The organism is Nitrosospira sp. Nsp2 (assembly GCF_003050965.1).
Classification (GTDB): domain Bacteria; phylum Pseudomonadota; class Gammaproteobacteria; order Burkholderiales; family Nitrosomonadaceae; genus Nitrosospira.
This window is the reverse complement of record NZ_QAOU01000006.1, coordinates 115,343-171,770: the sequence shown is the minus strand read 5'-3', so window position 1 is coordinate 171,770 and position 56,428 is coordinate 115,343. Positions and strand designations below refer to the sequence as shown.

The 56,428-nt window shown below is 53.9% G+C and carries 59 protein-coding genes, 1 tRNA gene and 1 pseudogene (2 of these 61 cut by a window edge); 25 read left to right on the top strand and 36 right to left on the bottom strand.

Translation table 11 applies throughout. From position 1 onward, the window contains the following. On the top strand, window positions 1-1,199 hold the 3' portion of the coding sequence (locus C8R31_RS13150; RefSeq protein WP_107694524.1) for a YifB family Mg chelatase-like AAA ATPase. 322 nt of this gene lie to the left of the window's left edge; the window shows 1,199 of its 1,521 coding nt (coding positions 323-1,521); its start codon lies off the left edge, out of view; the stop codon is at window positions 1,197-1,199. Between the two features lie 76 nt (window positions 1,200-1,275). Here the strand turns inward: C8R31_RS13150 and C8R31_RS13145 are convergent, their stop codons facing one another. Beyond that, window positions 1,276-2,481, bottom strand: a complete 1,206-nt coding sequence (locus C8R31_RS13145) for a DUF445 domain-containing protein (RefSeq protein ID WP_181320599.1) — start codon at window positions 2,479-2,481, stop codon at window positions 1,276-1,278. 539 nt (window positions 2,482-3,020) lie between these two features. Between C8R31_RS13145 and C8R31_RS13135 the strand changes: the two genes are divergently transcribed. The 5 genes from C8R31_RS13135 to C8R31_RS13115 all read left to right on the top strand — a co-directional run bounded on the left by C8R31_RS13135 (window position 3,021) and on the right by C8R31_RS13115 (window position 6,706). Further along, complete coding sequence (locus C8R31_RS13135) at window positions 3,021-3,458, top strand: DUF5132 domain-containing protein (RefSeq protein WP_107694521.1); 438 nt, start codon at window positions 3,021-3,023, stop codon at window positions 3,456-3,458. After that, the gene (locus tag C8R31_RS13130; protein ID WP_146164599.1) at window positions 3,455-3,958 is read left to right on the top strand and encodes a heavy-metal-associated domain-containing protein; all 504 of its coding nucleotides are present in this window, start codon (window positions 3,455-3,457) and stop codon (window positions 3,956-3,958) included. Before C8R31_RS13135 ends, C8R31_RS13130 begins: the two co-directional genes overlap by 4 nt. Window positions 3,959-4,241: 283 nt before the next feature. Further along, window positions 4,242-5,126: a hypothetical protein gene (locus C8R31_RS13125; RefSeq protein WP_107694519.1), complete on the top strand. Its 885-nt coding sequence runs from the start codon at window positions 4,242-4,244 to the stop codon at window positions 5,124-5,126. A gap of 145 nt (window positions 5,127-5,271) precedes the next feature. After that, on the top strand, window positions 5,272-6,261 hold the full coding sequence (locus tag C8R31_RS13120) for a magnesium transporter (protein ID WP_107694518.1): 990 nt from the start codon (window positions 5,272-5,274) through the stop codon (window positions 6,259-6,261). An 82-nt stretch (window positions 6,262-6,343) separates the two neighbouring features. After that, a complete protein-coding gene (locus C8R31_RS13115; protein WP_107694517.1) occupies window positions 6,344-6,706 on the top strand; it encodes an HMA2 domain-containing protein in 363 nt (120 codons plus the stop codon). 85 nt (window positions 6,707-6,791) lie between these two features. Here C8R31_RS13115 and metK read toward each other — a convergent pair whose 3' ends face one another. Both metK and C8R31_RS13105 read right to left on the bottom strand, forming a co-directional pair. Next, window positions 6,792-7,964, bottom strand: a complete 1,173-nt coding sequence (gene metK, locus C8R31_RS13110) for a methionine adenosyltransferase (RefSeq protein WP_258192703.1) — start codon at window positions 7,962-7,964, stop codon at window positions 6,792-6,794. 18 nt (window positions 7,965-7,982) lie between these two features. Then, a complete protein-coding gene (locus tag C8R31_RS13105; RefSeq protein WP_107694557.1) occupies window positions 7,983-11,099 on the bottom strand; it encodes a cation-transporting P-type ATPase in 3,117 nt (1,038 codons plus the stop codon). Window positions 11,100-11,494: 395 nt separating this feature from the next. Here C8R31_RS13105 and metH point away from each other — a divergent pair, with 395 nt between their 5' ends. After that, complete coding sequence (metH, locus tag C8R31_RS13100; RefSeq protein WP_107694515.1) at window positions 11,495-15,229, top strand: methionine synthase; 3,735 nt, start codon at window positions 11,495-11,497, stop codon at window positions 15,227-15,229. Window positions 15,230-15,313: 84 nt separating this feature from the next. Here metH and C8R31_RS13095 read toward each other — a convergent pair whose 3' ends face one another. The 4 genes from C8R31_RS13095 to trxC form a co-directional block, all read right to left on the bottom strand. Beyond that, a complete protein-coding gene (locus C8R31_RS13095; RefSeq protein ID WP_107694514.1) occupies window positions 15,314-17,461 on the bottom strand; it encodes a bifunctional (p)ppGpp synthetase/guanosine-3',5'-bis(diphosphate) 3'-pyrophosphohydrolase in 2,148 nt (715 codons plus the stop codon). 128 nt (window positions 17,462-17,589) lie between these two features. Next, window positions 17,590-17,796 (bottom strand): DNA-directed RNA polymerase subunit omega, encoded by a 207-nt coding sequence (gene rpoZ, locus C8R31_RS13090; RefSeq protein ID WP_107694513.1) that lies wholly within the window; start codon window positions 17,794-17,796, stop codon window positions 17,590-17,592. Between the two features lie 134 nt (window positions 17,797-17,930). Beyond that, complete coding sequence (gene gmk / locus C8R31_RS13085; RefSeq protein WP_107694512.1) at window positions 17,931-18,548, bottom strand: guanylate kinase; 618 nt, start codon at window positions 18,546-18,548, stop codon at window positions 17,931-17,933. Window positions 18,549-18,679: 131 nt separating this feature from the next. Continuing rightward, window positions 18,680-19,111 (bottom strand): thioredoxin TrxC, encoded by a 432-nt coding sequence (gene trxC / locus C8R31_RS13080; protein WP_107694511.1) that lies wholly within the window; start codon window positions 19,109-19,111, stop codon window positions 18,680-18,682. A gap of 1,228 nt (window positions 19,112-20,339) precedes the next feature. Here trxC and C8R31_RS16815 point away from each other — a divergent pair. The 6 genes and pseudogenes from C8R31_RS16815 to C8R31_RS13050 all read left to right on the top strand — a co-directional run. Next, window positions 20,340-20,558: pseudogene (locus tag C8R31_RS16815) on the top strand (carboxymuconolactone decarboxylase family protein); the annotation flags it as partial. 352 nt (window positions 20,559-20,910) lie between these two features. Beyond that, on the top strand, window positions 20,911-21,312 hold the full coding sequence (locus C8R31_RS13070) for a cupin domain-containing protein (RefSeq protein ID WP_107694556.1): 402 nt from the start codon (window positions 20,911-20,913) through the stop codon (window positions 21,310-21,312). A gap of 617 nt (window positions 21,313-21,929) precedes the next feature. Beyond that, window positions 21,930-22,331 carry a cupin domain-containing protein gene (locus C8R31_RS13065; protein WP_219907529.1) on the top strand — a complete coding sequence of 134 codons (402 nt, stop codon included), beginning with the start codon at window positions 21,930-21,932 and terminating at the stop codon, window positions 22,329-22,331. Window positions 22,332-22,582: 251 nt separating this feature from the next. Next, window positions 22,583-23,578 (top strand): nitrilase-related carbon-nitrogen hydrolase, encoded by a 996-nt coding sequence (locus C8R31_RS13060; protein WP_107694509.1) that lies wholly within the window; start codon window positions 22,583-22,585, stop codon window positions 23,576-23,578. Then, complete coding sequence (locus C8R31_RS13055; protein ID WP_107694508.1) at window positions 23,575-24,081, top strand: DUF302 domain-containing protein; 507 nt, start codon at window positions 23,575-23,577, stop codon at window positions 24,079-24,081. Before C8R31_RS13060 ends, C8R31_RS13055 begins: the two co-directional genes overlap by 4 nt. A 570-nt stretch (window positions 24,082-24,651) precedes the next feature. Then, window positions 24,652-25,479 (top strand): GAF domain-containing protein, encoded by an 828-nt coding sequence (locus tag C8R31_RS13050; protein WP_107694507.1) that lies wholly within the window; start codon window positions 24,652-24,654, stop codon window positions 25,477-25,479. A 1,324-nt stretch (window positions 25,480-26,803) separates the two neighbouring features. Here C8R31_RS13050 and C8R31_RS13045 read toward each other — a convergent pair. Next, window positions 26,804-27,667, bottom strand: coding sequence for an ice-binding family protein (locus C8R31_RS13045; RefSeq protein WP_107694555.1), 864 nt, complete (start codon window positions 27,665-27,667; stop codon window positions 26,804-26,806). Between the two features lie 518 nt (window positions 27,668-28,185). Here C8R31_RS13045 and C8R31_RS16810 point away from each other — a divergent pair. The 5 genes from C8R31_RS16810 (at window position 28,186) to C8R31_RS13020 (ending at window position 31,346) form a co-directional block, all read left to right on the top strand. Beyond that, window positions 28,186-28,611: an HNH endonuclease signature motif containing protein gene (locus tag C8R31_RS16810; protein WP_107694506.1), complete on the top strand. Its 426-nt coding sequence runs from the start codon at window positions 28,186-28,188 to the stop codon at window positions 28,609-28,611. 853 nt (window positions 28,612-29,464) lie between these two features. Then, a complete protein-coding gene (locus tag C8R31_RS13035; protein WP_107694505.1) occupies window positions 29,465-29,914 on the top strand; it encodes a thermonuclease family protein in 450 nt (149 codons plus the stop codon). Continuing rightward, a complete protein-coding gene (locus tag C8R31_RS13030) occupies window positions 29,907-30,188 on the top strand; it encodes a hypothetical protein (protein ID WP_107694504.1) in 282 nt (93 codons plus the stop codon). The genes C8R31_RS13035 and C8R31_RS13030 overlap by 8 nt, the downstream gene beginning before the upstream one ends. A gap of 2 nt (window positions 30,189-30,190) precedes the next feature. Further along, on the top strand, window positions 30,191-30,892 hold the full coding sequence (locus C8R31_RS13025; protein WP_107694503.1) for an SOS response-associated peptidase: 702 nt from the start codon (window positions 30,191-30,193) through the stop codon (window positions 30,890-30,892). Next, on the top strand, window positions 30,879-31,346 hold the full coding sequence (locus C8R31_RS13020; RefSeq protein ID WP_107694502.1) for a hypothetical protein: 468 nt from the start codon (window positions 30,879-30,881) through the stop codon (window positions 31,344-31,346). Before C8R31_RS13025 ends, C8R31_RS13020 begins: the two co-directional genes overlap by 14 nt. A gap of 505 nt (window positions 31,347-31,851) precedes the next feature. On the opposite strand, the gene C8R31_RS13010 is transcribed toward C8R31_RS13020, so the two are convergent. The 19 genes from C8R31_RS13010 to C8R31_RS12930 form a co-directional block, all read right to left on the bottom strand. Continuing rightward, entirely contained in the window at window positions 31,852-32,271 is a 420-nt protein-coding gene (locus C8R31_RS13010) for a hypothetical protein (protein WP_107694500.1), read from the bottom strand. A gap of 91 nt (window positions 32,272-32,362) precedes the next feature. Then, window positions 32,363-34,360, bottom strand: a complete 1,998-nt coding sequence (locus C8R31_RS13005; protein ID WP_107694499.1) for a phage tail tape measure protein — start codon at window positions 34,358-34,360, stop codon at window positions 32,363-32,365. 12 nt (window positions 34,361-34,372) lie between these two features. Continuing rightward, the gene (locus tag C8R31_RS13000; protein WP_181320597.1) at window positions 34,373-34,747 is read right to left on the bottom strand and encodes a hypothetical protein; all 375 of its coding nucleotides are present in this window, start codon (window positions 34,745-34,747) and stop codon (window positions 34,373-34,375) included. Window positions 34,748-34,793: 46 nt separating this feature from the next. Continuing rightward, entirely contained in the window at window positions 34,794-35,471 is a 678-nt protein-coding gene (locus C8R31_RS12995) for a hypothetical protein (protein ID WP_107694497.1), read from the bottom strand. Between the two features lie 43 nt (window positions 35,472-35,514). Beyond that, window positions 35,515-35,799 (bottom strand): hypothetical protein, encoded by a 285-nt coding sequence (locus tag C8R31_RS12990; protein WP_107694496.1) that lies wholly within the window; start codon window positions 35,797-35,799, stop codon window positions 35,515-35,517. Window positions 35,800-35,809: 10 nt separating this feature from the next. Continuing rightward, window positions 35,810-35,986 (bottom strand): hypothetical protein, encoded by a 177-nt coding sequence (locus tag C8R31_RS16095; protein WP_181320608.1) that lies wholly within the window; start codon window positions 35,984-35,986, stop codon window positions 35,810-35,812. Between the two features lie 165 nt (window positions 35,987-36,151). Then, the gene (locus tag C8R31_RS12985; protein WP_107694495.1) at window positions 36,152-36,523 is read right to left on the bottom strand and encodes a hypothetical protein; all 372 of its coding nucleotides are present in this window, start codon (window positions 36,521-36,523) and stop codon (window positions 36,152-36,154) included. Between the two features lie 153 nt (window positions 36,524-36,676). Beyond that, window positions 36,677-36,949 (bottom strand): hypothetical protein, encoded by a 273-nt coding sequence (locus tag C8R31_RS12980; protein ID WP_146164598.1) that lies wholly within the window; start codon window positions 36,947-36,949, stop codon window positions 36,677-36,679. Further along, a complete protein-coding gene (locus tag C8R31_RS15870; protein WP_146164597.1) occupies window positions 36,946-37,197 on the bottom strand; it encodes a hypothetical protein in 252 nt (83 codons plus the stop codon). The genes C8R31_RS12980 and C8R31_RS15870 overlap by 4 nt, the downstream gene beginning before the upstream one ends. Further along, entirely contained in the window at window positions 37,194-37,418 is a 225-nt protein-coding gene (locus C8R31_RS12975) for a hypothetical protein (protein ID WP_107694493.1), read from the bottom strand. The genes C8R31_RS15870 and C8R31_RS12975 overlap by 4 nt, the downstream gene beginning before the upstream one ends. Then, window positions 37,415-37,822, bottom strand: coding sequence for a hypothetical protein (locus C8R31_RS12970; protein ID WP_107694492.1), 408 nt, complete (start codon window positions 37,820-37,822; stop codon window positions 37,415-37,417). The genes C8R31_RS12975 and C8R31_RS12970 overlap by 4 nt, the downstream gene beginning before the upstream one ends. Beyond that, window positions 37,819-38,400: a hypothetical protein gene (locus C8R31_RS12965; protein ID WP_107694491.1), complete on the bottom strand. Its 582-nt coding sequence runs from the start codon at window positions 38,398-38,400 to the stop codon at window positions 37,819-37,821. The genes C8R31_RS12970 and C8R31_RS12965 overlap by 4 nt, the downstream gene beginning before the upstream one ends. A gap of 135 nt (window positions 38,401-38,535) precedes the next feature. Continuing rightward, window positions 38,536-38,754, bottom strand: a complete 219-nt coding sequence (locus C8R31_RS12960; RefSeq protein ID WP_107694490.1) for an AlpA family transcriptional regulator — start codon at window positions 38,752-38,754, stop codon at window positions 38,536-38,538. 102 nt (window positions 38,755-38,856) lie between these two features. Further along, window positions 38,857-39,576, bottom strand: a complete 720-nt coding sequence (locus C8R31_RS12955) for a hypothetical protein (protein WP_146164596.1) — start codon at window positions 39,574-39,576, stop codon at window positions 38,857-38,859. A 214-nt stretch (window positions 39,577-39,790) separates the two neighbouring features. Next, a complete protein-coding gene (locus tag C8R31_RS12950) occupies window positions 39,791-40,033 on the bottom strand; it encodes a hypothetical protein (RefSeq protein WP_107694488.1) in 243 nt (80 codons plus the stop codon). Further along, window positions 40,030-40,419, bottom strand: a complete 390-nt coding sequence (locus C8R31_RS12945; RefSeq protein WP_107694487.1) for a hypothetical protein — start codon at window positions 40,417-40,419, stop codon at window positions 40,030-40,032. The genes C8R31_RS12950 and C8R31_RS12945 overlap by 4 nt, the downstream gene beginning before the upstream one ends. Continuing rightward, window positions 40,419-40,667 (bottom strand): hypothetical protein, encoded by a 249-nt coding sequence (locus tag C8R31_RS12940; protein WP_107694486.1) that lies wholly within the window; start codon window positions 40,665-40,667, stop codon window positions 40,419-40,421. Before C8R31_RS12940 ends, C8R31_RS12945 begins: the two co-directional genes overlap by 1 nt. Before the next feature lie 86 nt (window positions 40,668-40,753). Further along, a complete protein-coding gene (locus C8R31_RS12935) occupies window positions 40,754-42,010 on the bottom strand; it encodes a site-specific integrase (protein ID WP_107694485.1) in 1,257 nt (418 codons plus the stop codon). Between the two features lie 176 nt (window positions 42,011-42,186). Next, on the bottom strand, window positions 42,187-43,041 hold the full coding sequence (locus C8R31_RS12930; protein ID WP_107694554.1) for a YicC/YloC family endoribonuclease: 855 nt from the start codon (window positions 43,039-43,041) through the stop codon (window positions 42,187-42,189). Window positions 43,042-43,268: 227 nt separating this feature from the next. Here C8R31_RS12930 and rph point away from each other — a divergent pair, with 227 nt between their 5' ends. From rph to hemW, 3 genes are all read left to right on the top strand, one after another. Then, window positions 43,269-43,985, top strand: coding sequence for a ribonuclease PH (rph, locus tag C8R31_RS12920; protein ID WP_107694483.1), 717 nt, complete (start codon window positions 43,269-43,271; stop codon window positions 43,983-43,985). Continuing rightward, on the top strand, window positions 43,982-44,590 hold the full coding sequence (gene rdgB, locus C8R31_RS12915) for an RdgB/HAM1 family non-canonical purine NTP pyrophosphatase (protein ID WP_146164595.1): 609 nt from the start codon (window positions 43,982-43,984) through the stop codon (window positions 44,588-44,590). The genes rph and rdgB overlap by 4 nt, the downstream gene beginning before the upstream one ends. 82 nt (window positions 44,591-44,672) lie before the next feature. Beyond that, the gene (gene hemW, locus C8R31_RS12910) at window positions 44,673-45,902 is read left to right on the top strand and encodes a radical SAM family heme chaperone HemW (RefSeq protein ID WP_107694482.1); all 1,230 of its coding nucleotides are present in this window, start codon (window positions 44,673-44,675) and stop codon (window positions 45,900-45,902) included. A 24-nt stretch (window positions 45,903-45,926) separates the two neighbouring features. Here hemW and trmB read toward each other — a convergent pair whose 3' ends face one another. From trmB to thiS, 3 genes are read right to left on the bottom strand one after another with little or no spacing between them, the layout of a single operon-like run. Continuing rightward, complete coding sequence (gene trmB / locus C8R31_RS12905; RefSeq protein WP_107694481.1) at window positions 45,927-46,598, bottom strand: tRNA (guanosine(46)-N7)-methyltransferase TrmB; 672 nt, start codon at window positions 46,596-46,598, stop codon at window positions 45,927-45,929. A gap of 39 nt (window positions 46,599-46,637) precedes the next feature. Then, window positions 46,638-47,453, bottom strand: coding sequence for a thiazole synthase (locus C8R31_RS12900; RefSeq protein WP_107694552.1), 816 nt, complete (start codon window positions 47,451-47,453; stop codon window positions 46,638-46,640). A 16-nt stretch (window positions 47,454-47,469) separates the two neighbouring features. Then, window positions 47,470-47,715 (bottom strand): sulfur carrier protein ThiS, encoded by a 246-nt coding sequence (gene thiS, locus C8R31_RS12895; RefSeq protein ID WP_107694480.1) that lies wholly within the window; start codon window positions 47,713-47,715, stop codon window positions 47,470-47,472. 222 nt (window positions 47,716-47,937) lie between these two features. On the opposite strand from thiS, the gene C8R31_RS12890 reads away from it, so the two are divergent. The 4 genes from C8R31_RS12890 to C8R31_RS12875 all read left to right on the top strand — a co-directional run bounded on the left by C8R31_RS12890 (window position 47,938) and on the right by C8R31_RS12875 (window position 51,321). Continuing rightward, window positions 47,938-48,011, top strand: a tRNA-Gly gene (locus C8R31_RS12890). Window positions 48,012-48,024: 13 nt separating this feature from the next. Next, window positions 48,025-49,554: an AsmA family protein gene (locus tag C8R31_RS12885; protein WP_107694479.1), complete on the top strand. Its 1,530-nt coding sequence runs from the start codon at window positions 48,025-48,027 to the stop codon at window positions 49,552-49,554. A gap of 23 nt (window positions 49,555-49,577) precedes the next feature. Further along, a complete protein-coding gene (gene mutY / locus C8R31_RS12880; protein ID WP_107694478.1) occupies window positions 49,578-50,684 on the top strand; it encodes an A/G-specific adenine glycosylase in 1,107 nt (368 codons plus the stop codon). Further along, on the top strand, window positions 50,677-51,321 hold the full coding sequence (locus C8R31_RS12875; protein ID WP_107694477.1) for a 5-formyltetrahydrofolate cyclo-ligase: 645 nt from the start codon (window positions 50,677-50,679) through the stop codon (window positions 51,319-51,321). The genes mutY and C8R31_RS12875 overlap by 8 nt, the downstream gene beginning before the upstream one ends. Window positions 51,322-51,403: 82 nt before the next feature. Here C8R31_RS12875 and C8R31_RS12870 read toward each other — a convergent pair whose 3' ends face one another. The 6 genes in view from C8R31_RS12870 to lptB are tightly spaced (at most 56 nt apart) and all read right to left on the bottom strand, a layout consistent with a single transcriptional unit that may run on beyond the window. Further along, on the bottom strand, window positions 51,404-52,024 hold the full coding sequence (locus C8R31_RS12870) for a flavin prenyltransferase UbiX (protein ID WP_107694476.1): 621 nt from the start codon (window positions 52,022-52,024) through the stop codon (window positions 51,404-51,406). A gap of 46 nt (window positions 52,025-52,070) precedes the next feature. Beyond that, entirely contained in the window at window positions 52,071-52,910 is an 840-nt protein-coding gene (rapZ, locus tag C8R31_RS12865) for an RNase adapter RapZ (protein WP_107694475.1), read from the bottom strand. A 41-nt stretch (window positions 52,911-52,951) separates the two neighbouring features. After that, the gene (gene hprK, locus C8R31_RS12860; RefSeq protein WP_107694474.1) at window positions 52,952-53,920 is read right to left on the bottom strand and encodes an HPr(Ser) kinase/phosphatase; all 969 of its coding nucleotides are present in this window, start codon (window positions 53,918-53,920) and stop codon (window positions 52,952-52,954) included. A 56-nt stretch (window positions 53,921-53,976) separates the two neighbouring features. Beyond that, complete coding sequence (gene hpf, locus C8R31_RS12855) at window positions 53,977-54,333, bottom strand: ribosome hibernation-promoting factor, HPF/YfiA family (protein WP_107694473.1); 357 nt, start codon at window positions 54,331-54,333, stop codon at window positions 53,977-53,979. Between the two features lie 20 nt (window positions 54,334-54,353). After that, the gene (locus tag C8R31_RS12850) at window positions 54,354-55,817 is read right to left on the bottom strand and encodes an RNA polymerase factor sigma-54 (protein ID WP_107694472.1); all 1,464 of its coding nucleotides are present in this window, start codon (window positions 55,815-55,817) and stop codon (window positions 54,354-54,356) included. Between the two features lie 50 nt (window positions 55,818-55,867). Beyond that, on the bottom strand, window positions 55,868-56,428 hold the 3' portion of the coding sequence (gene lptB, locus C8R31_RS12845; protein ID WP_107694471.1) for an LPS export ABC transporter ATP-binding protein. The gene runs 162 nt beyond the window's last position; 561 of the gene's 723 nt are visible here — the last part of the coding sequence; the start codon falls outside the window, past its right edge; it ends in the stop codon at window positions 55,868-55,870.

Here is a 56,428-nt window from a genome sequence, read left to right as displayed (position 1 = left end):
GCGAACTCGCCCTGACGGGAGAACTGCGCGCGATACGCGGAGCGTTGGCGATGACGTACCGCGCAGCCCGCTCCGGGCGCAGTTTCGTGCTCCCGCGGCAAAACGCCGCCGAGGCGGCGCTCGTCAAGGAAGCCGTGGTTTATGCGGCGACATCATTGCTCGAGATTTGCGCCCACCTCGCCGGGCGTGAGCCGATGCAGCGCTATCTCAGCCAGGATGGGACGGAAAGAAATAGCAATACAGAGACGGGGATATCACCCTACCCCGGCATGGAAGAGGTCAAAGGACAGAATCATGCAAAACGTGCCCTTGAGATCGCAGCGGCGGGCGGTCATAGCCTGTTAATGATGGGGCCGCCGGGCACCGGCAAATCCATGCTTGCCGCGCGTTTTCCCGGCATCCTGCCATCCATGACCGAAGATGAAGCGCTCGAATCGGCGGCCATGCAATCCCTGGGGAGCGGGGGTTTCAATGCGACTAACTGGAAACGCCGCCCTTACCGGGCGCCGCACCATACCGCTTCGGGCGTTGCCCTGGTGGGCGGCGGGAGCAATCCGCGTCCCGGCGAAATTTCCCTGGCAATGAACGGTGTATTGTTCCTGGATGAGCTACCGGAATTTGACCGAAAAGTACTGGAAGTATTATGCGAACCCCTCGAATCGGGGCGCATCACCATATCACGCGCGGCCCGTCAGGCCGACTTTCCCGCCCGGTTCCAGTTGATTGCCGCCATGAATCCGTGCCCTTGCGGTTATCTCGGGCATTACAGCGGAAAGTGCCGTTGCAACCCCGATCAGGTAGCGCGTTACCGGGGCAGGATCTCGGGCCCGCTGCTCGATCGCATCGACATCCAGATCGAAGTTCCCGCCGCGTCCGAGGATGATTTAATGCGCCAGGCTCACGGCGACTCAAGCGACACGATCAGGGAACGGGTCGAGAGAGCACACCAGCGGCAACTGGCACGACAAGGCAAAACCAACGCCGGGCTGACGGTGACGGACATCGATAAATACTGCGTGACGGATAACGCGGGGGAAAGCCTGCTCAGGCAAGCCATCAGCCGGCTGAATCTCTCCGCCCGAGCCTATCATCGCGTCCTTAAAGTGGCGAGAACCATTGCGGATCTGGCGGAAAGCGATGGCATCAGGAGTTTGCACATCGCGGAAGCGGTGCAATACCGCAAGCTGGATAAAAACTAGCTGAGACGCACAGGTTGCTCGCAGCATGCCCAGGACCATCGGCTTCATGACTTTAAGTCATCTCGTTATTGCAAGCTTAGCCGAAGGCGCGTGACACGCTATAGATAGCGAGCCCCACCAACCCGCCGATCAAGGTCCCGTTAATACGGATATATTGAAGATCTTCACCCACCTGCCGCTCGATCCGCGTGGTTACCGTTTCGGTGTCCCAACCGCGTACGGTATCCGCGATAAGCACGCCTACGTCATGTTGATGAGACTGCACTACCTCCACCACTACTTCATGCATCCATCCATTAACTCGACCGCGCAGTTCGTCTTTGCGAAGCAACGCCTGGGTACCGGCTTCGATCATCTCCCGCAGCCAGGATTTCAGCACCGAATCTGCGCTTAAGGCATCCTCTCGCAGGGTGCGGCGGATATCGCGCCACACGCCTGCAGCATAGTCGCGCAGTGCCGGATGATCCAAGAGCCTGCGCGTGTGCAGGACAATCTCCTCGCGATACTCTGGCGAAGTAGCCAGTTCAGATGCCAGCTTCTCGATGGCCTGGTCGAGTCTGACACGAAGCGGATGCGAGGAATCCCGCCCAATCTCCGCGAAAGCTTCCCGCAGCACGGCCATGACACCGTCCGCTACTTTCTCATCCATCGCAAGCCGTTGCCACAGCCAGGCGGTATTCTCGCGTACGCGCCCGCGAATGCGGGGTTCGTTCGCGGTAATGTACTCGTCAGCTTCACGTAACAACTTGTCGAGCAATACCTGGTGCCGCTTTTCGGCGGTAAGCATTGCCACCACTTCCCCGAGCAGTGGCCCAAGATCGATTCGCTGGGCCCCATGCGCCAAGCCACCCGAGACGAAGCGCTTCACGTCATGGTCATCAACCGAATCCAGCAGTTGCGGAATTAGACGGGTTACGTGACTTGCGATTGCCTCGGTGCGCTCGGGGTCGGACAGCCAGCGGGCCAGCCTGCCGCACATGTCCACGCCCGCCAATTTGGACGAGACCACTTCCGGGGAAGCGAAATTATGCTCGACAAAGCGGCCTAATGCCTCACCGATGCGTTCCTTATTGCGGGGAACAATCGCCGTGTGGGGAATCGGCAGGCCGAGCGGCTCGCGGAATAAGGCGGTCACCGCGAACCAGTCGGCCATGGCACCCACGACGGCCGCCTCGGCGAAAGCGCGCAGATATCCAACCGACGGGTGGAGTGAGAGAAACACGTTGGTGAGAACCAGAATGACGAGCATCGTGATGAGCATGCCGGTCGCGAGGCGCTGCATCCGGTTTCCCGCGGGGGATGACTCCATGGGCTTGGGTCGCTTGAAGTTAGTCGAACCGAGGAGCTATGTCCGGTTGAAGGCAAAAAAGTTTCAAAACCAACTTGCTGCGTATGGGCTTTTTCTCTATCCGATTCGAAAGTACACGGTAGCAATCCGCATCGTCAAGACCTTTGTGCCGTACTGTAATGTTGCAGTTTTGTTGCAGTATAGGCGGCAGTATTCGAAATATTGTACTTTTCAATGCCGACGTAGGAGGGCGTGGGCGTAAATTGGCGAACAAAGCTCCTGATACAGGTCGGGCTCTGATGTTCAACCATAACAACATATAGCATGCCAATGCTGTCCGTTTGATGACCGACTAGCTGACAAAAGGGACAGAAACCGCTGACCGCCAAAGACTAAAAGTTATGCCTCGTCAATATTTGCTGGAGCTCTAACTGTTCCAAGCCCTTGAATATGAATTTTTTATTACAAAACTTGTATTCCGACGCATTTCCCCTATAAATATTATTTGGCAAGCAAAGAAAGGAGGGTGAGCCATGGCTTCAGAATTCAAAAGCAATATTGTGACCGGACTCGCGGCCGGGGTTGGTGCAACGCTGCTGGCACCCATCCTGCTGCCCATGCTCGCACGCATTGTAAAGCCCCTTACCAAGTCGATCATAAAGACCAGCATCACCGCTTATGAGAGAGGACGCGAATCGTTTGCAGAATTGAGCGAGACGGTTGATGACCTGGTCGCGGAGGCAAAGGTAGAACTGGACGCTGAGACGGGGGCGGGTGGCGCTGCAGCTGTGACAACCAGCGGCACCCAGACGGGTAAGGACAGTAATACAGGACACCGCCCGGCTAGTGGAGCCGCCTCTGCCCAGTCTAGCGAACCGGACCGGGCAACCCCGGCCGTTGCCCCCGGGGCGCAGCCTGGCCAAGCCGGTAATGCCGGCCAAGAAGGTGGGTCTGGAACTCCGGCTGCGTGATGGCTCCGCTGGCACGAGTGGCGCATGCCCTGCCGGGCAGAAAACGCCTCAAGATAGAAGAAAGGCGGCGGGACGAGGGGTATTTCGACGCGGTGGAAAAAGCGTTGAGCGAAAGTCCCGGCGTTGTGGCGGTGGAGACAAACTGCCGGACAGGCAGCGTGGTGGTTCACCACCGCCCAGACGAGCCCTCTGCTTTGCAACACGCTGCGGAGCAGGGGCTGTTTCAGCTCGCCACAGAAGCGCCCGAAGCGGGCACCGCGGCTTTCGCGGTTCCATCGGTTGCTGCAAACGCAACTCCGACCCGCAAAGCCTCCAGACCTAAGCCGAAAGCAACTCGGAACAACCGCGCGAGTTTACGTCCGCTGATTATTATGGGCTGGGTGGGGCTCGGTATTGCTCAAGCCATAGAAGGCAATATCGCAGTCCCGGCAATAGCCGCGTTCTGGTATGCATATCTCGTGACTCAGGAAAATGGTGTTAGCAACCCGGAACTGGGTTGAGGTGAAACGAGAGCGGCCCGGCAGCTGGAAACACTGGGCAACGCCGGTTAAAGCCGGTTAAAGCCGAAGCATACCGATGGTTCATCGGTCTAAGTAAACCCTGCTCAGCATAAACATCAGGAGGGCAACTTGCTTCAAGCTCCTCTAGCCCCGACGCTCTTATGCCAATGGGAAAGGTGATATAAAACCGACAATCGTATAAAAGAAACGCGGCCAACGCGTCCTCTTCAAGGTAGATGCACTCGAACGTAATTTGCCGCAATGACAACAGGAGGTACTCGAAATGGCGAAATCTCAAACAGGAAAACCCAGCGGACCAACCACGGGGGACGAAACGCCGAGCAACGAAGAAATTCGCGCCGCCGAACAGGGTGAAATACGCGCCCGGAGCGAAGAGAATCGCGATAAAGAATACCTCGATAAAGAAGCCCGAGAGAGAGAAGCCCGCGACAGAGAACACCGCGACAGAGAAGCTCGGGCCCGCGAACCAGAGGAAGAGCGCATCGGTTCGACGGCCGAGTCTCCCGCCGCACGGGATATGGGGGCGGCAGGCACTACCGTGAAAACGGGGATTGCTGCCAGTCTGCGCGGCATCGATGAAATGGAAACTGAAATCGTCAGCCTGGTACGCAACACCGTGTCAAACTCGATAAGAGCGACCGGTGCAGTCGGTGCGGAAGCGGTCAACATTACCAGGGATGTGGTCAAAGGCGCGCTGGCAGCGACCGATGATGTCGGGACGGGGTTGGTGGTTACCACCAAGAGCGTCGCGAAGGGTGTCGTATTGGGCGTTTCCGATGTGGGTGGAGACGTCATCGCGGCGGCCACAGAGACTGCCAGGGCCGCAGTGAATGGCACGGCTGCGGTAGGGGGCGACACATTGATGGTGGCGAAGCGAACTGTGGACGGCGTAGCCGAGGCAACTAGCGAGACGGGTGGTAACGTAATTGAAACCGTTAGGGCGGTGGCCGGCGGAGCAGCGGACGCGGTCGGAGGGATCGGGACCACGGCAGTGGCCAACGTGCGCGACATTCTTCTTAGTGTTGTAACCGGCGTTAAAGATGTTGCAAACGCGGCGCTGCCCAGGTCTTCGGAATACGAAGATCGTGTCGCCCCGCCGGATCGCAAGCCCTTAGAAGCCGACCGTACGCCTCCTCCTCCGATGTAATATGTTGCCCGGGGCGGCGCACAGGCTCGCCCCGGTATTCCCTGCGCGCGGCATTGATGGCCGGGGATTATGCCCGATCGTATGGCTGGGTAAAAGGCTGCCTCGGATTGTTACAGTGAGCCCATGACGACGGCTACCAGCGGTAATGGAAACCCCTCACTCGGATCTGCCGATAGCCACACGCGAAACCGCCGCCATCCACTTGGTCAGGCAGGTGCCAACGGGTAGTCCGGACGAAACTGTCACTTCGGTTCTGGCCAGATTGCCGGGCAATAACTTTGACTACGCCGACACGATTTATGTAATTGACAGGACAAACACGTTGATAGGAATGGTGCCTCTACCCCGGCTGCTCGCGGCGGCACCCCACCACTGTTTACGCGATATTTTGCGCAGACCTTTCCCAACCGCGTACGCCGAGACGGATCAGGAAACGGTTGCATCCCGTGCCATCGTCAATGGGCTTGCCGCTGTACCAGTGGTAGACGAGCAGCAACGCCTGCTAGGCGTGGTGCCGCCACAAGCATTGCTGGAAATTCTGCGCCACGAACACATAGAAGATCTGAACCGCTTCACCGGCATTCGCCATTACAATCTGCAAGCCCGCACGGCAATGGAATCGTCCCCGATACGCCGCGCGAGGGACAGGCTGCCATGGCTGTTGGTGGGGCTGATGGGCAGTATGCTGGCGACCTACGTGATGACGCGATTCGAACACGCGCTGCAGTCGCAGGTGATGATCGCGTTCTTTGTGCCGGGCCTTGTTTACCTGGCGGACGCAGTCGGAACCCAAACCGAGGCGATCGCCGTGCGCGGTCTTTCCCTGAGCGATGCGCCCGTGGGTACGATGATAGCCGGAGAACTGCGAACTGGATTAATCATCGGCCTTACCCTCGGCGCGCTAACCTTCCCGGTCGTCTGGCTCATATTCGGCGATGTCCGCCTGGCATTGGCGGTTTCACTGGCGTTGCTCGCGGCCGGGTCCGTCGCCACAAGCATTGGCTTTCTGTTTCCGTGGACATTCTTCCGTTTGGGCAAAGACCCCGCCTTCGGCAGCGGTCCGCTTGCCACCATCTTTCAGAACGTTCTCACCCTCGTTGTCTACTATTTCACCGTCAGCCTGATCGTTTTATAACCCCCCATATTTAATCAAGCTGTAACAAAGAGCTGGTTAAATGCCATCGTAAGGACACGATATCCTAATGGAGGGCAAATACATGGCTTTTTATGTTCACCACGTACCCGGCCGGTTGCGCATAAAGACTGCGGCGCTAAAGAAGAACTCATCCCGGGCCCGGCAATTGAAGCTCTGCCTGGAGGGAATGCATGGCGTTCTGGAGACTGACGTCAGCATAATCACGGGCAGCATTGTGATCAAGTACGATGCGGGCGTGGTAAGCTCTACCGCAATCCTGAACAACCTGCACGACCAAGGGTATATTCGGAATGTGGAGCATATCGCTCACAATGTCTCTTATGAAGTCCACCCCATGCAAAAGGTGACAGACACCTTCGTGCAAAAACTGGTCGAGGCCGCCCTGGAACGGTCGGCCACAGCTCTTGTCGCAGCGCTGATCTAATAATCAGGATTTTAACGGGGTCGGTCCGAAGCATGAGTGCGCGAACATGACATGGTAGCGCACAGGGTCCAACCCATTAGACCCTCTAAATCAGTAACGCCGTCTTATCGGTCCGCTCCCACGGCAGCCCAACATCCATTCGTCCCACATGACCGTATACCGCTAGTCGGCGGTAGAAGCCTCCGCGAACCACCTGGGGTTGATAGCGCAAGTTGAATGCGCGGATGATTCCGGCCGGGCGGAAATCGAAATGGGCCTGAACGCGGGCCGCGATTTCCTCGTCGGGAATGCGACCGGTACCGAAGCAGTCGACTTGCACGCTGACTGGCCTGGCAATCCCTATCGAATACGCGAGATGTACCTCGCAAGCTTGCGCGAGGCCAGCCGCGACCACGTTCTTTGCGGCGTAACGGGCTGCATAGGCGCCGCCCCGGTCGATCCGGGACGGGTCCTTACCTGATAGTGCCGACTCGGACTGACGGGAGTATTCGCCATAAGTATCAATGGCATTCTTGCGCCCCGTTAACCCAGAGTGCAGCGCCGGCCCTCCGTCGATAATGGGTCCGTCCGGATTGATGAAAACATGAGTATGTGCGTCGGGGCGCACTTTCTCGCCCAGGAATGCCGGTTCGATCACATTTTCGTAGAGGTCGTCGCGCAACGACCGAACTCCCCTCGGAGTGTCGCTCCGCTGACTCGACACCAGGGTCACCGAGTGAATGCGGTAAGGCTGGCCATCACGGTATTCCACGCCCACCTGTGTCTTTCCGTCGGGAGCGAGATAGGCCAACTGCTTCTGCAAACGTGCCGCTGCAAGCCGGCGTGCAAGTTTATGCGAGAGCCAGATGGGCAGCGGCATCAGGGCTGCGGTCTGGTTGCAAGCAAAACCGAATACATTGCCCTGGTTCTTGGCGGTTACGGCTTCCACCTCTTCCTCATTCATCTTGCGCTCATCCAGTTTCGGGTAGGGCGTTACCGGTAGTTCCATCAAACTCGTCATGACAGTGCAGTCCTTCGCGTTGAAATCCTCATGCTCGTAGCCGATCTGACCGATGACCTGTCGAGCCACGTCTGGAATGTCAACCGAGGCCAGGGAAGCGAAGCGTGCAGCGATAAATAATATTCCCTTGGACACTGCGCACTCCACCACGACCTTCGAAAAGGGATCCTGCTGGAGAAAGCGATCGATAAGCGCATCACTCACTTGATCGCAGAGCTTATCCGGGTGGCCATCAGTCACGGATTCAGAGCTGAACATGAAATCCTGCTTCATGACCTAGACCCCTGCAGTGTCGCCGGAGGAAGGCGAAAGCGCCTGCAACCGTCCCCTAGGGTTGGCGGGGTTGGAAGGGCGCCCTTTGGTCGCTTCGTTCAGTAGAAAGGGCAATCCTGACCCCGCGGTTATCACTGCCACATCCATGGGGCGCGGCATGGCGGTCCCCAGCAGGCTTCTAAGTCCCGGTACAGCCACGGCCGCCAATTGCAATGCCGCGGTTGCGCCAACCGCCATATTAAGGTAGGAATTGGACTGTAGCGTTTCACGGCCGTAAATGCTGTTGCGGTCGGAACGGCAACTATAGGCATGCAACAGTTGCGCCAAGGTCAGGGTCATGAAGGCAGCTGAGCCAGCCTGCGGCCCGACCCCATAACGTGCAATCGCATAGCCGTAACTGGCCATCGACCCTGCGGTTATAGTGAGCGATTCGAACCCGTAGCGCTTGAAGTCGGCGGGTCCTATGATAGGTTCCCGCGGATCTCTTGGCGGCCGGCATAAAATGTCTGGCTCGGGCGGCTCGACGGCAAGCGCCAGGGCCGGAAAAATGTCGGTCACCAGATTAATCCACAACAACTGCATGGTGGTAAGCGGAGTGCCGAGCCCGCTTCCGATGGAACCGAGCATCACCATGATCTCGGAGAGATTGGTAGCGGTGAGAAAATGGACTGACTTGCGAATATTGTTGTAGATCGTGCGACCTTCCGAGATCGCGACGATCATCGTGTGCAGATTATCGTCCTCCAGTACTACGTCAGAAACACTCCGGGCGACATCCGTGCCGGTTTCACCCATCGCCACGCCGATGTCGGCGGCTCTGAGCGCCGGCCCGTCGTTTATTCCGTCCCCCGTCATGGCGGCGACTTTGCCGCCTCGTTGCAACGCCTGTATTATCTGGAGTTTGTTCGCGGGACTGACCCGGGAGAAGATATTAACCTTCTGCGCGAGGCCGGTGAGAACCTCCTGATCCAGTTGCTCAAGTCTGGTGGAATCGAGAATATCCAGTTCCCCGCTGCGGGACAGTCCAAGCTCCTTACCGATGGCGTAGGCGGTTGCGCTCTGATCGCCCGTGATCATTACCGTATCGATCCCCGCTTGATGAAATAAAGCGATAAGCTCCCTGACGCCCTCCCGCAAAGGGTCCGCCATACCGGTCAATCCAAGCCAGACGAGCTCTTCTGCGGCCGGTTGATCGGCTTGCGCCAGTTCCGCATAGGCAAATCCCAACACGCGCAGAGCTTCCGCAGCCATGCGATCATTTTCGATGCGTATAGCGGCGCGATCTGTTTCCGTAAGCGGGAGGCGGACTCCATCCTTGATCCACCAGTTACACATCTCCAGCACTTCGATTGGACTGCCCTTGACGGCGATCAACATTCCGTCTCCTTTCACCGCATGCACGGTGCGCATGTAGTTCTGATTCTCGGTACGGTATTCCACGCGCAATCGTGGATACTGCCGTCGGAGCTCGTCCACTGGAACGCCAGCGGCAATGGCGAGATGCACCAGCGCACTTTCAGTGGCCGAGCCCTTGAGCTCATACCCGCCTTCCGAGCCATTCACCTCCGTTTCGTTGCACAGGACTGCCACATGCGCCAGGCGCAGCAATTCATCACTCTGGGCGGGGTCCATTCTCACGCCCCCGTCGCAAAATATATCGTTTGCGAGCGTGATGTGACGTCCGCCACAGTGCACTGCCAGCACGGTCATTCGGTTGAGGGTAAGCGTACCGGTCTTGTCCAGGCAGATCACCTGCATGGCGCCTAAAGTCTCCACAGCGTCCAGATGCCGCACCAGCACATGATGCCGGCGCATGTTGCGGATGCCCAGCGCCAGAGTGGTCGTCGCCACGGTGGGCAGGCCTTCCGGCACTGCCGCAACTGCAAGGGATACCGATGTCTTCAGCATTTGTAGCCAGCCGTATCCACGCGTGAGCCCGATCAAAAACACGACTCCGCAGATGCCAGCGGATAGCAGCACCATTTGATTGCCAAGCGCGTCAAGCTGCGTCTGCATCGGGGTTTCCGGCGACCGGGTTTCGCCAACGAGCAACTGGACGGCGCCGATTTCGGTGTACCGGCCAGTCCCCACCACCACTGCCAGACCACTGCCCCCCGTGACGGCCGTGCCCTTGTACACCATGTTGAACCGATCCCCCAGCGGCACATCGGTCTGGTCCAGGGTCTCCACCCGCTTGATAACCGGCAAGCTTTCTCCGGTAAGCGCAGACTCGTCCACCATCAGGCTGCGCGACTCCAGCACTCTCCCGTCGGCAGCTACTCGGGTCCCCGGTACCAGAACCAGGACATCGCCGGGCACCAAGGCTTCAACCTCCACTTTGACCAAACGGCCGTCACGGATCACGCTGGCGTTCTGTTGGTGGATGTGTCCCAGCGCATTAATCGTTCGCTCTGCCTGCGCTTCGGTGACATAGCCAGTGCCCGCGTTGATCATCACGACCCCAAGGATCACCGCCGCATCGGCAAGCCCCCCCGTCGCCGCGGAAAGCACCGCCGACGCTCCCAGTAAAACAACCGGAAGGCTTTTGAACTGCCCCAGAAAAATACTCAACCCCGAGCGAGGTCGGCTCTCTGGCAAGCTGTTGGGTCCGAAGCGCCGCAGTTTCCGTTGCGCCGCGGCCTGGCTAAGCCCACGATCCTTTGAAGTTTCCAATGCTGTTAGCACCGCGCCGCGAGATAATGCGTGCCAGGACACCCGGTCTTGCACAGAAGCCGGACCGGCGTTAGCAGAGACCGCCAATTGCGAAGGACGCAGCGGGTGAATATTCGCAGCCGTATTTTGCTCGGCTGCAGCAGGTCCCGCGGCTAGCAGCGCTTCTACCAGGACAGTGATTTCTTCAACAGTCCGCGTGGGATCGAAAACAACCAATACGCGGCCGGTGAGAACGTTTGCGCTCACCTGTCTAACCCCGGCGTCGCGTACCAACGCAGACTCAATCCTGAGCCTGACTGGCTCGCAGCGATACAAGCCTTTGACTTTAAGCCTGGCGCGACCCTTTACCTCCGCGTGAACAATACGCACTCGAACGGGAGGCTCAGCTTCCGCCACCGGCAGCCTCAAAGCTTCGCCACGCTTCAAAGGATAGGAGAGGATGGTCATTTTCTTAGCAGGAGGATCATCAACGTTATGTGACAGTTTGAGCGCGGATGCTAGACCAACCATCCTCTCGTTGTCCTGGCAGCGAGCGACTATTCAAAGATGCGACGAAGCCGGCTGTTCAAGCCCATGGAAGCCTGCATCTACTTTGTAGGTCAAGATCAGGCCCGAATCAAGGCATTTTCCTGTTATTTTCTGCCCGTTTCCGGAGTTAAGTCTGGCGCGGACTGGAAACGCCTGGTTGCTGAAGGATTTTACGATGGCCTCTTTCCCACTTCAGCTGGGCGTAGCGCCCGGAGCCCTGCATTCCCATACACTGCTCTATGTCCTTGCACCCAGGGGAAAATACGGATAGGGCCATGGTAGAATCAGGCTCCACCTGAAACCTATCGTTTGCGATGAATGAAAATCCCCGTACCGAATTGCTGAAAAGCCTTCTTGCAAGCCGCATCGTGCTGCTCGATGGAGCCATGGGAACCATGATCCAGAGCCACAAGCTCAACGAAGCGGACTACCGTGGCGCACGCTTTGCCGAGTTTCCGCACGATCTCAGGGGAAATAACGACCTTCTTACGCTTACCCAGCCACAGGTCATCCGTTCCATCCACGAGGCTTATCTCGAGGCTGGAGCGGACATCGTCGAGACCAATACGTTTAATTCCAACGCTGCGTCGATGGCGGATTACCACATGCAGGATCTGGTGTACGAGCTTAATTTTGCCGGGGTAAAACTAGCGAAGGAAGCGGCCGTTGCCATCGAAGCACGCATGCCGGAGAAGCCACGTTTTGTGGCTGGCGTTTTGGGGCCCACCACCAAAACCGCTTCGATCTCTCCGGATGTTAACGACCCTGGGTTTCGCGGCATCACCTTCGATCAACTGGTGACCGACTATACGGAAAGTATTCGCGGCCTGATCGACGGTGGAGCGGATATCCTCCTTGTCGAAACCATATTTGATACGCTAAATGCCAAGGCTGCGCTGTTTGCCATAGACCAGTTTTTCGTGGATCACGGCGTGCGTGTTCCCGTGATGATTTCTGCAACCATCACCGACGCGTCCGGGCGTACGCTGTCCGGACAAACACCGGAAGCCTTCTGGAACTCCGTGAGCCATGCCCGCCCGTTGTCGGTGGGGCTCAATTGTGCGCTTGGGGCTGAACTGATGCGTCCCTACATCGAAGAAATCTCGCGTGTCTCGGGTATATACGTAAGCGCCCATCCTAACGCCGGGCTGCCTAACCCCCTGGCCGAGACAGGCTATGATGAATCGCCGGAATATACCGCCAGCCTGATCAAGGAATTTGCGCAATCCGGCTTTGTGAATATCGTGGGCGGTTGCTGCGGCACTACGCCCGCGCACATTAAGGCCATCGCAGATGCGGTAAACGGTATTGCACCTCGGCCCCTGCCTGATATTCCAAAAAAGTTGCGCCTTTCCGGCCTTGAGCCTCTCAACATCGGAGATGATTCGCTGTTCGTAAACGTCGGCGAGCGAACCAACGTCACGGGGTCGAAAGCGTTTTCCCGATTGATCCTGAACAATAATTACGCGGAAGCGCTGAGCGTCGCCCGCAACCAAGTGGAAAACGGCGCGCAGATCATCGATATCAATATGGACGAGGCGATGCTCGATTCGCAGAAGGCGATGGTCACCTTCCTGAACCTGCTGGCCGCCGAACCGGATATCAGCCGCGTACCCGTGATGATCGATTCAAGCAAGTGGTCCGTAATCGACGCGGGACTGAAATGCGTGCAGGGCAAGGCGATCATCAACTCGATCAGCTTGAAAGAAGGCGAAGCGGAGTTCCTGGAGCATGCCAAACTCGCCCGTCGCTACGGCGCGGCAGTCATTGTGATGGCATTCGACGAATCCGGCCAAGCCGACACGCTGCAACGCAAGGTGGACATTTGTACGCGTTGCTACCGCTTTCTGGTCGATCAGGTCGGTTTCCCTCCTGAGGACATCATTTTTGATCCGAACATTTTCGCGGTCGCCACAGGCATCGAGGAACACAACAATTATGGCGTGGATTTCATCGAAGCCACCCGCTTGATCAAGCAAACGCTTCCCTACGCCAAGGTAAGCGGCGGGGTATCCAATGTATCATTCTCGTTCCGTGGCAATGAACCGGTGCGGGAAGCGATCCATAGCGCGTTTCTCTACCACGCGGTGCGCGCGGGCATGACCATGGGCATCGTTAACGCGGGGCAACTGGGCGTCTACTCCGATATTCCCAAAGATTTGCTGGAGCGGGTGGAGGACGTGCTGCTCAACCGCTCGCCCAAGGAAGGCGGAGATGCAACACCTACCGAGCGTCTGGTCGAATTCGCCGAAAGTTTCAAGGGAAAAAGCAAGGAGAACACGGAAGATCTCTCGTGGCGGAATGAGCCGGTACAGCAGCGCCTGACGCATGCGCTGGTAAGGGGCATCACTACCTATATTGTGGAGGATACCGAGGCGGCGAGGCTGGAAATAGCCGAGCAAGGCGGACGGCCGATTCAGGTGATCGAGGGCCCGCTCATGAACGGGATGAACGTGGTCGGCGACCTGTTCGGCTCGGGCAAGATGTTTCTGCCTCAGGTAGTCAAGTCCGCCCGGGTAATGAAACAGGCCGTGGCACACCTGCTGCCCTACATCGAGGCGGAAAAGCAATTGTCGGGCGACTCAAGGGCCAAGGGCAAAATCGTGATCGCGACGGTCAAGGGCGATGTGCACGATATCGGCAAGAATATCGTTACCGTGGTGCTCCAGTGCAACAATTATGAGGTCGTCAATATGGGCGTGATGGTGCCTTCCGCCCAGATACTGGATATGGCCAGGCGCGAGAACGCGAATATGATCGGACTTTCCGGCCTGATCACGCCTTCGCTGGAAGAAATGGCGCACGTAGCGAAGGAAATGGAGCGCGAGGGCTTCACGATTCCGCTGCTGATCGGTGGCGCCACCACTTCTCGCGTACATACCGCAGTGAAAGTGGCACCGCATTATAGCGGCGTGACGGTGTGGGTGCCGGATGCAAGCCGGGCCGTGAGCGTATGCAGCAACCTGCTGTCAGACGATTTACGGACGGAGTACGTCCGGGAAATTCAGGTTGAGTACGAGAGAGTTCGCATCCAGCATAAAAACAAGAAAGGACCGGCGCCGATGCTATCCATCGCGCAGGCACGTGCAAACGCGTTCAAGACGGATTGGACCTCGTACACGCCGCCCGAGCCCGATTTTATCGGCGTGAGGTCCTTGAAAAATTATCCCCTGGAAAAGATCGTCCCGTTCATAGACTGGACGCCATTCTTTCAGGCTTGGGAATTGTCGGGGCGCTTTCCCGCGATTCTGCAAGACGAGGTCGTCGGCGAGGCGGCCACTACGCTCTACCGCGATGCGCAGGCCATGCTGAAGAAGATCGTCGAACAAAAGTGGCTTTCCGCCAATGCCGTGTTCGGCATTTTCCCGGCAAACATGGTCGATGGCGACGATATAGAAATCTATGCGGATAAGGCGCGTACGCGGTTGGCAATGACATTTCACAACTTGCGGCAGCAGACCACGAAGCCTCCCGGACGCCCTAATCTGTGCCTGGCAGATTTCGTCGCGCCCAAGGAAACGGGTATCCGGGATACGATCGGGGCGTTTGCCGTTACTGCCGGGCTCGGCATCGACGCGCGGATAAAAGCGTTTGAGGAGGCACATGACGATTACAGCGCGATTATCCTGAAAGCGCTGGCCGATCGCCTGGCTGAGGCTTTCGCCGAGCACATGCACTGGCGGATACGGCGCGAGTTTTGGGGTTTTGCCAAAGATGAAGACCTGAGCACCGAACAGCTCGTCGCGGAAGAGTATCGCGGCATCCGCCCTGCTCCCGGTTATCCCGCCTGCCCGGACCACACCGAGAAGGGGCCATTATTCGAACTGCTGAAGGCGCCGGAAAACGCCGGAATTATCATAACCGAATCCTACGCCATGGTGCCGACCGCGGCGGTATCGGGCTTTTATTTTGCTCACCCCGAAGCGGACTACTTCGCGATCGGGAAAATAGGCAAGGACCAGGTGGAAGACTACGCCCGGCGGAAGAGTTGGACGGTGGAAGAAACGGAAAAATGGCTGGCGCCGGTCCTGGCTTATGAACGGAGCTGATAGCAGAGGTTATCGGAAACATAGTCAGAGCCTGCCTCCCCTGCAGCAAGCAGTCGGGATCAAGCGAGTCAGCCTCAGTCAGCCTCAATTACCTTTGACCCGGCTAATTTTCGCGACTTCGGAAGTACGCCTCAAGTTTCGCATCACTTGAGCCAGATGATGACGATTACGAACCTGTAACATAAAAGTCATGGTTGTGTACGCGCCATCACCTTCCATGCCGACGTTGTCGATATTGGAGCCAGCCTCGGCGATTGCGGCAGCGACCCTTGCCAATACGCCGCGCTGATTGGCGACCATCAGCTTGATGCTTACCTCGAACTGCCTGTTTATATCCTTGCCCCAGGCTACGTCCAGCCAGTTATCGGAATTACCCCTGTTTTTTAAAACTGCTGGACAATCATGGGTGTGTATCACAAGCCCCTGATCCTTCTTGATGAAGCCGACAACGGGATCTTCCGGAATCGGCCGGCAACACTTGGCGAATTGCACTGCCATACCTTCGGTGCCAAGTATGGTGATGACGTCGGCAGACCCGCTCGCGCCAGCAGCTGATTCCCCGGGCATGATCAGTCGTCTCGCGACAACCGCGGGCAGGTGCTTGCCCAACCCCATGTCGGCCAGCAAGTCTTTCTTCGATTTTGCCCCGCTGTCGCGGGCCAGTTTCTCCCATTGCGCTGCAGTGATGGTTTGCAGATCTATCTTTAGCGAACCTAGTGCCTGGTTGAGCAAACGTTCTCCCAGCCTGGCGGATTCTTCATATTGCATAGTTTTAAGAAAACGGCGGATATGCGACCGGGCCTTCCCGGTAACCACGTAATTCAGCCAAGCGGGATTGGGTTTCGCATGGGACGCGGTTACGATCTCCACCCGGTCGCCGCTCCTGAGAACGGTGCGCAAAGGCGCGCTCTCGCCATTTATTTTTGCGGCCACACAGCAGTCCCCGATATCGGTATGGACCGCATAGGCGAAGTCAACGGCCGTGGAATCTTTAGGCAACGCCAATATCTTGCCTTGGGGCGTAAATACGTAAACCTCCCCAGGAAACAGATCAACTTTAAGGTGTTCCAGGAACTCCAGGGAATCAGTCGAGTCGCTGAGCGTTTCCAGCAGGCTTTGCAGCCACTGATGGGTCTTCATATGCAAATCGTTCAGATCTGCGTCGGTACTCTTATACAGCCAGTGCGAGGCAACCCCCGCCTCAGCGATCCTATGCATCTCCGGCGTGCGAATCTGCACTTCGATGGGCGTGCCATAGGGCCCCCACAGCGTGCTGTGCAATGACTGGTAGCCATTTGCCTTGGGAATGGCAATGTAGTCTTTGAATTTCCCGGGAATCGGATTGTAAAGACTGTGTAACGCGCCCAACGCGATGTAACAAGAGGGCACGTCTTTGACGATCACTCGAAAGCCATAGATATCGAGAACTTCGGAGAACGTGAGGTGCTTCTCCGCCATCTTCTTGTAGATACTGTAAAGCTGTTTTTCGCGCCCGCTTACCTCCGCGTCAAGGCCGGATGTTTTCAAGCGCTGCTTGATCGCGTCAAGAATCTTCGTGACCATTTCGCGGCGATTCCCGCGTGCCGCCTTGGTTGCGTTGGCCAGAACCCTGTAGCGTGTGGGAAAAAGATAGCGGAAGCTGAGATCCTGCAGTTCGTGATAGATATTGTTGAGCCCGAGGCGATTCGCTATTGGAGCATAGATTTCCATGGTCTCGCGCGCGATGCGGCGGCGTTTTTCGGGACGCATTGCCTCAAGTGTCCGCATGTTATGCAGCCGATCGGCGAGTTTGATGAGGATGACCCGAACATCGCGCGCCATCGCAAGAAGCATCTTGCGGAAGTTTTCCGCCTGGGCATCCGCATGGGTCTGAAACTCGATCTTGTCAAGCTTCGATACGCCGTCAACCAGTTCCGCGACTGGTTTGCCAAATCGATCACTGATCTCGGCCTTAGAGACGTGAGTATCCTCCATGACGTCATGAAGCAGCGCTGCGGCTAATGTCTGGGTATCAAGGCGTAACTTGCCGAGTATGCTGGCGACGGCCAGCGGGTGAGAGATGTAGGGTTCGCCGGATTTGCGAAATTGCCCGGAATGGGCGCTTTGACTGAAGAGATAGGCGTTCTGAAGCTCGGAAACGTCCTCGCGCTTGAGATAGCTGGACAGTTCGCTAAAAAGGAAACTTGCCTCGGGCAAAGTATCGGAGGAACTCGGCAAACCTGGTGTTCGCATCGTGATTTCCTTCAAGTCTTACCCGGGTATAGTTCCTAGAACGCAGTTGTCCTCATGAGTCGAGATAAACCAATACTGCTGATCATGTACAGCTAATCAAGCAGACATCAAAGCTTGCCCGACCTGGATCAAAGCGGTCCTGTTGAAAGGATTTCCACCCCGATTCTTCCCTGGGCAACCTCACGCAACGCTATAACCGTAGGCTTGTCGCGCGCAGGCTCCACCATTGGTGTTCCTCCAATCGAAAGCTGCCGCGCTCGAATGGTTGCCACCAGCGTCATGTCAAAACGGTTGGGAATTCTTTTTAAACAATCGTCAACGGTAATACGAGCCATGGTCTTGCCCCTACTTATAGAAAATGGAAGTATAGAATGCGTATGTGAATAACGGCAACCTTTATCGGTACATATGTACCGAGCAACAAGATGACCTGATGTATTCCCGGGCTCTCACATCATAAACCCGGTGATCAGCCTAGCTGGGTAAGAAGGGAATGATGCCGGGCCAGCTGCTTCACCACACTCAGGCGTTCGGCCTGCACGATGCATTTCAAATCATGCAACGCATGGTCGAGCATGTCATTGAGAATAACATAATCGTACTCTCCCACATGACTGATCTCGTCACGAGCCGAAGCCAGGCGCTGACTGATCACTTCAGGGCTATCCTGAGCCCGGTTTCTCAAACGCTCTTCCAATACCTCGAGCGATGGCGGCAGGACAAAGATCGCCACTGATGCTGGAAAAACCCGCCGTACTTGCCGGGCGCCCTGGCTGTCAATTTCCAACAGGATGTCACGTCCCACGCTTAAGGCGTCATTGATCCATGTTTTCGAGGTGCCGTATAAGTTTCCGTAAACCTGAGCGCTTTCCAGGAACTCCCCCTGCTTCAGCCTCTGCTCGAAAGCTTCACGACTGACAAAGTGGTAATCACGTCCGTCGACTTCTTCGGGGCGTGGCGGCCGCGTGGTGTATGAAACCGACAGGCTGAGATCCACCGCGCTTTGAAGCAGTGCTCGAACCAGACTGGTTTTTCCCGCCCCTGATGGGGCGCTGATGATATATAAACTACCCGGCGTCGCGGTCATAATGAAATTCGCCCAAAATCCCCGCACAGCGCCGGCTTACGTCTTTCTCTTTCGGGCTTAGGCCGGTTAGGGCGCACGCAGGCTGGGAGGACTGAAGTGTAACAGCTTCGGGCGCACTCGACGAACCTCAACTAATGAGAGTTTACCCAATGGACAATATCCTGAGCGGTCATTGCTCCTGCCTGTCGCGCTATTTCTTGCCCGCCTTTAAACAGGATCAGGGTCGGGATACTGCGAACGTTATATTGCGCCCCCAGCGCTTGCTCGTTTTCTGTGTTCACTTTGGCCAAGCGAACGCGCGGCTCCAGCATGGCCGCGGCTCGCACATAGGCTGGAGCCATCATTTTGCACGGTCCGCACCACGGAGCCCAGAAATCGACCAGGACGGGTATATCGTGGCGATCAAGGTATTTCGTAAAATTGCTTGCGGTCAATTCCACTGGGTGGCCGGTGAATAACGGCTGATGACAGTGGCCGCAGTTCGGGCGCTGGTCGAGTCTGCTGGCGGGCACGCGGTTAACCGCGTGGCAGTGCGGGCAGACAAGGTGAAGGGAATCGGTCATGAGTGTTCCTTATCTGGATGTAATTAACAAGCAGATGGGGACGAGGATACGCCTCTTCAAGCTTTATCATGCTGTAGCAAGTCCACTAGGCCAACACCATCTCCTAAAACCCTGTTTCGACCCTTCGCTTTGAATTCAACCGAGGGCTACTCAAGCTTGCATCTGAATCCGAACTATAGGGCTACAAAGCGCATGAACGCTGGCGTTTCCACATCAATTATTCTCTATGGGTACACACTTGGGTACACATCCAATTGCCTTGATCGCTGGCTATGCCATATAAAACATGCAGAGGGTCGCTGTAAACGCCCAGATGAGTATTCCTGCAGCTGAGAACCCCAGTAAGAATAGTAAAACCAAAGACGACAATCCAGACTCACCCTAGCAAAATGACACGCTCACGTTCCAGTCTACTGTGTTCTACCAATAATTCTTCCAGGTTCGCGGGGTGCTCTATTGCCCTGGCAAGCCCCCAGCAAGGAGGGAGAGCGATGGAACGATTGATCGACTTCCCAGACGATATCAGTCCTTAGCGACAGTGCGATTAACAACCCGGAGCTGAATACTTGCACTTTACATAGGTCGTTTTTTTAAGAATGCTCAGATCGCGAAAAACCCAGCATATCCAGCGAGCAACACGACACTTGTGTATGCCTGGGCATGGCCAAAGGAATGCGCCAGCAACTCTTTCTGCGCGTCGGCGAGTTCACGATTCCTCATCTTCTGCATTCTGGTATTGAATCTATCGCTACTAATGTTTATCGAGCGACTTCGAACTCTGCCACGACAGATTTAATAAAGGCGTTATCCCTCATCCGGATACCTTATAAAGTCACGACGCGAACGTCCCGTAACGGCAACGACTGAAATTGCAGACGTCTGCACTCGCCCGTCTAAGCGCCTCACGATGTCGAAGCCTTGACACCCAGCTTTGGAATGCCACCAGAAAGAAAATCTGGAGTTTTGTGCTATAGATAGATCAGGAAGTGGCTGGGAAGTGGCTGTAGTAGTCCTTCAAAGAGAATTGGAACTATAGAAATATTTGTTTAAACCTATAGGAGAGAAAGCATGGAGATCGACGTGGTTTGTCTGTCATCCGCCTTCATGCAGCCAGTCGCCAGCAGCGACTCACATCTTGACTGCGTCCCGCGGCGCGTCCGTCCCGGCCCGGGTGACTGACGACACCCAGTCACCTTGATAGGGCTTTGTCCACCATCGAGGATTCATCATGACCCAGCGCATCGAGTATCAGAAGCAATCACCCGAGCTGTTCAATAAATTCGTCGAGTTCAGCACGGCCCTAAGGCACTCCGCGATCGAGGAGTCGATTCATGATCTGGTGAATATCAGGGCATCGCAAATCAACGGCTGCGCGTTCTGCTTGGACATGCACGTCAAGGAAGCCACGACCCATGGTGAACGACCGCTCCGTCTGCACCATATCGCGATCTGGCGCGAGTCCACACTGTTCGTTCCGCGCGAGCGCGCCGCGTTGGCATGGACTGAAATCCTGACCCAGCTCCCCGCCCACGGCATACCGGATGACGTCTACGAGCATGTTCGGACACAGCTGTCCGAGAAGGAATTGTCCGACCTGACCTTCCTGGTGATGTCGATCAACGCCTGGAATCGCGTCAATGTGGGCTTCCAGGCGGTCCCGGCACGTACGACAAGGAATTGGGCTTGGACAAATCCCGTCTGTGCTGATCATGCATCGGCGCGACTGCGGGAGGGTATGTCGTCGCGCCGAACTCACCCACGGCCCATCGGCCGCTCAGGCCAGCAACGAGGAACAAGCCATGACTATTTTCAGAACTCTCGCCGTGCTGCTGTTGTTGGCAGCCGGTACTGCTGGCGCAGAGCAGGCGCCAATATCGGCGCGCGTGACGCCGTTGATGACCAAGGCGCTGGGCGATTATCCGGGCAAGGAAACCCTGATGCTCACCGTCGCATATCCGCCTGGCGCCGTCGACCCCGTGCATCGCCACAATGCGCATGGTTTCATCTACGTGCTGGAGGGTTCGATTGTGATGAGCGTGCAGGGCGGAGAGCCGGTGACGCTGACAGCCGGCCAGACCTTCTACGAAGGCCCGAACGATGTGCACACCATCGGTCGCAACGCCAGCCTCACCAAGCCCGCAAAGTTTCTGGTCTTTCTGTTAAAGAACAGCGACGAGCCTGTTCTTACGCCGACGCACTGACGCCCACACGGCTTCAGACGACCACCGCTACGACTATCCATGACAGCGTGTGCGTAAACCCTTGGCCTTGCTGGCTCTAATTCCAGCCACCGTAATCCTTATTTAGCAAAACATTCTTTCTGTACTACAGTCAAATTGGGCCTTGTATATAAACATGCAACTATTTAACCTGCCTGGCAGGAAACCGGAGGTTGTGAATAGCGATCAGGGCAGCCAGTTCACGCGCATGAGGTTGTGCAGGCCTTCAGGAACAGGGGGGCAAGCTCCGCATGGCAGGGGTATGGAGGAACAAAGTGTTCGTCGAGCGCCTGTGGAAGTCGGTGAAGTAAGAGCAGGTGTATTTGCGTGCCTGTGACTCAGCCGCTGAAGCTAGAGCATCAATCATGCAATACTTGGATTGGTACAGCCGGATCTAGGCCCTCATTCGAGCTTAGGCAGGGAAACATCTGATGAGACCTATGCCGGGTGCTGCCGGGCGGTTGAACTGGCAGCCCGAGAATCAGCGAATATTCCACCTACAAACGTGGGCCCCTGTTCAAACGAGTAGGACCAGCTCCATTGATTTGTCTTCTCACACACAATTCTAAACCACTATACGCTTAGAAGGAGCAATGCATATGTCTGCAAAGCCAATGTTGTTGCTGGCATTCCTCATAACCGGCGCTCTGATCATAACCCGTCCCGTGATGGCGCAGGAGACTGTCACGCCGCTCATATCGAAGGATCTGGCAGGAGTTTCCGGCAAGGAAGTTGAGATGTACACCGTGGACTTTCCGCCGGGCTATTCGAGCCCTGTCCACCGCCACAATGCCCAGGTGTTTCTTTACGTACTGGAAGGTTCCATCGTGACGCAGGTGAAAGGCGGAAAAGAAATCACGCTGGTGCCAGGCCAGAGCTATTATGAAGATCCCAACGATATTCACACCGTTTCCCGGAACGCAAGTAGAACAAAGCCAGCAAAATTCCTTGTTTTCCTAATTAAGGAAAAAGGTGCTCCATCTCTAGTACTAGAAAAGTAAAGGCCCGCTTTGAGTTGCACCGATGGGTTAGAGCGGACGACCTGTGGTCAGAAAAAATTTCATACGGGGCGTCAGAAGTTCTTCGTGTAGTACGTCCGACAGAATGCACACGATTCTCAAGGCTTGCGGGGCTGGATCGGGCTGCGTTGAGAGAGTTTTAACTTGGCCGGATGCTCCCGAGAACAGACGGCCTGGTCGACTCCACGCACGGCACCCTCAGCTTTCCATAATTGACCGTAAAAGGTTCTGCGATGAACATCATAAAAGGCGCTGCGGTACAAATCAGCCCTGTGCTTTACAGCCGCGAAGGCACGGTGGGCAAAGTCGTACAGAAGATTATCGAGCTTGGCCGCCAAAGCGTCCAGTTCGCCACCTTCCCAGAGGCGGTGGTACCGTACTACCCCTATTTCTCCTTTTTACAGCGGCCATTCGAGATGGAGACGGAATACCTCCGATTACTCGACCAAGCAGTGACCGTACCCTCGACCGCTACTCGCGCCATCGGTGAAGCTTGTAGGCAAGCCGGGATGGTGGTATCCATTGGCGTAAATGAGCGCGATGGTGGCACCCTCTATAACGCACAGTTGCTGTTCAATGCTGACGGATCCTTGATTCAGCGCCGCCGCAAGATTTCCCCGACCTACCATGAACGCATGATCTGGGGGCAGGGCGATGGTTCCGGACTGCGGGTTGTCGACAGCGCAGTCGGTCGCATCGGTCAACTGGCTTGCTGGGAACATTACAACCCGCTCGCCCGCTACGCATTGATGGCTGATAGCGAGCAAATTCATTCCGCGATGTATCCCGGATCGTTCGGGGGCGACATCTTCTCCGAACAGACCCAGGTGAACATCCGCCAACACGCACTTGAGTCCGGCTGCTTCGTTGTCAACGCCACCGCTTGGTTGAATGCCGATCAACAGGCTCAAATTATGCAGGACACGGGGTGCCCCATCGGCCCGATCTCTAGTGGCTGCTTTACGGCGATTGTCTCCCCGCAAGGCGAATTGATGGGTGAGCCCCTGCGCTCCGGTGAAGGCGTGGTGATCGCCGATCTTGATTTCTCCTTGATCGATAAGCGCAAGGGAAAAATGGATTCGCGCGGCCACTATAGTCGCCCGGAACTCCTCAGCCTGTTGATTGATCGCACGCCCGTTGCTCATATCGAAGAGCGCAACGCTCACCGTATTGCTGTTGCCGAGGAAGGCGATGATCATTGCGCCGTAACCGCGGGAGAACGACGATGACAACTGACAGCCCGCAAGAAATCCCCTTCCAGGGCGCCCGCATCAGATTCGACAGCAAGAAATGTTTTGACGAAGTCGTGCGGGCATTGCTGGCCGACGTCGGAGAAAAACCACTGATGATCGACGACCTTCCTGCAAAGTTTGAAAGCTGGGAGTCGTACAAGGCGGAAGTGGAGTCTCATGCGGGCCCCAGTGGCTTTATCCTATTCGCCGTGATGAATCATGGTGCCTGGATAAAGGAAGTCGGCATTCAAAAGAAGGTAGTGCGCTTCATAATCGGAAACCCAGTGCTAGCCATCACTATGTTGCGGCATGATTTGACGGCGGGTCTTTTCGCGCCGGTGGAACTCATCGTGATTGAAGAGGACCAGGATCAAAGCAGCCTGACATATGTAAGGCCCTCATCGCTAATGGCCGTCGAGACAAATGAACCAGTGCTCGCGGCCGCCAGGGAACTTGATGCGAAGCTCCAGGCGCTAGCCGCAAAGGTGACGATGGCGTAGGCTGACCAGCCTCCTGTCACAACTGATCCTAGGGACCCCTGAACAAGTCTCCCCAGTAGTAAAATATGAGCATTATTATTGATGCGCCAGCGAGCGGGTGCTCTGCCAGGTTCGGCAAACCGAGCCTTACCGGACTCCTTTCCGGACGCTGACGTTGCTATTTACCCCACTAGCATCCGCATTGCTCAGCGACGGATCGGCGAGCATACGTTCTAATCATCTTTGATCGTTCATATCCCGCGCGAATAAATTCTCCAGCTGTGTCGAGTTTGGCCGTTAATTATCCATGAACAACTGGGCCTGCCATCGAGACTCCGGCTCAGAGGGCTGTACTAAATATCTATTTTTCGTCGACGGGGACCCCTTTCGTACGGTAATGCGCTTTACCTTCTCGAATTAGGCCCGGATTTCCGCGGCTACCTGACCGAACTCCCTGCCATCAGCACACACCGGGGTACCGATGGGAAATCCATTGAAAGGCAATTGGGTATCTACACGGCATAATAAATCAGATCAAGGACCACAGTTCTAGTTTGTCTTTTTTTGCAACAGAGCCCGATGAGGTAAGAAATGGACGTTACCGACGGTGTCGAAAATCAGCTCATCAGGCTTCAGGATATATCCGGTTTTCTGGTAGCGGACAGTCTCGACGACAGTCTTTTACAGCTCGCGGAAAAGACGGCTAAAATCCTGCAAGCTCAACATTGTTCGATCATGCTTTTGAATGAAGGCGACCCTGAAAATCCGCGCATGAGAGTTTGTGGCAGTTATGGCCCGCTGGCAGCAGCTGCATACAAGGAATCGGTGCGTAAGGGAGAGGGTATTGCCGGGCATGTAGTTGCCACGGGAAAATCCCTTTTTATCGAGAACATACACGAATCGCGGTTCGCCGGCGGGGCACGCCGCGCCAACGATTCACCTAAGAGCCTGTTGTGCTCACCAATAAGAATCGATGCCGGGATTGTGGGCGTGGTCAACGTGACGGATTGCGAAAACGGAAAATCATTCAGGCCGGGTGACCTGAATTTGCTGGATGTCGTCGCCATGTTTATTGGTAAATCGATTCAGACATTGCAACTTCAGAGTATTCTGAATTCCCGTTTCGCACAGATGGCGCTCATACAGGAGGCGCAACAAAACATCGGCAGCCCATTGACAAGCGTTTTGCATAACCCCGATCAAATAGCAAAAATCGTGGCCAAATCCTTCTATAAGGAAATGACACGCACGGGCTTCGGCTCAAGCCAGATAATTAATGTGGCGTCAGACATCATTTCCCAGTTAAATAGCAATTTGCAGCGGCATAGTAAACGGATTGGGCGGAGAGGAAAGGGGGCTCCGGAATCCGAGGAGCACGCCTCCCCATCGTCCATTGAGGAATCGTCTCCGAGCCCCTAGATGTTCAGTAGAGGGTCGTGCTGGAACCCGAGGACGCATGGTTCTGAGTGAAATGTCACTCAAGATTCTGCACCTATACCCGTACTATCCGGCTGAAACTGTTTACCCACGCCATTCTAGTACTCAATGATTTTGCGGTGGTACACCTAGGTGGTACATCACTCGGCATGGACCTTATTAACTCATGGCCATGCTCATCCATTAGGAGTATAAAGACAAAAGTTTGAACTCTTCTCAGACTTTGCAGGCTCGACCATGTTAAGGCTTCTGTATATCACGCTTCTCGCTAGCCTACTGGGGGCGTGCGTCTCAGCCCCCACTCGCTCTGATAGTGGAGCTTTCAAGCTCACTCAACACGGTGAAATACCAACCTCCAGCACCCAACTTTTCACGGATTGCTTAATGGATGGGTTCGACGCAAGTAGCATAATGCTGGCGAATGTTGCAGTTAGGCAGCAGCGTCGTACTGAACGCTATCGTGTGGAAGTATTAACTCAGTCATCAGTTCTGCTTAGCGCAGATGTCTTTGACAATGGTCGCGTCGAACTTCATGAAAGTTCGGCTGCAGCTCTGGTTAACTTATCTAAGGAACACAAAGCTTTTTCTGACTGCCTCAGCCGCTTCCGCGGAGCGAGCTAGGACGGCAAGGAAGGAATTATTCCCCACCTCGGCAATACGAAGGTAGCCACCCCTCCACTTAAATCCACTGTAGGGCTTCTGGTAGAGTTTCGACGAGAAATCTTCTAGGCTTGTGGGCCGCTGTAACAAAAAATACCCGGCCCATGGCTAGCCGGGTATAAATTGGATAATGGAGAGATGCAGGGAAGTGTCAGTCATCGAACTGGGAAGAAAGATGATTTAAACTGCTCACCACCCTGCGATTTCAATATAGCTTGTTTTTTGAAAGTTGCTTCAGAAGGCAGGCAAAAAAATACCCGGGGAGGCCGGGTATAAGTGTCAAGGTACGGAGGTGCAGAGCGGGCTCATCCGCTTGCGATACCACAATAGCAACAATTATGAAATTCCTTGAGACGAAATGAAACGGGTTTAGGCGGCTATTTAGCGCATTGCAGATTCAGGTAGAGAGCGGCCTGCAAGCTACCAACAAAAAACCCGCCGGAGCGGGTTTGGGCGCAGGGCTATTTTCCGCAATTAAGCGAGTTCAAAAGCGAGTTAATTTCTTCTCTAGGCATCGTAAAACTACTTTCAATTGTTTGACTACCTCGCCCCCCACATCAAGAGAGAAAGCATACCCCTAATACTTGCAATATTGTTTTGTAGCTCGGCCGCGTTTCCTATCAATTTGGTTGATAGCTTTATTCGGCTATATATTTTCCCCGTGCCGACGGCGAATAAACCCAAGCCCCAAGAATCCTAGTCCGAGCAATGCAAGCGTGGCTGGCTCGGGAACGGTCTGACTACCACCGTCGCTGTTTCCCAAACCGCTGAAGCCGACGCTGCCGTAGTCGCTGCGCCCGCTCTCAATATCGCCGGCGCCCATGCAATTGTTGGAGATGCTGTTTGTATCCATTGTCACCGCCCCATTTAGCGCGATGGCCCTGCCGCACAAGATGTTTGCCGTGGTGTTCAGGGTGATACTCTGATCCGCGAGAATATTTCCTGCGAACAACGTGCTGGTACCCAGCGTCGCCGAGCTCCCGACCTGCCAAAATACGCCGCTATTTGTATCGCCATTGAGCACGTCGACAACGGAGTTGCTTGCGGTCGTGAGCGTGCTCCCTATCTGGAAAACGAAGAGTGCATTGGGATCGTTTTGGGCGTTAAGAGTAAGCGTTCCCGTCAATTGAGCGGACGACAAAAAGAAATAGACGCCGGGAGTGAGCGTGAGCCCTCCCAGATCCTGACCAGTTAGGTCGGCGGTAACCGCCTGAGCCGCAAGAATATTATATGTAGACAGGGCATCAACCTGAGCTTGCTGCGCGACCGCATCAGTTTGGTGTATCGTTCCTGTATGCGAGATGCTCCCCAAGCCGGTGATCGAGGTGCCTGAATAAACACCAAGGTCTCCCCAGACTGTGGTCGAGCCGGTATTAGTCACCGTCGACGCACCCAGTACAGCGTAACTTTCCGCTGAACCCAGAAATGGCGTCGCCAATGCAGGCGGGACGCTGTAAAAGGTTCCTAATAGCGCCAGTGACATTACTGATAAGCATTGCGACATTTTCATCAAATACATTCCTAATCGATATTCCTTATTCACCATTACGGTTTCCCCTAAGATGACGGGAAAACACCCTATTTATGTGCAGACAGAGCAAGATAGAGTACAGGTGCAAGAACGGCACTACGGGATATAGACTGATGTACTGTGATAAGCAAAAACCGAGCCATAATTCAACACTTTGATTCCTTGGATATTTTATTAACTCATATTGGCACTAAAGAACTAATGTAAGTCTTTTCGCCATGTACCAATGGACAGGAAAAACCTATAGCGTTGATGCGCTGCAGGGCTCATTCCCAGCTTGCCCAGCACCACTTCAAAACGGGTGAGCAAGTCCCTGCTGTCGTTCCAGCTGCCGTCTCTGAGTAGCAAGGATCTGCGAACTAGGCGAAAAAATACCGGCGGGTATCGGTATGAATTGGAATAATAGATAGCTACCGGAGCAGAGGTTCACCGCAACAAGCTCGTCCTTAGGTTAAAATAAGTGTGGTTTCAGGAACTTGAGGAAAGATTTTTAGAAACTGCTGCAACGTAAATCATGGTCAAACAGACCTGGCTCAAGTGAAACCAGGCTAAGAGGTCGAGCCCTCCGACAGGCAAGGGCTGAGCTGTTCAAATGTAACCCTCTATGCGTTCGCTGCCAGAAGAAAGGGATAACCAGGCTTGCCACGGAAAGGGACCATGTTGTCCCGTTGTTTGAAGGCGGAACAGACGACCCGAGTAATACGGTCGGGTTATGTAATCCATGTCACAAGGAAAAAACCCAGCAGGAATCGAACCGGGCCAGAGGGATCACGACCAAGCCACGGATGAGAAGCGGATGCGATGTGAATGGTTTCCCGAGCGATCCAGCATCACTGGCGAAAGGCTTAGAGCGCCTTAATGCTGAAACAGCAATCCTTTGCAATCGATACTCGATGAGGGTTCTCTTTCAAGTATCTAGCTGAGAAGATCATCAACGCTTCTGCATTTGAAGCGGCATCACATTGATAGTCGAATGCCCCGTCATATGCGGCTCTGTCATGCTGCATAAGCTTCATGGGCATAGCAATGCATTGATGTGTTGACATGGCGACCTTTTGTTGTGGTTGAGCCCCATGATGTTCCAGAAACATTGAAACATCAACTAATAGCAGGAGGGGCCATTATTCTTTCAGATAAAATCCCGGAACCCGTCTCCCCACCCTTCCTTTCATAAAAGTAATCAATTTTAGGTAAATGTCGGCGGCTTTTCGGATGCCAAAAAGGGGGCTTGATTCGCCCTCGAAAGCGAGGCTGTTGCATGTTGCGTTTACTAGGAAAGCAACAACGCAACAAGCACTTCCAAAATGAATAATTTAAGAGCTGGAACCCGCGTCGACAGAGGCTATCACTTATCAAGCAGCGCAGAAAACAGCACGCAACAACCACCATTTTTATACATCCCGTTTGTTGCGCACCATTCGTGAGTACAAGAGACTGATTTAAACGCCCTAGGATCGATTTAAATAAGGTGGTGGCTACCTTCATATTGCCGAGGTGGAAAACAATCAGCCTAGGAACGGATGAGCTAGGCGAAAGGTCTTTTTTTACCTTTTTTCGGTGGAATTTATAGCAAGAAAGGGGCAAGCACGGATTCCGCTATTAGGCCTGAGGGAAATGAAGGCCCCCGGGGTATTCCGACAGATTACCCATTGCAGCAATACCCCTGCGAGGCGAAAGGAACATTTAGCGGCGATGAAATGGCCTATGAAGTGCGATATGATGAGGAAAGTCGAGTTGATCAGGTCATTGCCTTGAAAAAGTAATGATGCAAAGTTAATGTTACCCGCTATCTTCCTCGCAACGGTCATCGGTATCAGTGACGGCGACACGCTGACCGTCCTGAATGAAAATAAGCAGCAAGTAAAGATCCGGCTTGCTGAAATCGACGCGCCCGAAGCTCGACAACCCTTCGGCAGCAAGTCAAAGCAATCGCTCTCAGAATTGTGCTTTGGGAAGCAGGCTCAGATAAAACCCCAAGTCAAGGATCGATACGGGCGCACGGTCGCCCGGGTGAGCTGCGAAGGGATTGACGCGAACGCCGAACAGGTGAACCGAGGCATGGCCTGGGTCTACCGGAAGTACGCCAAGGACCACGCTCTCTATGTCCTGCAGCATGATGCCAAGGTAGAAAAACGGGGCCTATGGAGCGATCCTTCTCCTACGCCACCTTGGGAATGGAGGAAGTCGACACGGCACATAGCCATTCAATTGCTCCTCTATGCCTGACCTGACCAAGCTTGAGCAGTATATGGCGCTAGTCGATAAGCTAGTCCAGTTCGCCGACAAGGAAGAGTTGGCGGAATGCTCAAGGATACTGGCGATAAATCTGGCTCACTATCAAATTAAGTATGGAGAATTGCCGCTAGACGACGGGCTGGTAGCTGCCGATTGGGACAAACTTAATGATCAGCAGGATGAGCTTGTCGTGCGGGGCATGGAAACGCTTGTCGGCGTGTTGGGAAGTGTTATTCAGGGACTGGACGAGAAGACTGAGCATTAATAATGTGTGGACGCATTGCACAATCTGAGACAAGGCGGTATTACGCCAAATTCCTCGATCCAGATCTATTGCCAAGGGAATGGATAGGCGGCGACACCGCACCGCAATTCAACCTGAGCCCGGGCCGGACGGCCCTGTTGCTACACATGCTGAACGGAAAGCTCGCGTCGGATTACGTTTCATGGGGCTACAGAACTCCGAACGAAGCCGCGGCGAAGCGTAAACCCTGGATCAATGCGCGCGTAGAGAAGGCGCTGACCGGGCGTTACTTCCGGCATATGTTCAGGCAAGGCCGAATGATTGTGCCTGGTGGGGGCTGGTTTGAATGGACGGTCGAGGACGGCAAGAAACAGCCTTGGTACATTTCCCGTAAAACAAATGAGCCGATCTTTATGGCCGGCCTGACGAATTTCCAGCCGTACGCTCAGCAAGAGGTCGAGGTCGGATTTGTGATCGTAACCGAGGATGCAGAAGGCGGCATGGTCGACATCCACGACCGCCGGCCAGTTGTATTAGAACCACAAGACGCACTACGCTGGATGGACTTGGATACTCCAGTAGAGGAAGCCGCGCATATCGCCCAGAGCCGCTCCGTCCCTTCTAGCCAGTTCCAATGGTGGCGCGTAACGCGCAGGGTGAACCGACCGGATCCAGCTACCAATGACCAGCATTTATTAGAGCCCGCAGAATATGAGCAGCGGTAGCAGCCTTCTGGGTCTTGTTTCGACGTTGATAGTAGGCATTGCTGCTACGTACATTAGTTGGCAGCAATGGAAAACAAACAAATTGAAATTGAAACTGGACCTGTACGATAGAAGAGTAAGAATCTACGAAGTGGTAAAGAATACGCTGCAGTTGGTTCTCAAAGAGTCAAACGTAAGCCCTTCGGACCTCTCCATTTTTTGGACCTCTGCTTCCCAGGCTGATTTTTTGTTTGGTCCTGAAATACCCGAGTATATTGATGAGATACATAAACATGGAGTCAGGTTGCATTACTGGAACAGCCTTTTGCGCGCGTACAACGACTCAAATCAAACGCCCGGAAACCGAAGTATTGAAGACGTCACAAACGGAATGAATGAGGAGTTGCTTTGGTTTGCTAAACAATTTGACCCTGCTCGGGAGAAATTCCAGAAATATTTAGCGATGCACAATTAAAGCGTTCCAACGCGTCTTTATAAAACCGGCTTCGCCGGGTTTTTAGTGTCCAGCTATACCGACGTAGCCATTCATCAATTTAAATCGACTGCAGGGCTTCTGGTTGAGCCAAGTATAGGTACGGGTATATAGGTATACCGGCAAAGCGACCCGGCAAAAAAGTTTGGGCAAATACCCTTGAGCAACACAAGGTCATTCAATATAATCTGCGGTAGCGCTCATCTTTAACGTTTTGGGAAAGGGTTCGACAATGAAGTTCGAATGGCTCCTGGACGAAGTAAACGACACACACTTGTTGTGCGTCAAAGGCGACCGAAGCTTATTTTTTCGTGGAAAGCTTTCGGGAGAAATTAACGGAAGAAGAATTTGGCAACCCTTCCCGAAAGGAGAGCCAAAAGAGGTTTCGGGAGATCTGGAAATCGCTCGGCGACGATGCGAGTCAATGGTGCGAGAACTCGCGGTGCACGAACTTGCGCTCGCCTAACGGCTTCTGGTAAAGCCCGTGTCACTTGCCTTCATCCCATGGCCTAGCTCCCGATGCTTTGCCAGCAATTACAGCAGCGGTAGCCGCTGTATAGCGTGATTGCTGAGTAAGTCTCAGTTTCGTGGCAAAGGTCTGAATAAGGCGCGCCTGACGCTCGATCATGGCGTGGATCCGGTTGAGCGTCTTCAAATCGCCGTCTCCATCGGCCAGTGTTGCCTCGATCGCATCGGAACGTGACGCCAGGGTTTCATGAGAGGCGATTGCTTTGACGTAACCGGAAAGCAGCGGAGCATTCGAGTGGTCGAACCAGCTTGCGGGCTTTGATAGCGTTATTTCCTTCCAGAGTTCTTTCTGTCTGGCAGTAAGGGATTTTGACGGCGCCAGGACTGTAGCGACACTTGGAGGAACAACGGAAAGACTAGCAGACGATTTCTTAGCCATAAAATTAGCCCAAATTGTAATGATTTATGAAAGGAAAGGAGAGAGCGCGGTTTCCAGTGCTTTTCACTAGACTTTTGACTCCCCCCTCCCATTAGATCAAGCCTTGCCTCGAGAGCTTGTCGACGAGCTCAGCATTGCCGTGCTTAATCAGCTTTTGCACATCTTGATTTATCGCCGCTCTGTCTGATCTGCTATCGATATTGATGGTTCGGTTATCGTGGATTACCAAACCTCCGCCACCTCCACCCGATACGCCGAGCCTGCCTCTCGAATCACGCTTTAAAGGCATGATTGCCTCAGGGCCAGCCTCACCCATCAGACCATTCTGAAGCGCTCCGCCAGACTCAAACTTGAACATGGTGGGACTGTTTACAATGCCGCCGTTTGCGAACTTGGAGAAATTCGCCATGCCCTTACCGTCGAAGTAAGCGCCATTGGCAGCAACGCCGAACAGGCCGCCGCTTGTTACCTTGAGCGCGCTACCTATCCCTTTGCCACCTCCACCAAAGAGGCCCATCACGTCGCCTAGTATCGACAACCCCATTTTCAAAAAGCCGCCTTTTTTGCCGCCAGCGCCGAAGATAGTATTCGCTAGGTCCGCAGCAATCGCATCGGAAGCCATTCTCAGCAGCATTGTTTTCCACGCGTTTCCGATACTGTCAAAGTCTCCGCTCAACGTTCTGAATACCGTGTCGCCCATGTTCCGTTGGACGTTCGTTTGGAAACCGATCAGCACAGCATTAAGCCTTTCGGAAGATGCGTCAGCGTTGGATTTCAGGCCATCAAAACTTACCTTCGTTGCGCGCTCCATGTCTGCCGCGCTTTTTGCCACGGCAAGATCAAACGTTTTCTGCTCGATAGCGCCAGCCTTTAGGAGCTCGCTGTACTTGGCAACCTCGGCATTCATCCGCGCCATTGGGTCAACGGATAGTTTTAAATCCTGCCCCGATTTCATCAGATCGTTAAGGGATTGCTGTGAGTCCCTAGCCGCCTTCTCGCGGTCTTTGTGGAATCTATTGAATGCTTCCAGCTCGACATCCATTTCATGCTGAGCAATCTTCAAGCGATCATCAGCCGCTTTCTTGGCCGAGTCGTTCGTCCGTTTGCTTGATGTGTCGCTCCCCAGGAATGCGAATATTGATGACTTGCTGGGGGTGATTGGTAGCGCTATCTTGGCAGGCCCGGTATTCTGTAACTTGGCAAGGGTCTGTTGAAGGGATAGGGCTTCAGCGTTCAGCTTTTGAAGATCAGCCGCCCATAGGCCCGATGAATCAAACCCGAGCTTGCCTATCATCTGTCTTCTGCTGAGAATCGAATCCATCGAGTCGCGCAGATAATTCAAGCGCACCGTGATTTTCATATCCTCTTCTGGCGCGAAGAGGTTCTTCATATTCTTGATTGCGTCGTTCAGGGCCGGTACCAACTTGCCTGTTAAACCGATTGCCACGCCGCCGATATTAGCCTGCAGGTTCTTAAGTTCATCATTAAACTTGTCGGCCTGTTCTGCCATCTCCTTTGTGACGCCGGAAGCCTTATCCCCTTCTGATACCATGCGGCCGATAGCCGCCCCACCTTCAGCAAGCAAGGGCGTAACATCCTGCCATGACTTACCAAGCGCAGTAGACAGCACAGCAGCGCGCTGGAATGGGTCTTGTATAGCGTTCGTAACATCCGCTAACTGCTTGAACGCTTCGAGCGGATCCTTAGCAGTTATGCCGAGTGCGCGGAACTTCTCCGCATCCTTGCCCATGTTGACGGACAGTTTTGATACGGCAGCCGCAACGCTATCCAGATCGGCGCCGGATTTTTCCGCGGCGACGCCGAGGCCAGCTAGTTGATTAACCGCTAATCCGGTTGTTTTGCTCAGGTCATTTAGTTTGTCTAAACCATCGATAACAGACTTGCCGAAAGCGACAACGCCAGCAGCAGAGAGGCCTACGCCGATATTGCTTAGAGCGTTATTGATATTCTTGCTAATGCGATCGGTATTTGTCTGGAACTTACCCAGATCATTCGTCGCTTTATCGATCGCGCTGGTAAAGCGCGCGACATTCGCATTGAAATCGACAGTTATCCCTCTACCTGACATTTTTAACCCCTATTAATTTATACATACCGGCTTTTCCTCTTCTTTTACATACGAGAATAACGGCTCTCCAAATATCCTGTTTTGTTCGTCCAAGGCAACTAGATCAATACCGCCGGCGCGAACCTGCAGCATGTATCTCGGCCGATTCGAGTTGATCGCTACGGCGATTTCCTCAGCCTTCTTTGGATCCTCTTTGAAGAGCGCAAGAAACATGATGTCAGCAACCTGTGAAGCCGCATCGATCATGTTGTTAAACGCAAACTTCATTTGCTCGTCATCTTTATTTGTCATTTTCTCTCTCATCGTTATCCATAAAAAAACCCCCAGCTTTTGGCTGAGGGTTCTTTTGCCAGCCGCGCAACAAAAGGTAGGGTTGCTGCCGGCCATCCGGGTTTCTTTTGAGCTGCGCGACTCGCGGATTGATACGCATCCCTTATGCGGCCTCTATCAAGGTGTTAAGCCTGGACTTCAGCGCCTCGCTTGCGAGATTCTTCGGTTCCTGAGTCATTTTCGGAAAATTCTCGGGGAGCTCGCTCTGGTCAATAAAACCTTCCTGGAACGCCTCCATGAGGTAGCGATAAACACGTGAATTGGGGTCCCTCAGATCTCCTAATTCCCGGATGCCCATGTAGGTAAGTCGGCCTGTAGCGAAACCTGCGTAGTACAATCCTTCCCGTAACTCTGCTTCAGCGGTTAACGCCTCATCCAGTTCCTTGAGCTTTGACACAACCTTACGGGCGTTTTCACGGTGTGCTGGCTGGAACCGCTCCATGACTTCAACAGATACCGCAGACAACTTATCCATGACTTTCTGTTCCTGTAGTCGAATAGCAGCCTTGATGACTGAAATACGCGTGATCAGCTCTTGGTAACTCTCCCGCAGTTTCTCTTCATTGGTAATTTCAGGACTTGACCCACCTTCCAGCATCTTCTCTGCCGCTTCCTGGATGGGGTTACGCTGCGGACGTCCTTTATGAATCTCGCTCAGAATTGCATCTCTCTTTCCTTCCGCCTCAGCCAGTTGAAGCCGTAAATCAGCTAATTTGTTGGTTGCAGCAGCGTATTCCTTGTTGTCGGAAAGCTTAGGTAGGGCAAAAGCTTGATTCTTCATTTCGATGTTTCCTTATGGTTAGAATGTTTTTTGGCCTTGATACTCATGAAGCAAGGGCAAGGGCGAGCCTTCTTTCATTTCTTGTTCTTTGGCTGCTCCCGCTCCCCGATTTAAGGGCAAGGGCGAGCTTCCTTTCGTTTGTTTTTCGTCTGCTTCCCTGTTTAAGGGCCGACCTTTCACTTCTTCTTTGCCTACCTTCCTGTTCAAGAGCAAGGATTAGCTTTCCCCTTGCCATCAATAAGTGCGCGTCGGAGATCGGCCTGCCGCTCTTGTCGTTCATGATCCTGTTTGTGTAGAAATTCATCATCCAGTTGTCGTGCGGGTTCATTGCTTATTCCTTAATGGTTATTGATCGGTACTCGTTTGGACGCGCCTACTCCCCGCTTCCGCGCCTGCTTTGCAAACGCGTGTAAATTTGTTTCCAGGGTTTTAAGACGCTCATCGTTTGCTTTTTTAAACTCGGTAAATGCCCTGCCTTGATTCAGAAGCATATTCTTTATTTCTTCGTTATCCATATGCTAAATTCCTTAAATGATGTCAACGTATTAATCATGAACTGAGTATATGGATATGATATAAAACGGGATTCCCGGTTTAGCGGTATCAGGGAAAAAGAATATTGAAAAAACTTTAGGGAGATAAAACGGTGCGGAAGCTGCACCGTTATCTGTGAGGGGGGATTACCGGAGATTTGCCTTGCACCAGGAGAGCTTGTTCCTAAGGCTCTTGAATGTGAGTTGCTGGCGCCCTGTACGCGGGTGATGGTAGATAATGATTTCCCAGACCCTGTCGACCTTCTCTATCGGGCTTTCTTCCTCGCCATATATGTCCCGGCGGGCCGATTCCAGTTCCAGTTCCTGCAGGAGCCGGTCGAAGGTTATGCAGCCTTCTATTTTAGGAAGCAACTCCTGAAGATAGTCTTTGAGAAAACCGGGCCTCTTCCCAATTCTTTGCTGTTGCTGGAATGAGAGTCCCAGTCTAACCAATGTCAGGATCTCTTCACGCTCGGGGCTAGGTGGTAATACGTTCTCTAGATAGCTGGTTAAATTCACTTACCGTTATCCACCTCTGAAACAATCGTTTTTGCCTTGGAGCGCGAGTATCCCAACTGCTCCGTAGGCTCTTTTTCTATCCGTCGTTTTCTCAGCACCTCAGCCCGGCCCCCCCCTTTCTCATGGCTTGCGCGTAAATATTCCGATTCGCTGTTAATGGCATACTTCGTTGTCCCCTCTGTGGTACGCCAGCAAGGGGCCGCCGATCACCTTATTGTCGGTTCCCACCGCGAACAATTCGAGCCCGTTCACGTCTGCTTGTAATACAAGGCGGGCTTTGCCAGCGTTAACAAGCGCGTCGATGTCGTCGGCCGCCTGCTGGTTGTGCCGGCGGATCGCTACAATCATCAGCTCGATAATCTGTAACGATGTTTTGACGCCGTTTTCCAATGTGTCGAGTATTGATTCGTCTATTTCTTGATTCATTTTTTTACCTTTTTGATAGCTGCGAAATGAAAAGGGTGTGTTTTTGAGCAAAAAATAAGTGTTTTGATATGTTGCCTATTACCTGTAGATTGGCTCTGGATATGGCTTTTAGGTCTGTTTGACTGCGAATAATGTGTTCCTGAAAAACCTGTTTTTCTCAACTGCACGTGTGAATAAATGACTATCAGCGCGGTTTCCGATGTAAAGAGGGTAACTTTTTGCCACCCCCGGCCTGTTACGCTGATCATTGCGGTTTCCTTTTCGGTTGTTTGGCAGTAAGGGTAGCTTTGGCCGCTTGCAGTTGCGCAATGTGTGTCTTGGTCATTGCGGCAAACATGGACCGGCCTAGGGCGTCATAAGGCTTCGTTTCGTTGAACTGAAACATCGCGTCCGTTACCTCTCGCAATGAGTGTTCGTTGTCTAGCAGGAAGTGCTGAACAAGGACGTTGATAGCTTCGTCGTCGGTCATTGTGCCTCCCTTGCTTCTGCAAGTATCTGAGCCTTGATCGCTCGGAAGCAGGTCAGAGCACTGTCATGATCAGCAAGCGCGCGCGTTAATGCCTCGGCATGCTCCTCTTCAGTGAAGCCATACGCCTCGCCACAGAAACGGACTAATGAGGTCAGCTCAGGATGAGCCGCATCTCTCTTTCCATTCACCGGGAACGCAACATGCAGCACATTCGCATCGCTGTTCAACGGGTGTTGAGCGCGCGTTGTTTTCAGTTCGGAAAGAATGGTCGATTTATTTTCCTTGATCGCTGGAAGCCAGGAGTTGACTGCGTTTGTGTCTCCAACAATATCAAGGTTGCCATCTTCCGAAACTGATAGCTCTATTCCATCTTCAGCAAGACGTTCAAGTATCGATGTGCTCATACCGTCACCTTCACTTGGTTGCTTGCTGAGTCATATCCATCTAACCACTCATCAGAAGTTACTTCCTTCTTTAAAGACTGAACTTGATTTGATTTAAGAGTATTTGATTTAAGAGTATTTAAAGAGGCCATACAGCTGGCTAATGGGGTAGCTAATGGGCTGGCTAATGGGGTAGCCATATTTAGGTCATTAATTGGCGGATTTACAGATTGGCCATCCTCAGTTTTTCCCCATCTGCGAGTTGCTCCTCTCTTGCCCCCTTCGGAAAGACCCGCTCGCCGTTTCGTTTGCTTCTTCCAATATTCCTCTAACTGCGGTGATATAAGCTCGCCATTGACCTCTTCAAAGAATGACAACACTCTCTCGGTGAGAGCGGCCTTTATCTCCTCAACAGGGTAACCAAGGTATCTGGCAAGCTCTACAGGGGCCGCAGGAACGGATCTGTTAGGCCAGCATTCGGTATAGATCTTGATCCATAGACCGCACTCCTGGAGCGACATAAGGCGGAATCGTTTGTCGGCTAGGATATTGCTGGCGTAGTAAGGAAAATATGGAAGGTCATCACGGTTTTGGCTCATGGCGCCCCTCCCGGATACCCATAAACTGCTTGCCATATGGAGGCAGTCGTTTAGAATTGCGTTCGGAGTGTGTAGTGGTTTTGGTTTCGAGAATCGCCTGGGTTGCCGCCCGGGCGATTTCTTTTGAGGGGTCCGTCATTCCGTTACCCCTGCTTTCGATTCAAGCCACTCCTTAACGTCTGCAACTTTCCAAGCCGTGATGCGTTCAGAGAGTTTGATTGGAGCTGGGAATTCCTTCGTTTTTACCTTTCTCCAAAGCGTTGCGGACGAGAATGGAACAATGAACGGGATTAACTGTGATTGCCGGATATATTGCGACTGCGGCAACTTGAAGCCCCCAGGTTTATTTTTCATATCTGTTTTCCTATAAAGTTATTTGTGATGCTGTGATAAGGATAACGATCTAACGCTGAGTTTCAGGCAGCTGCCAAAATTTTTAGGCAATTGCCAAAACAATCAAGATTTGGTGCGCCTTTCCAGTGCGTCGGGGATGCGTTTTAAATGTTCTTCGATTGTTCGTTTCGCTACTGGAGCCTTGATTTGATCTGTCAGGCTTTCAATAGAAAGGGCAGCTTTCGAGGGTTTTGAAATGTCTATCCCTTTCGCTGCCGCCAGCGCTGCGATGATCGTCAAGAGTGAGGTTCTCTCGGTTGTGCTAAGCGGTTTTTCCTTAGGAGAACTGTGCTCCCGGAGTTCTGCCTCGAACTCAGCGATAGCGCTAGTTCGGACTACTAGCATCGCATCCTCGGGAAGTTTTTCCGCAGGCGAAAAATTACCCCGCTTTAGGAGATAACCGCGGGGTTTCTCCTCGAAACCCGCGGCTGGGGTAAAAGCCTGAACCTCGCAAAATTCACCGGGTATCGATCCGACAAGCACACCGACCCGATTTTTTTTACTTATGGCTGGGCCACCCGCCAGAAGCTGCCATCTGTTCTCAATGTCGATAGCTTCCGCCCCCAGCATAAATAGGTCGTAGACTCCGTGCAGTATCTCTATCGAGGGCTTAAGCTTAAGCTCAGAATCTTCTGGCGTTTCTATTCCATGCGCCCCGCAGTAAATGGACCAGAGTGGATAGCTCATCCAGTCCGCGCCGGAAAAGGGGTGGGTGTAACGCTTTTCGAATGGACCGGGGTCTACGCTAACAATGTTTCCTCGCCGCCCATACGCACCATTCACGAAATTTACTGAGAGAGTGAGACGCCTATCCAGCCCTAGCCTAAGAATATCTGCCTCACTCACCGGCTCTGAAAACAAAGTCGAAAAGTGACGAGCGCTTTCTTCTATAGTTAGCCACTGCTTAAGCTGGTAGAGCTTTCTCAATTGCATCCCCTTCAAATGAATTTGCTATTCCGTTTATAACCGCCCCGAACCCGAAGCGGTTATTTCTGGGTTATGTCCTTTTACGTAATGCGTCGTTGTCTTCGTTATCCCCTACCGCGCTCATAATCACGCTGTTGAGTTGCCTGACTCGCTTCAATACCTCTTTTGTTGCCCACAGCACCTCCTCTGAGTCCTCGTCCTCGAGTGCCTTGATCGTTAATATCGCTAATGCGTCAATCCCCCAGGTCGCCTCCAAAACGATCAAGCCGCGCTCGTCATCTAGCATATGGGTCTTTTTTACTTGCTCCATCATGCCACCTCGCCGCAATTTTCGGCATTCCAACCCATGACCTCGGCCTCGTCTTCCCGCATTGTGCGCAGCATTTCGCCGCGGTAAGACTTGATTTCGCTAGCATTCATCATGGTATCCGGCACCCATACAGAGAAATTCGGGTGTCCGCTCGAGATTACCATATGGAAATATTCAGCCACGGTGGCAACAAAACCGCACTGGAACTCTGTCAAGTCGCCCATAGACTTCACAAACAGGGCCTTTATTTGATCTCGATCCCCGTAATAACGCTCGCCGTCATCCGCCCGCTCCGCGTCTGTCGTGGGCACATCGTTAATATTCTCCGCCGCTTGGACGGCGGACATAAATGCGGCAGCGCCGCGCATGAACTCAGCAGGGTTAGCCATCACGCCACCTCGTTTTCTGTTGTGGCGATGCCGTCCCTATACTCTGTTAGCAGCCTCTCGGCCTTTTTGATGCGGTGGATTAAATCCTGCATTACGAAGAAAAACCCAGACAACTCGCCGGCTTCCAGATTTACATCTGTGTTTAGAGACATGTCTTTAACGAACTGCGCGACGTGTCCGGACTCCATAAGCAAGTCCTGTACTTCCATGAGTTGTTTTGGAAAACGTGTAGAATTGGCCTTAGCCATGATGCGTACCTCCGAGTAGGTTGCGTTGTGGTCAGGGGTGTCTGGTGTGTCCGCACCTTTCACCCCGCTTTATTGCCTGAAGTCCGTCAGGCCACGGTCTTACTCCTTTTTATCGGCACCACTTTGGCGCCGCCTTTCTCAAACTGTAACAGTAGGGCGGCCCAGGCGTTCAGCGCCGCCTCGCGTTCCTTAAAATAGTCGTGCCGGTTATAAATCCCTTCCACTCCCTTAATCTTATGGTTCAGGCAGCGCTCGGCAATGTGTGGAGGAACGCCCAAAGCCTCTAGATGAGTGCGGGCTGTGCGGCGTAAATCGTGAATAGTGAAAGGGGCCAATCCGTGTTTAACCTTAGCAAGCGCGACGCTTAGGGTGCTATCAGAAATGTGAGGAAGCATGCGGTCTTGCGCCTTGCGCGCCGGTAATATCCATTCGCTGCCACAAGCAAACCGTTCCAGCTCGCGCAACCAATCCACAGCAACAGAAGGCAGCGGTATGTCCATCGCGACTCCGGTCTTCGTGCGTTCAGCCGGCAGGTACCAGACGCCCTTGTCTAAATCAAACTCATCCCATCGCGCGGTTATAAGCTCGCTTTTACGGACCGCCAGCAGCAACAATAATTTGATGGTTAAGTAATTCTCAACGCTGAAGCCTTTCGCGTCCCGCATGGCTGCGAAAAACTTTTCCAGCTCGGCGCCATTTAACCAGCGGTCTCGGCTTTTTTCCTTGCCGCCAGCGTCGCCGGGATCAAACGCGGCAGCCGGGTTATATTCGATAACATGGCGCTTCACAGCGTAATTGAACATGCGCTTCAGCCAGCGCAATACGTCATTGGCGATAGAGGGGGCGCCGCGCTTTATGACTGCTTTGAGAATGTCGTCAATATGCCGCGGCTTTACATCTTCAACCCTTAGGTTTCCGATAGCTGGCTTAATGTCTCTTTCGATTCGAGCCCGCACAATATTCGGATGCTTCCAGCGTCCTAAAATCATTCGCTCGAAATACTCGTCGGCTAGTTGCGCGACTGTATACGCGTTCTTGTCAGACTCAATCTTCGCCAGGCTCTCGACCTTGCGTTGCTGTTTCTCCCCTGCTACGTCGTATCCCAACGCAACGCGCGCTCTGAGTTCTTTAGCTTTTTTTCGGGCGTCGGCAATCGATAAGTCCCGGTAGCTCCCCATATTCATGATGCGGGGTTTGCCGACAAAACTATAGCGAAGACGCCATACCGGAATAGCAAAGTTTTCGCGATAGGATAGGTAAAGCCCATCCCCATCGCTTCGCATGTCAAAGCGCTCCCCGGCCTTGATCCAGTTGCGAATTTGCATATCGTTTAACTTGCCCATATCGCCCTTTTTCCATGTACCACCATAATTGCACCATCATGTGAAGATGGTACGTGCTAGTGGTACAGGCTGATTATGAGCTTGCTTGCAATGGAATGCAACAGGGTGAGACGATAAATCCGCGTTACTACTGGGATATAGTGAGGTTAAGAGAATATGTGATTCTGTGAGAAATGTCACTCAAGATTCTGCACCTGCTCCCGCATCTGCTCAATCAGGACTTTTAGCTCAACGCACATTTTCGACACTTCTGCGTCCACCGATTTTGACCCGATCGTGTTAGCTTCGCGATTAAGCTCTTGCATCAGGAAATCAAGCCGCTTGCCGATTGCGCCCCCTTTGCTTAATACCCGTTCTACTTCGTCCAGGTGAGTCTGAAGGCGCGACAATTCCTCGTCTACGTCAATTTTGCTGGCAAATAATGTCAATTCCTGGCGAATGCGGTCGTCATCGCAACTAATCATGGCTTCGCACAGCCGAGCCTTGAGCTTTTCCTGAAACGCCGCGATCAAGACGGGAATACGCGGAACTGCTTCGGCCGCCAGACGGCGTATCCGCGCCAATCGTTCAAGCAGTATGAGCTTGAGTTTCTCACCCTCTCGCGCCCGCGCTGCCGCCAGCTCGTCCAAACCAGTGCCCAGCAACTCCATGCACGGACCGGACAGGTCTGCCACAGGCAGCGCTGCCGAGCCCAGCATTCCGGGCCAGCGGAGAACATCCGCCACATCGAGGCTACCGGCATCAGGCAGGGTTGCCCGAACGACCTGGTTCAACTTCAAAAGCTTATGCAATAAATCGCTGTTGATATGCTGGAGATTTTCGGTGCTGACAGATGGTAAAAAGTTTACACGGCACTCGATCTTTCCTCGATTCAACCGGGCTACCAGCAACTCACGCATTGAGCCTTCCAACATCCGGAGTTCGTCCGGCAGGCGGAACTGGATGTCGAGATAGCGGTTGTTGAGGGAACGCAGCTCCAGATTCAGGGAACCCTGAGGCAACTCCCTGGTGACTACGGCATAGCCGGTCATGCTGTAGATCGCGGCTAACTCATTCACTGGCAGGTCCTTAATGCGGTAAAATAATATCCAGGGGGATTATCGCATATCGAATGCCCTGGGTTTGCCAAAACGGATTCTTATCTTGACGTTGCACAACGCTGGCGCTCAGCGGCGTCGGCGATGGCGATGGCGAGTTTTCAGCCTCCTTGCACGGCGAGATACGCCGCGTTTTTATCCTCCAAGATCGATCAAATATCATGCGCCCAAGCAATCGTGCCCCAGCGGAACTTCGCCCAGTCAAAGTCACGCGGCACTACACCAAGCATGCGGAAGGCTCCGTGCTCATAGAGTGCGGCGACACCAGGATACTCTGCACGGCCAGCATTGATGAAAAAGTGCCTCCATTTCTCCGCGACAAGAGACAGGGCTGGCTTACTGCGGAGTACGGCATGCTGCCTCGTTCCACCGGCGAACGGATGCAGCGCGAGGCGGCCAAGGGCAAGCAGTCTGGCCGCACCATGGAGATTCAACGCCTGATCGGACGAGCGCTGCGTTCGGTAATGGATCTCAGTAAACTGGGAGAGCGCACGATCCAGGTCGACTGCGATGTGATCCAGGCCGATGGAGGTACCCGCACAGCCAGCATTACCGGTGCGTTTGTTGCGGTGCATGATGCAGTTGAAACGCTGTTGCGTCGGCAAGTGCTTGAAGCGACCCCCATACGCGCTCATGTTGCCGCTGTATCGGTAGGCGTATATGAGGGCGTGCCGGTGCTCGACCTCGATTACCTTGAGGACTCACGCTGCGATACAGACATGAATGTGGTGATGAATGGTGACCTCGGCCTCGTGGAAATGCAGGGTACTGCAGAAGGCACTGCGTTCAGCCGGGAGGAATTGGACGACATGGTGGACCTGGCGCAGCAGGGAATACGGGAACTGATTCGGATTCAGAAAGCGGCACTAGCCGGATGAGAGCACCCGATTTGCAGAAACTTGTCATCGCCAGTAATAATACTGGCAAAATTCGTGAAATCAGCCACTTGCTGGGACCGCTGGGGTTCGAGGTGTTGCCGCAATCAGACTTCAAGGTCCCTGACGTCGACGAACCCCATCGCACTTTTATCGAAAATGCCATCGTCAAGGCCCGTCACGCGTGTGAACGGACCGGCCTACCTTCTTTGGCCGACGATTCCGGCATCTGCGTGAATGCTCTGAATGGTGAGCCAGGGGTCCTGTCGGCGCGGTATGCAGGCGAACCAAAATCGGACGAGCGCAACAACCGCAAACTCATCGACGCACTTGCAAATCTAGCTGACCGCAGGGCGCACTATTATTGCGTCATTGTGTTGCTGCGCAACGCGGATGACCCTCAACCGGTCATCGCGGACGGCATCTGGCACGGCCAAATCGTTTCGGATAGGCGTGGCGAAGGCGGATTCGGTTACGATCCTTATTTTTTTCTTCCCGATCTGGGGAAGACCGCAGCGGAACTTCCGATGGATCAGAAAAATCGAATCAGTCATCGAGGGCAAGCGCTGGCACGACTCCTGGCGCGACTCGCGGAAAACGCTTTTTGAGTAAAAGAATAAGGAGCCGATACTTATTGCTGGTTGAAACCACTGCTCCTTTTATGTCTTCTTGTTATCTCCGGGTTGGATCATGACGACCACTATTTCCCCCGCGCTCATAATGGGCTCCCAAGCGCCGAGGCTAAGGTCTTTACCACCGCTGAGTCTCTACATCCATATTCCCTGGTGTGTTAAAAAATGCCCCTATTGCGATTTCAACTCTCATGAAGTGCGCCCCGAGGGGAAGGACATGCCCGAGGCTGAGTATGTCGCCGCACTTGTCCACGATCTAGAAACAGCGGTGCCCCAAGTATGGGGACGCCAGGTAGTCAGCGTATTCTTTGGCGGCGGCACGCCTAGCCTGTTTAGGGCCCAATCCATCGAAACCATCCTCTCCGCTGTAAGGGCGCTGCTTCCGCTTGAGCTTCTCGCGGAGGTCACGCTCGAAGCCAATCCGGGAACCTTCGAAATGCAGAAGTTCGCGGATTTCCGCGCTGCAGGGATCAATCGCCTATCAGTTGGAATCCAGAGTTTCAATCGCGCGCATCTTCGATCGCTGGGGCGCATACACGACGATAACGATGCCCGCCGAGCGATCGAGATTGCTCAAAGAAATTTTGACAATGTGAATCTGGATCTGATGTATGGATTGCCGGATCAGACGCTGGAGGACGCGCGCAAGGACATCGAGACTGCCGTCGCAAGCGGTGTTACACATATCTCTGCCTATCATTTGACGCTGGAGCCCAATACATTATTTCACCGCTATCCGCCGCCGCTGCCCGATGACGATCTCGCGGCTGAAATGCAGCTTATGATCGAGCAAACGCTGGCGAGTGGCGGGTACGGGAACTACGAGACTTCCGCTTTCGCTCAGCCAGGACAGGAAGCCCGCCATAATATGAACTACTGGCTATTCGGTGATTATCTGGGAATAGGTGCGGGGGCGCACAGTAAAATAAGCTACCGCGACAAGATCCTGCGTCAGATACGCTATAGGCAACCGAAAGAATATCTTGAGAATACGCTTGCGCGTACCATCGATGCGGGTCCGGCTCTCATGGAACAACATGAAGTCGGGCGCAATGACAGGGCATTTGAATTCATGATGAACGCGCTACGCCTCACAGGAGGCTTTACCACAGAAACATTTGTGGAGCGCACCGGGCTTCCCATCACCAGCATTCAGCGCCAACTTGACGAGGCAGAAAACCGGGAACTCATTACGCGCGATTACCAACGCGTCGTGCCCACCCTCCTCGGCAGGCGTTTCCTGAACGACCTGCTGCAAATCTTCTTGCCGGAAAAAAGAAAGGAATAAGGATGCACTCCCCTACTCATTTCCTCACTTTTTCCTAAATACCACATCCCATACGCCGTGCCCCAATCGCAAACCGCGCTGTTCAAATTTGGTTAAAGGCCGGTACGCCGGGCGGGGCGCATAATCAATGGCGGTGTTGACGAGCTGCGTTTCATCTGCGAAGACCGCCAGTATCTGCTCGGCATACTCTTGCCAGTCGGTCGCGGCATGAATATAACCGCCGGGCTTCAGATGACGGCATAGCAGAGCAACGAATGCCGGCTGTATCAGCCGCCGTTTGTGGTGCCGCGCCTTGGGCCACGGGTCGGGGAAAAAAATATGAACGCCAGCCAGAGACTCAGGCGGCAGACCGTGCTGCAGCAACTGGACGACGTCACGCTGAAGGACGCGAATATTGGTTAACCCGAGTTCTTTTGTCTGCTTGAGCAGGCTGCCGACGCCGGGCGAATGGACTTCAACGGCAAGGTAGTCATGCTGCGGATGCTCTCTTGCGATAGCGGCGGTCGTTTCCCCCATTCCGAAACCGATCTCCAGAAAAGTGGGAGCGCTTCTGCCGAAGATATGCTCAAAATCGAGCAGGCCTGTTCCAAACGAAATGCCGTATTCCGGCATCAATGTTTCCAAGGCTTTGCGCTGAGCATTGGAGACGCGGCCCTGGCGAAGGACAAAGCTACGGATGGGGCGATGCTCTGTCATCGTGGGATGCGCGGGGAATAGGGGGGAGAAACAGGGCGACTAGACTGACTCGTCTTTGTCTGCGTGAGGACCACTGGGGGCGATTGTCCCGTCTACTGGCGAACTGGGGCTCGCGCTGTACAGCTTCTTCGGCATGCGGCCCGCCAGATAGGCTTCGCGGCCTGCCTCTACCGCTTTCTTCATGGCCGAAGCCATCAGTACCGGATTTCGCGCCGCAGCAATGGCGGTGTTCATCAGCACGCCATCGCAGCCGAGCTCCATTGCGATAGCTGCATCCGAAGCTGTGCCGACACCGGCATCGACAATGATAGGGACGGAAGCGTTTTCAATGATGATTCGCAAGTTCCAGGGATTCAAAATGCCCATGCCGGAACCGATCAGGGACGCGAGAGGCATTATCGCCACGCAGCCGATTTCTTCCAGTTGTTTCGCGGCGATAGGATCGTCCGAGGTATAAACCATTACATGGAAGCCTTCCTTGATCAGGATTTCCGCCGCCTTGATGGTTTCCAGCATGTTTGGATAGAGCGTCCTAGGGTCCCCCAGAACTTCCAGCTTCACAAGCGTGTGACCATCCAGCAACTCGCGTGCGAGACGCAAGGTACGCACTGCGTCCTCCACCGTGTAGCAGCCGGCTGTATTCGGCAATAAGGTGTATTGAGAGGGCGGCAGCACATCCAGGAGATTGGGCTCATCGGGATTTTGGCCCAGATTTGTTCTGCGGATAGCCACGGTGACGATTTCGGCGCCGCTGGCGTCAACCGCCGCGCGAGTCTCGGAGAAATCCTTGTACTTCCCGGTTCCTACCAGGAGCCGGGAAGAATACGCCTTGCCTGCTACGATGAGGTCGTCCAAAACTGTTTCCGCCCCCTTATCCGCCACCGACCGCTACGACAATTTCCAGGCTGTCGCCGTCAACAAGCATCGGCTGACTAAACTTGCTACGCGGAATAATTTCACCGTTGCGCTCGACCGCGATGCGCTTGCCTTGCAATCCCATGTGTTCCAGCAACTGGGTAATATTCAATACCCCTCCACGAGAATCGTGGTGCTGCGCGTCCCCCCCCTCGCCGGCGGGAAAGCATCGAGATTGACCGTTGACAATGAGCTGTATCATTTAAAATCCAGCGAAGACGGCGACGTTACTTGCGTAGCTGGCATGGTCGGCTTTAAACAGTCTGATCGGAAGATGAATTATACGCGGGCACAAGTCTAATAGTCGAGAATCCGGCCTCTTTCCGCCTGCATTCTGCGCACCGTGTGAAGAGACGCGTTTGAGCTGCACGGGGTAACGGCTCAGCCCAACCTTCGGTATTTCGTCGTATAATCTGCCCGAATCGCGGGTGTAGCTCAATGGCAGAGCAGAAGCTTCCCAAGCTTACGACGAGGGTTCGATTCCCTTCACCCGCTCCATCTTGTCCCGCCTATGAACCGCTACCTCAGGTATGCCCTGATCGTAATTGCTCTCGTAACGGTTCTACTGTTCGGTCTTATCATCTATTTCGCTATTATTTTGGATCCAAATTCTTACAAGCCTCTGCTCGCCGAACTGGTGAAGGAAAAGAACCAGCGCGAGCTCAGGCTCGATGGCGATATTACCCTCTCGCTCTTCCCCAGACTCGGCATTGAACTTGGACCGATTACGCTCAGCGAACGTAACAGTAATGTTGAATTCGCTTCTGCCGAGCGTATTCTGGTGTCTCTCGCCTTATTGCCGTTGCTGAGAAAACAACTGGAACTGGACGAGATTCTCATCAAGGGACTGAAAGCCAATCTGATCCGGTTAAAGGATGGCAGCATCAATATTGCCGATCTTATCGCCAAGAGCGAGGAAACGAGACAATTCAAACTCAATGTTGGGCGTGTGGCGACGGAGAAAGCGAGGGTTACTTTTAGCGATGAGGAGAGCGGAAGACATTTTGCGTTTACCGACGTGAATGTTGAAGCAGACAGGCTGGGGGCCCGACCCGGCCTCTCTGCTAGTGCTGTTCGCAGCAAGGTTAAAATAGGCTTTACGGTCGGCCATTCCGAGGCAACTGAGGTCGATCTCGGCACCACGCTGGCTTTTGATTTGACGCTTGATGTCGACAAGCAGTACTACGCCGTGCAGGGCGTAAGCCTTGAAAGCAAGGGGCAACTCCCGGGAATATCTCAATTTATGTTGAATTGCACGGGTGATTTTGTCGCCAGTGTTCCGAGCGAATCTGTTACCGCCGAGTTTATGGCAAGCGATGTGGCAATCAATCTCACGGGAATAAGAGGTCTGAGCAACCTCGATATCAAACTTTACATGCCGCGGCTAAGCCTCGCGAATGAAAAATTGGGCGGTGATAAAATCTCTGTAGCGGCGGAGATGAGCGGTCATGAGGGCAAACTCAATGTCAACGCGCGGGTCTCTCTCTCAGCCTTGGAGGCCAGTGTAAGTGGCTTGCGGAGCGGCGCCTTGCTTGTCGAGCTGGAAGCGGTTAAAAATGATTGGACCATCCATACGATGCTGGAGTCGCCCTTCAGCTCCAATCCCACGACTTGGCAGTTGAACCTTCCGGAGGTTAAAGGTGTCATGCATGCGCGCGGCCCCGGTCTGGCCAACCCCGGCATTGATGGTGCGCTACGGGGGAGTGTCGCTATTGATGTGGAGTCACGAAACGCCCAAGCGGATTTTACCGGGCAGTTCGCAGACACCAATATTAAAGCGAAATTAATGGCCTCTGCCGCCGTCGAACCCAGTCTTATTTTTGATGTAAACATCGATCAATTGGATCTCGATCGCTTTCTGCCACCAGCACAACCTCCGGGAGAAAATTTGGAAAAAAAGGGAAACGCATACGCATTCGAGCAATGGCTCGATCTATCGGCGCTGGATAATTTGAGCCTGGAGGGTTCGATTCGGATAGGCCTGTTGAAAACGGCCAACTCCAGGTCATCCGGGCTGAGCCTCGCAATCCGGTCCAACTAGGCGACCTAGGCTGGAGCACCCGCTTGGATTCCTTCGACTTAAAGCTGATCCGCTGGCAGGAAAAACACGGCCGCCACAACCTTCCGTGGCAGAATACCCGCGATCCCTACGCGATATGGCTGTCAGAAATCATGTTGCAGCAGACCCAGGTCAGCACGGTTATCCCTTACTACCAGCGATTTCTGCAAAGCTTTCCCGATATCCGCAGCCTCGCCCAAGCATCTCTTGATGAAGTATTGGCCCGATGGAGCGGGCTGGGCTATTACTCGCGTGGAAGAAATTTGCATCGGGCAGCACGTCTTATCGTGCGGGATTATCAGGCAAAATTTCCGGCAAGCGTTGACATGATCCTTAAGCTGCCGGGAATAGGACGTTCCACCGCCGCGGCCATTGCCGTATTCGCGTATGGGGAGCGATGCGCGATACTGGATGGCAACGTCAAACGTGTTTTATCGCGCTGCTTCGGCATAGAAGGATATTCTGGCGAGAAAAAGAACGAAACGCTGTTGTGGCAGAAGGCGGAAGAACTGCTGCCACCATTGGATGGCACAGCAGGGAAAAATACTAAAGGGCGCGTTGAGGCTTATACCCAGGCGCTGATGGATCTGGGTGCAACCGTTTGCACGCGCAGCAAGCCGAAATGCGCGTCATGCCCACTGCAACTGGAGTGCGTCGCGTTTCGCGGCAATCTGGTAGACAAGCTGCCGTCCCCAAGGCCGAGGAAGCCGCTCCCCTCGAGGGAAACCGTCCTGCTCGTGTTAACGAATGCAGGAAAGATTTTCCTGGAAAAACGCCCCCCGGAAGGGATCTGGGGTGGTATGTGGTGTCTGCCCGAAATGGCTGTCAGCGAAGACACCATAGAGCATTGCAAACACCGGTTCGGAATGGACCTCAGAATGCCGGCGCAGATTCAGGCGCAAATGCAGCCGTTCGATCATACTTTTACTCACTTCCGGCTAAGGATTTATCCCCAGTTGCTTCAGGTTATTTCGGTTTCCTCTGCGACAGTACAACATGAAGGAACCTCTACCTGGATAACACTTGACGATGCGCTGCAGTCAGCCATCCCCGCCCCGGTGAGGAAACTGTTCACGAAATTGCGATCGAGTTCTGACGAAAAACATGGATAACTGGAGGGAGTGGCGAAGAGAAAAGCGGGCGGAATTGATAAAGCTCAGGGGGTCAATTTCCAGGGAAGAATACCGCGACTGGAGCGCCGCGATCACCGGCCTGCTCAAGAAGGGCTTTCCGTCCTTGCAAAACAGCGTGGTGGGGTTCTGCTGGCCTCATCGGGGGGAATACGATCCGCGCCCATTGATGGATTTTATTACTGAAGGCGGCGCGACACTCGCACTGCCCGAGGTCGTGAATAAACACGAACCGCTGGATTTTCGCAAATGGTGGCGGGACGCGCCAATGAAAATAGGTGCCTACGATATTCCGGTACCCGACAATACCGATCCGGTGACGGTGCGCGCGATGGTTATACCCATGATCGGCTTTGACAAGCAGGGCTTTCGCTTGGGGTACGGCAGCGGATATTTTGATCGTACCCTTGTAGCAATCAGGCCCCGTCCACTTGCAATCGGAGTGGCATTTGAAATACTGCGCGTGGACACATTGCATCCACAGCCGCATGACGTTCCCATGGATTTTATCGTGACCGAGGCAGGAATTTATCGCTCAACAATAAATGGCCTGGAACTGATCTCGGCCGAGACCAGCGCCGCAGAGAGTGTGCGCGGCAGCGAACAGTCCGGCCGGTGATAACATCGCGTCGTGTTCCGTCCGCCGCTCATCGAATTGAATTGCCGACCTGAATGCCGGCTGAGCCTTCTCCCGGGCTCGCCTATGGGTTCTCGTTCTCGCCCCAGCGGGGCATCAGCGTATGCACCACCTCAAGATGATCAAGTATCCGCGCAACAACAAAGTCCACCATATCCTCCACCGTTTGCGGGTGATGATAAAAGCCGGGGTTCGGAGGCAGAATGACGGCCCCGCTTTGTGCGAGCTTCAGCATGTTTTCCAGGTGAATTGAGGAAAAAGGCGTTTCGCGTGGAACCAGAATGAGCTTGCGCTTTTCTTTAAGCATAACATCCGCGGCACGCTCGATGAGCTTTTGACTCAAACCCCCGGCGATTGCCGCCAGTGTTCCCATCGTGCAAGGACATACCACCATGGCATCGGGGGGGTTTGAGCCTGAGGCCACGGGGGCGGACCAGTCTTCCCGCCCGAATACCCGCAACTGTCCGTCGGCGGCATTAAAGCGACGGCTGAACAGCTCTTCCGCATCCTTTGCGCGAGAAGGCAGGACAAATTGCATTTCCTGGTGCGCCACCATCTGGGCTGGCTGGGAATACAGTAGGTATACACGATTACCACTGGCCAGCAATAATTCCAGCAGCCGCACCCCGTAGGGCATCCCGGATGCGCCAGTGTAAGCAAGCGTGATAGTTTTTGGAGCATTCATCTGGTTCTAGCACATCAATAGGGAAAAACTGCCCCAAGAATCGACTTTAAGCATCCAATTCCCGGTGCCGCACCAGAACCTGATTGCTTGGCTTGAACTGGTGCGCAAGCCGTTCGGTAAAATATACCGAGCGATGCCGGCCACCGGTACAACCAATGGCTACCGTCAGATAATTACGATTGTCGCGAACGAAGCATGGCAACCAGTCGTCCACAAATTTCCTGATATCCTCGAACATGCGGTTGACCTCGCCATTTGCATCCAGGTATTCAATTACAGCGCGATCTTTTCCCGTAAGCGGACGGAGCGACGCCTCGTAATGCGGGTTAGGCAAACAACGCACGTCGAATACCATGTCCGAATCCAGCGGCACACCATGTTTGAACCCGAATGATTGAAACAGGAGAGTCAGGCACACGTGGTCGAGCCCCACGAAATCTCTAATCCAGGTGCGCAATGAACTGGCGCTCAAGTCACTCGTATCGATGCGGTTCGCGAGATCGCGAATTTCACGCAGCATTTCGCGCTCCAGTTCGATGCATTCAGGCAAGGTCGAGCGATTATCGCTGAGTGGATGGCGGCGGCGCGTTTCTGAAAAACGCTTTACCAGCGTATCGGTCTTGGCCTCAAGGAACAAGAGATGCACTTCCATTTCCTGCCGCCTCAAATCGGCCAATTGCTGCGGCAACAGCGGTAACGTATCGCGACTCCGCGCGTCAATGCTAACCGCCACGCGGGGGTGTCCCGAATCCCGTAAATAGACCGTCACCTCCCGCAACAGGTTTGCTGGCAGATTGTCCACGCAGTAATAGCCGCTATCCTCCAGAACAGTCAGCGCGATGCTCTTGCCCGAGCCGGACAGGCCGCTAATGACGATGAGTTGCATTGTTCAAAACGCAGGAAATGAGAACCATCTGTCCCTAAAATTCACGTTTCATATTTTGCCTGCTGCTGGTCTTGCCCGTTCTCCATTTCCTGTTGATGCCGGATGAGAAATTCTTGAGCGCTATCGATACCTCGTAGTTGCAATACGTAATTGCGCACGGCCGCCTCCACCAGTACGGCCAGGTTCCGGCCGGCGGCAACGGGAATGATAACCTTCCGGATATTGACGTCCAGAATGTTTTCGGTAACGTCGTTGATCGGGAGCCGTTCCATTGTATTAAAGTCGGCGCTGCTGGGTTTTTGCAAGTGTACAATGAGCTTCATATTCTTCTTCCGCCGCACTGCGGTTTCGCCGAAGATAGTGCGAATATTCAGCATCCCCAAGCCGCGCACTTCAAGAAAATCGCGCAGCATGGGCGGACACCGGCCTTCCAGCGTCTCCGGCGCGATGCGATAAAGTTCTACGACGTCATCTGCGACCAGTCCATGCCCTCGGCTTACAAGTTCCAGCGCTAGTTCGCTTTTCCCGACACCACTTTCTCCGGTAATCATTACGCCCAAGCCGAGAACGTCCAGGAGCACCCCGTGTAGGCTACTGGAAGGCGCCAGCGCACGGCCCAGATACGGACGTAATAACCAGACCACTTCGAGGCTGGAATCGGGTGAGCAGAATAGGGGAGTATGGGTGGAATCCGCAAGGGCTCTAATCGAACCGGGCACCGGAGCGCCGCCGGCCACGATAATGCAAAACAGGCTGCTTTGCCTAAGCCGCAGCATGTTTTGCTCCAGAGACGCGGCGTCGAGACCGTCCAGATATTCGGCCTCGGTATGACTCAGGACCTGGATCCAGTTAGGATGAATGAAGTTGAGATGACCGATGACCCCTTGCGTAGAACGGGCGATAGCATCATCGCCGAGACTCCTCTCGCCCCCGTCCCTGCCCGCCTCCCACACCAGATTCAGCTTTTGTCCCTTGTCCTCAAAAAGTTGCCTGCCGGTAATCTGCGACATTTAATGGATCACCTCCGAGATGAACTGGAATCGGGGCGAACTTTCCCCTCCACCCACTACGATCCCGGATCAGCCGGATTGGCCTCAGGCTGTTCCACTTCCAGATTCTTCAACCCGCCATTGTTGCGGCGGTCAGCATTCTTTTCCTTGTGCCTGAGTATCTGCCTATCAAGCTTGTCAACCAGACTGTCTATCGAAGCATACATATCAGCGCCGTCAGCCTCGACAAAAATATCCTTGCCTCGCACATGCACATTGGCTTCAGCCTTTTGCCTGAGTTTTTCTACCGACAGAATCACGCTGACATCGATAACGTGATCAAAGTGGCGCGTAACTTTGCTCAGCTTTGAAGTCACATAGTCCCGCATCGCAGGGGTGATTTCAACGTGGTGACCGGTAAGATTGAGGTTCATTATGCCTCCTTGGGCGTTAGTTAAACTGACTTGCGAAGATTAACCGGAGGGATGTGCATGGACTCCCGGTATTTTGCCACAGTGCGACGAGCAACCATAATACCCTGCTGGCCCAGAATTTCCGAAATTTGACTGTCGCTCAACGGTTTTTTTCCCTCCTCGGCACTGATCAGTTGTTTTATCAAAGCGCGAATGGCGGTCGCGGAACAAACTCCGCCCGTATCGGTTGCGACGTGACTACCAAAAAAATACTTGAGTTCGAATATACCACGTGGCGTACGCATGAATTTCTGCGTTGTCACACGAGAAATGGTGGATTCATGCAGGTCGAGCGTACTCGCAATTTCGCGCAATACCATCGGTCGCATGGCTACTGGCCCATGCTCGAAGAACTGCTGCTGTCGCTCAACCACAGCGGCCGACACCTTCAATATGGTGCTGAAACGCTGAAGGACATTCTTGATAAGCCATTTTGCTTCATTGAGTTGACCTGCCAGCCGCCGCGTAGAGTCATCGCTATAGCGTTTCAGGATGTCCGCATACAGCCGGTTGATCCTGAGGCGAGGCATTGCTTCCGGATTAAGATTGGCGACCCATACGCCGCCGATTTTGGTGACAATCACATCAGGAATAATATAGCGGGCCACTGCGGAACTGAATGCCATACCGGGCCGGGGGTTTAGGCGCGTGATCAAATTCTGGATTGAACGCAGGCAGTCGTCGTCGCAATGCAGCAATTTTTTTATTGCGCAAAAGTCTCTTGATGCGAGGCTTTCAAGATGATTCCCGACCAGCAGCAAGGCCTGATCACGATATGGCGTGTCCTCCGGCAGAGCCTGCAGCTGCATCACCAGGCATTCTCTCAGGTTACGGGCCCCCACGCCGGCCGGATCGAGATGTTGTAATAGTTCACGGGCGATGTGAAGGTCATCGATGTCTATCTCGAGTTCGGGCGGCAACAGGTCAACGAGTTCTTCCAGGTCCTGGGCAAGGTACCCATCGTCGTCGAGACTGTCGATCAGTAAACCGACAATTTTCCTGTCGCGTTCAGGAATCTGACTAAGGCTAAGCTGCGAGTTGAGGTGCTCGCGCAGACTTTGAGGCTCTGCAGCCTGTTGTGGAAAATCACGCTCGTCGTCATCGTCCCGCATGCCGCGGGGTCCGCTGTCGTCTGGGAGCCAGTCCGTTTCCCCCGCTTCTTTTTTTGAGTCAAGACTATCCTCGGAAAGCAATTTGCTGCCGCCTTCCTCCGGAATTTCCATCAGATCAGCCGAAAGGGGCTCTACCCCGGCCTCGAGCGCGCCCAAATACTCGATGCCGCTACCGACACTGTCGTCGAGCTCCAGAAGGGGATTTTCCTGAGCCAGGCGTTCAATTTCCTGGTTCAGCTCCAGCGTTGACAGCTGCAGCAACCTGATCGATTCCTGCAATTGCGGAGTGAGCGTTAAGTGCTGTGACGTCTTAAGCTGGAGAGTGGGTTTCATAATAGGCAGGACCCGGTAAACCGGGTTCGTATGTATGGCTAACTCCTACTTCACAGCCGGAAATGCTCTCCCAAATACACTTTCCTTACGCTTTCATTATAGATGATTTCATCGGGGCTGCCGCTCGCCAGCACCTTACCTTCGCTGATGATGTAGGCTCGATCGCAAATACCCAGCGTTTCCCTCACGTTATGGTCGGTAACGAGAATGCCGATGTCACGTTCCTTGAGAAATCTGATAATTTTTTGAATATCAATCACGGCGATTGGATCAACCCCCGCAAACGGTTCATCCAGCAGAATGAAGCGCGGCTCGGTTGCGAGCGCCCGCGCAATTTCGACCCGGCGGCGCTCCCCACCCGACAAACTAATGGCTGGGTTGGTACGGATGTGAGTGATATGAAGATCATGCAACAGATCGTCAAGATGCTGGTGCATTTCACCGGGCGGGTAATTCTTCAATTCCAGCACCGCACGAATATTGTCGGCCACCGAAAGGCGCCGAAATATGGATGCCTCCTGAGGCAGGTAACTCAGCCCCAGGCGTGCCCGCTGATGCATCGGCATCTGGCTAAGATCGAGTTCGTCGAGATGGATGTTACCCCCATCGAG

Coding starts and splice junctions, on each gene's coding strand:
- C8R31_RS13145 (WP_181320599.1), bottom strand. CDS start 2,481: ATGCAGCGCCTCGCGACCGGCATGCTCATCACGATGCTCGTCATTCTG.
- C8R31_RS13135 (WP_107694521.1), top strand. CDS start 3,021: ATGGCTTCAGAATTCAAAAGCAATATTGTGACCGGACTCGCGGCCGGG.
- C8R31_RS13125 (WP_107694519.1), top strand. CDS start 4,242: ATGGCGAAATCTCAAACAGGAAAACCCAGCGGACCAACCACGGGGGAC.
- C8R31_RS13120 (WP_107694518.1), top strand. CDS start 5,272: ATGGAAACCCCTCACTCGGATCTGCCGATAGCCACACGCGAAACCGCC.
- C8R31_RS13115 (WP_107694517.1), top strand. CDS start 6,344: ATGGCTTTTTATGTTCACCACGTACCCGGCCGGTTGCGCATAAAGACT.
- metK (WP_258192703.1), bottom strand. CDS start 7,964: ATGTTCAGCTCTGAATCCGTGACTGATGGCCACCCGGATAAGCTCTGC.
- C8R31_RS13105 (WP_107694557.1), bottom strand. CDS start 11,099: ATGACCATCCTCTCCTATCCTTTGAAGCGTGGCGAAGCTTTGAGGCTG.
- metH (WP_107694515.1), top strand. CDS start 11,495: ATGAATGAAAATCCCCGTACCGAATTGCTGAAAAGCCTTCTTGCAAGC.
- C8R31_RS13095 (WP_107694514.1), bottom strand. CDS start 17,461: ATGCGAACACCAGGTTTGCCGAGTTCCTCCGATACTTTGCCCGAGGCA.
- rpoZ (WP_107694513.1), bottom strand. CDS start 17,796: ATGGCTCGTATTACCGTTGACGATTGTTTAAAAAGAATTCCCAACCGT.
- gmk (WP_107694512.1), bottom strand. CDS start 18,548: ATGACCGCGACGCCGGGTAGTTTATATATCATCAGCGCCCCATCAGGG.
- trxC (WP_107694511.1), bottom strand. CDS start 19,111: ATGACCGATTCCCTTCACCTTGTCTGCCCGCACTGCCACGCGGTTAAC.
- C8R31_RS13070 (WP_107694556.1), top strand. CDS start 20,911: ATGACTATTTTCAGAACTCTCGCCGTGCTGCTGTTGTTGGCAGCCGGT.
- C8R31_RS13065 (WP_219907529.1), top strand. CDS start 21,930: ATGTCTGCAAAGCCAATGTTGTTGCTGGCATTCCTCATAACCGGCGCT.
- C8R31_RS13060 (WP_107694509.1), top strand. CDS start 22,583: ATGAACATCATAAAAGGCGCTGCGGTACAAATCAGCCCTGTGCTTTAC.
- C8R31_RS13055 (WP_107694508.1), top strand. CDS start 23,575: ATGACAACTGACAGCCCGCAAGAAATCCCCTTCCAGGGCGCCCGCATC.
- C8R31_RS13050 (WP_107694507.1), top strand. CDS start 24,652: ATGGACGTTACCGACGGTGTCGAAAATCAGCTCATCAGGCTTCAGGAT.
- C8R31_RS13045 (WP_107694555.1), bottom strand. CDS start 27,667: ATGAAAATGTCGCAATGCTTATCAGTAATGTCACTGGCGCTATTAGGA.
- C8R31_RS13035 (WP_107694505.1), top strand. CDS start 29,465: ATGTTACCCGCTATCTTCCTCGCAACGGTCATCGGTATCAGTGACGGC.
- C8R31_RS13030 (WP_107694504.1), top strand. CDS start 29,907: ATGCCTGACCTGACCAAGCTTGAGCAGTATATGGCGCTAGTCGATAAG.
- C8R31_RS13025 (WP_107694503.1), top strand. CDS start 30,191: ATGTGTGGACGCATTGCACAATCTGAGACAAGGCGGTATTACGCCAAA.
- C8R31_RS13020 (WP_107694502.1), top strand. CDS start 30,879: ATGAGCAGCGGTAGCAGCCTTCTGGGTCTTGTTTCGACGTTGATAGTA.
- C8R31_RS13010 (WP_107694500.1), bottom strand. CDS start 32,271: ATGGCTAAGAAATCGTCTGCTAGTCTTTCCGTTGTTCCTCCAAGTGTC.
- C8R31_RS13005 (WP_107694499.1), bottom strand. CDS start 34,360: ATGTCAGGTAGAGGGATAACTGTCGATTTCAATGCGAATGTCGCGCGC.
- C8R31_RS13000 (WP_181320597.1), bottom strand. CDS start 34,747: ATGGCCGGCAGCAACCCTACCTTTTGTTGCGCGGCTGGCAAAAGAACC.
- C8R31_RS12995 (WP_107694497.1), bottom strand. CDS start 35,471: ATGAAGAATCAAGCTTTTGCCCTACCTAAGCTTTCCGACAACAAGGAA.
- C8R31_RS12990 (WP_107694496.1), bottom strand. CDS start 35,799: ATGAACCCGCACGACAACTGGATGATGAATTTCTACACAAACAGGATC.
- C8R31_RS16095 (WP_181320608.1), bottom strand. CDS start 35,986: ATGGATAACGAAGAAATAAAGAATATGCTTCTGAATCAAGGCAGGGCA.
- C8R31_RS12980 (WP_146164598.1), bottom strand. CDS start 36,949: ATGAATCAAGAAATAGACGAATCAATACTCGACACATTGGAAAACGGC.
- C8R31_RS15870 (WP_146164597.1), bottom strand. CDS start 37,197: ATGATCAGCGTAACAGGCCGGGGGTGGCAAAAAGTTACCCTCTTTACA.
- C8R31_RS12975 (WP_107694493.1), bottom strand. CDS start 37,418: ATGACCGACGACGAAGCTATCAACGTCCTTGTTCAGCACTTCCTGCTA.
- C8R31_RS12970 (WP_107694492.1), bottom strand. CDS start 37,822: ATGAGCACATCGATACTTGAACGTCTTGCTGAAGATGGAATAGAGCTA.
- C8R31_RS12965 (WP_107694491.1), bottom strand. CDS start 38,400: ATGAGCCAAAACCGTGATGACCTTCCATATTTTCCTTACTACGCCAGC.
- C8R31_RS12960 (WP_107694490.1), bottom strand. CDS start 38,754: ATGAAAAATAAACCTGGGGGCTTCAAGTTGCCGCAGTCGCAATATATC.
- C8R31_RS12950 (WP_107694488.1), bottom strand. CDS start 40,033: ATGATGGAGCAAGTAAAAAAGACCCATATGCTAGATGACGAGCGCGGC.
- C8R31_RS12945 (WP_107694487.1), bottom strand. CDS start 40,419: ATGGCTAACCCTGCTGAGTTCATGCGCGGCGCTGCCGCATTTATGTCC.
- C8R31_RS12940 (WP_107694486.1), bottom strand. CDS start 40,667: ATGGCTAAGGCCAATTCTACACGTTTTCCAAAACAACTCATGGAAGTA.
- C8R31_RS12935 (WP_107694485.1), bottom strand. CDS start 42,010: ATGGGCAAGTTAAACGATATGCAAATTCGCAACTGGATCAAGGCCGGG.
- C8R31_RS12930 (WP_107694554.1), bottom strand. CDS start 43,041: ATGACCGGCTATGCCGTAGTCACCAGGGAGTTGCCTCAGGGTTCCCTG.
- rph (WP_107694483.1), top strand. CDS start 43,269: ATGCGCCCAAGCAATCGTGCCCCAGCGGAACTTCGCCCAGTCAAAGTC.
- rdgB (WP_146164595.1), top strand. CDS start 43,982: ATGAGAGCACCCGATTTGCAGAAACTTGTCATCGCCAGTAATAATACT.
- hemW (WP_107694482.1), top strand. CDS start 44,673: ATGACGACCACTATTTCCCCCGCGCTCATAATGGGCTCCCAAGCGCCG.
- trmB (WP_107694481.1), bottom strand. CDS start 46,598: ATGACAGAGCATCGCCCCATCCGTAGCTTTGTCCTTCGCCAGGGCCGC.
- thiS (WP_107694480.1), bottom strand. CDS start 47,715: ATGATACAGCTCATTGTCAACGGTCAATCTCGATGCTTTCCCGCCGGC.
- C8R31_RS12885 (WP_107694479.1), top strand. CDS start 48,025: ATGAACCGCTACCTCAGGTATGCCCTGATCGTAATTGCTCTCGTAACG.
- C8R31_RS12875 (WP_107694477.1), top strand. CDS start 50,677: ATGGATAACTGGAGGGAGTGGCGAAGAGAAAAGCGGGCGGAATTGATA.
- C8R31_RS12870 (WP_107694476.1), bottom strand. CDS start 52,024: ATGAATGCTCCAAAAACTATCACGCTTGCTTACACTGGCGCATCCGGG.
- rapZ (WP_107694475.1), bottom strand. CDS start 52,910: ATGCAACTCATCGTCATTAGCGGCCTGTCCGGCTCGGGCAAGAGCATC.
- hprK (WP_107694474.1), bottom strand. CDS start 53,920: ATGTCGCAGATTACCGGCAGGCAACTTTTTGAGGACAAGGGACAAAAG.
- hpf (WP_107694473.1), bottom strand. CDS start 54,333: ATGAACCTCAATCTTACCGGTCACCACGTTGAAATCACCCCTGCGATG.
- C8R31_RS12850 (WP_107694472.1), bottom strand. CDS start 55,817: ATGAAACCCACTCTCCAGCTTAAGACGTCACAGCACTTAACGCTCACT.